Genomic DNA, 55,119 nt, shown 5'->3' on the forward strand with positions numbered 1-55,119 from the left:
GCATCGAGCCGTCCGGGCTGCTGCGGCACCCCTCGCTGACGGCGACGATCGCCGAGCCCGACCTGGTCGCCGACGTCCTCAACCAGGCGATCGGCGCCTGACTCAGCGCCGGCCCAGTCGCTCCAGCAGGTGCCGGACCGGGAGCGTCATCGCGCCCAGGCCCAGCGCCGGCGTCACGCCGTCCTCCGGGGCCGCCAGCCGCCGCTCGAGCTGGGCCAGCAGCTCGCGGCCGCGGTCCAGGTCCACCGGGTGCCCGGTGGTGCCGACGGCGCGGACGACGTCGGCGACGCTTTCGATGAGCTCGGCCAGCGCATCGCGGGCGTCGGGCCACGGGAGGACGAACGTCTCCTCGTGCTCCGAAGCCGTCCGGACCGCGCCGATCAGCTGCTCCACCGGGGGCCAGAGCGCGATCAGCGTCTCGGTCCGGCGGTCGTGGTCGTGGCCGGAGCGGGGGTGCCGCCGCCGCAGGTTGAGGACGCGCTCCTCGCGGGTCTGCCGGACGGCGTCGGTGGCCGCGGTGACCAGGCTGCGCAGCTCGCGGGCCTCGCCGAGCCAGTCCTCGACGTCGTCGGGCGGCTCTTCGGCGCGGATCAGCGCGGCCGTGCTGTCGAGGAACGCCGCCATCGCCGTGGCCAGCCGGCCGGCGGCCGCCGCGATGCGCTGGCCGAACAGCGGCGGGTACACCAGCGCGTTGACCGCGGCGCCGATCGCCGCGCCCAGCGCCGTCTCGATCAGCCGGTCGCCGAGCAGGACCGTCGGCGTCCCGTAGGCGATCAGCAGCATGCCCGTGACGCCGACCCAGACGCCGGAGTCGCCGAAGCGGCGCCACGACCCGGCCAGCAGCCCCAGGAACACCACCAGCCCCAGCGCCACCGCGGGCCAGGGGATCAGCTGCCCGGCGATCCCGGCCAGGACGACGCCGGCGGCGACCGCGCCGACCTGCTGCGCCCAGCCGCGCACCGACCGGTAGACCGTCGTCTCCACGAGGAACACCGCGGCGTAGGGCGCCAGGAAGGGCTGCGGCAGGTGCAGCACCGCCGTCGCCAGCAGCCACGCCCCGGTGGCCGCGAGGGTCGCCTTCGCCGCCTGCACGAGGACGTGGCGTTCCCGGCCCGGGACGCGGAAAGCGCGCGTCAGCCAGCCCAGCGGCGTCCGGACGCCCTGGCCGAGGACGTCGTCGCCGGCCGCCGATGTCATCTGGTCCACCCGCCGCGACTACCCGGCCCGGCGCCGGTCCACGCATGATCGCCCGGAATCCGGGTACTCGTGCCGCATGATCACGTGGGAGGCCAGACCGGCGCACGGTCTGCTGGAAAACGCTCCGCCGAAACCGCTGCCGCTGCCCCGTTCCACCGCTTCGATCGGGTCCGACCTCCGCACGCTGTACGCGGCGGGCGCGCTCGACCTGCCGCAGCCCGGCACCGGCGGGCTCGTCGGCCGCTGGGCCGCGCTGGCCGCGCTCGGCCGGATCGACCTGACCCTCGCGCGGCTGGCCGAGGGGCACACCGACGCCGTCGCGATCCTCGGCGAAGCCGGCCTGATCCCGGTGCCCGGCGCGCTCTACGGCGTCTGGGCGGCGAAGTCCGGCGGCACCGGCGCGACCCTCGAAGACGGCAGGCTCGGCGGCACCGTGCGGTTCTGCTCCGGACTGTCCCTCCTGGACCGGGCGCTCGTCGCGGCGGGCGACCGGCTGGTCGACGTCGACCTCACCGACCCCGGCGTGCAGCGGCACCCGGACACCTGGCAGGCGGTCGGGATGGACGCCTCCGACAGCGGCGACGTCGTCTTCGACGGCATCCTGGTGTCCGCCGACGCGCACATCGGCCCGCCGGACTGGTACATCGGGCGGCCCGGCTTCGCGCTGGGCGGCGGCGGGGTCGCCGCCGTCTGGCTCGGCGGTGCGGCCGGCGTCTTCGACGGCGTCGTGGCGTACCTGCGCGAGTCCGGCCGCGCCGACGACCACCAGCTGGCCCACCTCGGCGCGATGCACGCGGCGCTGCGCTCGGCCGAGACGCTGCTGCTGCAGGCGGCCGGCACGATCGAGCAGGCCGCCGACCCGTGGCACGTCGCCAGCACGTGCCGCGCCGGCGTCGAGCACGCCGTCCGCGAGATCCTCGACCACGCGCCCCGGCTGACCGGCGCGACCCCGCTGGGCCGCGACCGCCGGTTCGCGCAGCGGCTGGCCGACCTGAGCGTCTACGTCCGCCAGCACCACGCCGAGCGCGATCTCGCCGCGCTGGGCCGGCAGGTGCTGGACGCCGTGGAGGACGTGTGACACCCGAGACCGCCTGGACCCGGGAGTTCCCCGAGTGGACGGACGACGCGTTCACCCGCGCGCTGGTCGTCGCCGCCCACCCGGACGACGAGACGCTCGGCGCGAGCGGCCTGCTGCAGCACCTGCACCACGCGGGCACCGCCGTGACGCTCGTCGTCGCCACCGACGGCGAGGCCGCGTTCCCCGACGCCGGGCCCGAGGAGCGCCGGGAGCTGGGCCGCACCCGGCGCCGGGAACTGCGGGACTCCCTGCGGGAGCAAGGACTTTCCGACGTCGAACCGGTCTGGCTCGGCCTGCCCGACTCCGGGCTCGCCGAGCACCAGGGCGAGCTGACCGACGCGCTGCGCGAGCACGCCGAGGGCCGCGACCTCGTGCTGCTGCCGTGGCCGGAAGACCCGCACCCGGACCACCGCGCGGCCGGCCGGGCCGCGCTCGCCGCCGCGCCGGTGACCGCCCACCGCTGGTCCTACCCGATCTGGCTGTGGCACTGGCACTCCCCCGCGGACACCGGGATCCCCTGGCCGCGGGCCCGGTCCTACCGGCTGACCGGCGCCGAGCGCGCCGCCAAGACGGCCGCCGTCGCGGCGTTCACCTCCCAGCTCAAGCCCGGGCCGCGGGGTGAGGACCCGATCCTGCCGCCGGAGGTCCTCGCGCACTTCGACCGGCCGGCCGAGACGTTCTTCCGCGAGCCGCCCGCGCGGTCGGCGCCGGTGAGCCGGTTCGCCGAGCTGTACGCCGCGGACGACGACCCGTGGCACGTCGCCGACGGCTGGTACGAGCGGCGCAAACGCGCGGTGCTGCTCGCTTCCCTGTCACAGGAGCACTACGGCACGATCGTCGAGCCCGCGTGCGGACTCGGGCTGCTGACCCGCGATCTGGCGGCGCGTTGTGACCGGCTGATCGCCTTCGATCCGGTTCCCGAAGCCGTAGCGCGGGCCACGTCTTCGGTGGCCGGCTTGTCGCATGTGGACGTCCACAGTGGATCTGTCCCTTCCGGACTCCCGAATGGACCGGTGGATCTGCTGGTGTACAGCGAACTCCTGTACTACCTGGACGACGCCGACCTCACCGCGACCATCGAGGCGTCGGCGGCGGCGCTGCGGCCGGGCGGGGAGCTGGTCGCCGTCCACTGGCGGCCGTGGGCCCCGGAGGCGCCCCGCGACGCCGCCGAAGCGCACGGACGGCTGCTCGCGCACCCGGCGTTCGACCAGGTGGTGGCCCACACGGACGAGGCGTTCCTGCTGCACGTGCTGAGGCGCCGGTGATCACGGCCGTCGGCGTCGTCGTCCCGGCGCGGGACGAGCGGGACCTGATCGAGCCGTGCCTGCGCGCGCTCCGGCAGGCGTTGTGGCGGCTGCCCGCGCGGGTCGAACGCGCGGTGTGCGTGGTCGCCGACCGGTGCGCGGACGACACCGCCGCCCGCGCCCGCGCCGTGTTCGGCGGCTGGGCGACGGGCCGGGTCGTGGTCACCGGCCGGGAGCGCACCATCGGCGAGGTCCGCGACCTCGGCGCCCACGCGGTGCGGACCGACCTGGCCGGGCACGTGGCGTCGCAGGTGCTGCTGCTCAACACGGACGCCGACACGCGGGTCGGCGTCGGCTGGGCGCGCGAGCACCTGCGCCGCGTCGAGCGGGGCGCGCACGCGGTCACCGGCCCGGCCGAGCTGGCGGCGCCGTTCCCGGGGTCACCGGACGCGGCCCGCCGCTACCACGGGGTGGTCGCGGGCGGGGTGAACGTCTACGGCGCCAACCTCGGAGTCCGCGCGGACGCGTTCGACACGGTCGGCGGCTTCGGCGTCTGCCGCACGGGCGAGGACCACGACCTGTGGCGCCGCCTCGGCGAAGCCGGGTTCCACTGCCGGGTCGAGCCCGCGGCGGTGGTCCGCACGAGCGCCCGCCTCGACGGCCGCGCTCCGGACGGGCTGGCGGCGCTCCTTCGTACGTTGCGGGAGGAACCGGTCGCCTGAGCTGCGGCCGGCTCGACGGGCCCGCCACGCTGCTTCGTACGTTGCGGGCGGAACCCGTCGCCGGACGATTACCCCGGCTCGCGATGGGTACGCCGAAGGATGACCTCCGAAAGCCTGGTAGTGATCGGCAGTGGCGCGGCCGGGGTGTCGGCCGCCCGGGCGTATCGCGAAGCCGGTGGGCGCGGCGATGTCCGCCTGCTCACCGCCGACACCGATCCGCCCTACGAGCGGCCGCCGTTGTCCAAGGACTTCCTGCGTGGCGAGACCGACGACATCGGCATGGAGAGCGAAGAGTTCTTCACCTCGCAGGACATTTCGGTCTCGCTGGGCGATCCGGTCGTCGAGCTCGGTGATCACCGCGTGCGCACCGCCGCCGGTCTGGAGCACGCCTTCACCCGCTGTGTGCTCGCGACCGGCGCCGAACCCTTGCGGCCGGACATTCCCGGCGCGGAGCACGTCGACGTGCTGGTGCTGCGCTCGGCGAAGTCGGCGCGCGAGCTGCAGAAGGTCGCGTCCGACGCGCGCAGTGCGATCGTCGTCGGCGCCGGGTTCATCGGCTGCGAGGCCGCGGTTTCGCTCGTGCGCCTCGGGGTGCAGGTGACCGTCGTCTGCCAGGAGGACGTCCCGCAGGAAGCCCGCCTCGGCCGCGACGCCGGGATCCGGATCCTGCGGTGGCTCAAGGCGGAAGGCGTCAGCGTGCTGCGCGGCACGACGCTGGAGTCGATCGAGGCCGGCCACCGGATCCGCTCGGACCTGGTGCCGGTGCTCGACGCCGGGCTCGTCCTGCTCGCCACCGGCATCCGCCCCCGGAGCACGCTCGCCGAGAAGGCCGGGCTGACGATCGAGCAGGGCCGCGTCCGCACCGACGCCCGGCTGCGCACCAGCGCGCCCGACGTCTTCGCGGCCGGCGACGTCGCCTTCGCGGACAACACCGCCGCGGGCCGCGCCCTGGCCGTCGAGCACTGGGGCGAGGGCCTGGCCATGGGCGCGATCGCCGGCCGCAACGCCGCCGGCGAGTCCGAGACCTGGGACGACGTCCCGGGCTTCTGGTCCGAGATCGGCGACCGGGTGCTGAAGTACGCCGCCTGGGGCGACGGCTTCGACCACGCCCACCTGGTCGAGCGCGACGGCGGCGGCTTCACGGTCTGGTACGAACGCGACGGCGCGGCGGTCGGCGTCCTCACCCACGAAGCCGACGACGACTACGAGCGCGGCGAGGAGCTGATCCGCAAGCACGAGCCGGTGCCCGCGAAGGGTTAAGCGCGAAGCTCCCCGGACAGCCGCCGGTGCATGGTCGCGCTGCGCTCGTCGAGCCCGGCGATCTCCACACTCTTCCCGCGGCTTTCGTACTTCGCGGTGACGGCGTCGAGCGCGGCGACGGTCGAGGCGTCCCAGATCCGGGCCCCGGTGAGGTCGACGACCACGCTGTCCGGATCGCCGGCGTAGTCGAACCGCGAGACGAGGTCGTTGCTGGAGGCGAAGAACAGCTCCCCCGCGACCGCGTAGACGATCTGGGTGCCGTCCGGGTCGGTGACGGCGGTGACCTCGACGACGCGCGCGACCCGGCGGGCGAAGATGACCATCGCGAGGACGCTGCCGACGACCACGCCGATGGCGAGGTTGCCGGTGGCCACGACGACGGCGACCGTGATGACCATGACGCCGATCTCGCCGGCGGGCAGGCGCTTGAGCGTGGCCGGGGCGACGCTGTGCCAGTCGAAGGTGCCGAACGCGACCAGCACCATCACCGCGATCAGCGCCGCCATCGGGATGTCGGACACGACCGGGCCGAACACGATGCACAGGATCATCAGGAACGTCCCGGCCAGGAACGTCGAGAGCCGGGTGCGCGCGCCGGCCGTCTTGACGTTGATCATGGTCTGGCCGATCATCGCGCAGCCGCCCATGCCGCCGAAGATCCCGGTGACGACGTTGGCGACGCCCTGCCCGATCGCCTCGCGGGTCTTGCTGGAGCGGGTGTCGGTGAGGTCGTCGACGAGCTTCGCGGTCATCAGCGACTCCATCAGCCCGACCAGCGCGAACGCCAGCGCGTAGGGCGCCAGCAGGGTGAGGGTGGCCCAGGTGAACGGCACGTCCGGCACGCCGGGGACCGGCAGCGACGACGGCAGCGCGCCCTTGTCCCCCACCGTCGGGACGGTGATCCCGGCGGCGATCGTCAACGCCGTGAGCGCGACGATGGCCACCAGCGGCGCCGGGACGGCCCGGGTCAGCTTCGGGAGCAGCACCATGATCAGCAGCCCGGCGGCGAACAGCGGGTAGACCGGCCACGGGACGTCGATCAGCTCCGGCACCTGCGCCAGGAAGATCAGGATGGCCAGGGCGTTGACGAAGCCGACCATCACGCTGCGCGGCACGAACCGCATCAGCTTCGCGACGCCGAGGGAGCCGAGCACGATCTGGAACAGGCCGCCGAGGATGACCGTGGCGACGAGGTAGCCCAGGCCGTGCTCCCGGGCGAGCGGCGCGACGACGAGGGCGATCGCGCCGGTGGCCGCGGAGATCATCGCCGCGCGCCCGCCGGCGACCGAGATCACCACGGCCATCGTGAACGACGCGCACAGCCCGATCCGCGGGTCGACCCCGGCGATGATCGAGAACGAGATCGCTTCGGGGATCAGCGCGAGCGCGACGACCAGCCCGGCGAGGACCTCGGTGCGGGCGACCTTCGGCGAGAGCCACGCCGGGCGCGCACGCGGGAACAGCGGAACTGAAGGCACGGGGAACGACCAGACATGCTCGGACGCGACGATCACCGCGTCGGCGTAGACAACGTGATCTTCACGGTAGAGGAGCGCCGCCGGTGGCGAGGAAGCCCGGTGAAGGAAGTGAGGGCGGGGTCACGCCCGGGGCAGTGGCCGGGCCCGCTCCCGGATCTCTTCGAACAGCTCGTCGACGCGCTCGTGGACGCGGGGACCGCCGTCGGAGCCCGTCCAGTAGCGGCGGACCGTGCCGACCAGGCGGTAGCAGACGTCGACGGGGACCAGGTAGCAGTCCGTGCCGCACCCGGCGTCGTGGAACAGGATCGCCTCGACCTCGGGCTCGGCCGCCGCGAGCAGCGGGTGGCCGGCGGACAGTTCGGTCCAGAGGTCGAGGGTCACCAGGCTTTCGGCGGCCCCCGCCGGGCCCGGGTGGAACGCCGCGACGCCCGCCCCGCGGCGCAGGAAGAACGCGAAGCCCGCCGGGATGCCGAGGCCGGCCCAGTCGATGGCGGCCACCGGGCGCTCCGGGTCCCACAGGTACCGGTCGGGCACCGCGCGGTAGCGGGGGTCGCCGCGGTGGCTTTCGATGAAGAGCAGGAAGCAAGCCCGGCACGCGCACAGCAGGCCGCGGCGGCCGGTGTCGACCAGGTGGCCGTGGCGCGAGGCGACCGGCGTCCCACACAGCTCGCACTTCTCCAGCCACGCCGAACGCTGCTCCGGCACCGGGCCCGGCTGGTCCGCGCGGTGCGGGAAACCGGTGCGGGAGCTCATGAAGCCCGCCCTTCCGCGGCCGGCCCCCAGCCGGGCGGCGGGCCCATGCCGATCTGGAAGAGCGCGGCGGGCTCGGTCAGCTCGACGCCGGTGAGCTCCGGGGCGGCGTCGAGGACCGCCGTTTCGAGCAGCGCGTCGGCCGCCGCGGCACCACAACCGCGGCCGCGGGCCACCCGCACCCGCGCGACGCCGTCGTCGACGCCCAGGAATTCGGCGTCGGTGCCGAGCCGGTCCAGGGCCCGGCGGACCCGGGTGCCCGCGTCGTGCGGGTGCAGGTCGTGCAGCACCAGGAGCCCGGCCAGCAGGCCGTCGCCGGCGAGCTCGTCGAGCAGGGCCGGGTCGCGCACGCGCAGGAGACCGGCGATCCGGGCGAGGCCTTCGCCGTAGAGGTCCATCAGCTCCCGCACGATCTGCTCGGCGGGCTCCCGGGCGGGGCCGCCGAGCAGGACACCCAGCAGTTCTTCGACGCGGTCGCCGACGGCGCGGACGGAAGGCATCGGCGTCACCAGCTGGTGGCCCGCGACGGCGTGCTCTGCGGCTCGTCGGCGCCCGGCTTGGTCCGGATCTCCCGCAGGATGCGGATCGCCGAGCCCGACACGGTGCTCGCCGCGGCCGGGGTGCCGGCGCCCGCCGGATCCTCCATGAAGGGCATGAACTTGTCGGGGAAGCCCGGCATGGTGCAGCCGATGCAGATGCCGCCGACGTTCGGGCAGCCGCCGACGCCGTTGATCCAGCCGCGCTTGGGCACGTTGCACTTGACGACCTGGCCCCAGCAGCCGAGTTTGACCAGGCACTTCGGCGAACCGTGCTGCTCGGCGAACTCGTCCTGCTCGTAGTACCCGGCCCGGTCGCAGCCTTCGTGGACGGTGTTCTGGAACAGCCACTTCGGGCGCAGCGCCTCGTCGACGGCGATCACCGGCGCCCGGCCGGACGCCTGGAAGAGCAGGTGCAGGATGGTCTCCGAGAGGTTGTCGGGCTGGGCGGGGCAGCCGGGGACGCACACGATCGGCAGGCCGGCCTTGGAGCGCCAGTCCCAGCCGAGGTAGTCGGGCACGCCCATCGCGCCGGTCGGGTTGCCCGCCATCGCGTGGATGCCGCCGTACGCCGCGCAGGTGCCGACGGCCATGACCGCCATCGCCTTGGGGGCCAGCCGGTCGAGCCATTCGCTGGCCGTCACGGGCTGGCCGGTGAGCGGGTCGTTGCCGAACCCGGACCAGAAACCCTCGGTCTTGTTCGTCTCGTCGGCGATCGAGCCTTCGATCACCAGGATGAACGGGTCGAGTTCGCCGCGATCGGCTTTGTGCCACCACTCGATGAAACTGTCCCGGGTCCGTTCGGGACCGCACTGGAAATCGAGGAACGGCCAGTGCATTTCGATCTTCGGCAAGCCGGGAAGACCGCCGAGAACGATCTCTTCGATACTGGGCTGGCTCGCCGCGGTCAACGCCACCGATTCGCCGTCGCAGCTCAGCCCGCCATTCATCCAGAGAATGTGGACGATGGGTGGGTCATTCGTGGAGTCGGCCGGCGGGCCGTTGCCGTGCTGCGGGGCCCTGTCCATCGATGCGCACCTCTGAAGGCTCGGGAAGTTCAGGAAATCCCGCCTCGGGACGGCCCGACGGACGCTCACCGTAGACCTGTCCGGCAGTGGCGGCAAGAGTGTCCGGTCCGGTCGCGACAGAACCGGGGCGACGCGCTACTCCGTTCCGGGGTCGGGGAAATTCCCCCGCACGGCTACACTCGGAGGCCACCGGAAGGGGCACTTCGAGTGGTTGAGTCGGCTGGTCTGTCGCGCGGCGAGGCGATCGAGGTGGTATCGGTCGAGGTCAGCACGAAGGTTTTCCCGGCGAGGCCGTCAGCGGTTCCGGAAATCCGGGAATTCCTCCGCGGTTGCCTCGCGGACTCACCACTGGCCGAAGCGGAAGATCGCGAAGTCGGAAACACGATCCTCCGCACGTTGCTGGCCGCCGCCGGCCCGGCGGGAATGATCGAAATCTCGTGCCGGAAATACCCCGGCCGGGTCGAGTTCGACGTCTTGCCCTCGGCGACGGCGCACCTGGATCCCGCCGCGCCGGAAACGCCGGTTCCGGAAGAACCCGGCGAGGCGGCGGAGAGCTTCGCCGAGTGGATGACGGAGGCGCTGCGCCGCACGGGCACCACCCGGGAGGCCGCCGCGCGGCGGCTCGGGGTGTCGGTGAAGACGGTGAACCGCTGGATCGGCGGGCAGACCGAGCCGCGGCTGCGTGAGCTGCGCCGGATCCAGGAGCAGTTCGGCGACGTGCCGCTGCGCTGAGCCCGCCGCGGACACAAGTGTCCGGACGTCAGTTCTCGCTCGCCCACGATCCCGGCGTCGCCAGCTCGATGGTGCACCCCGACGCGTCGGAGCTGATGTCGAGCCACTCGCAGATCTGGTCGGTCAGCCACAGCCCGGTGTCGGAGCAACGCAGGTCCGGCGGCCGCGACCCGAAGAACGGCGGCAGGTCGAGCGGCTCGTCGCTGTGCAGCGTGCAGACCACGCGCCCGGCGGCCGGGCGGACCCACACGGCCGCGCGGCCGATGCCGTGCTCGGTCAGGTAGGTGATGGCCTCGCCGACGGCGATGCCGAACATGGCCACGGCGTTCTCGGGCCGCAGCAGCGGGCCGGCCTTCTCGAGCACGTAGCGCCGCACGGCGACGAGGTCGCCCTCGAAGCGGAAGATGTCGGCGGCTTCGCCGAGCGGCGGCGGGGACGCGGGAAGGCCCTCGACCCGCTCGGGCGCGGCGAACTGCGCGGACGGCTCGGCCCTGCCGCCGACGAGCAGCTCCGGGTGCGCGCGCCGGGCGTCCTCGATCGCGCCGGCCTCGAAGATCCTGGTGTCGTACGGGCAGAGCATCCAGATCCCGGTGTCGGCGAGGGCCACGTTGAACCCGGCCTCGGTGTGCGGCCACCCGGCCGCGCCGACGCGGGCCGGTTCGGCGAGCACGCGCACGGTGCTGCCCGGCGCCGTCGACCGGTAGCGCGTCCAGTACCGGTGCAACGCGGCCGCGAGCTGCGGCGGACGGCGTTCGAAGCAGGCCGGCTCGACCAGGACGATCCTGCCCGCGTCGGCGCCCAGCACGTCGTCGAGCAGCTCCTGGTTGGCCTCCGTCGTGCCGACGAGCACCGGCTCGCCCCGGCAGAGCCCGTCCCGCGCGAAGGGGACCGCCATCGCGAGGAACTCCGCGTCGCTGCCGTAGACGCAGCTCTGGTGCCGAAAGTCTGTCTCGGCGGGGACGGACGTCGGGGTCGCCATACGCGCTTAACCTCCGGGGACCGGTCTTCGAACTCGACCGCAAGATGGTGTCGTTCCGCAGAACGTTCTGTGGGAACGAGGGGAGAGTACCCGCGGCGGAGCCTTTTCGGTATCGCCGCAGGAATCCATTCCACCTTTCGGAGCATTCACCCCTGGTCGTTTTGGAACGTCCCGGTACCGCGCCATTTATGTCCCGGGCGTCGATCACCATCGACACAGGTCAGAGGCGTGCCGACCACCGGCGTACCGGCGTCGCGACCATTTATGTCCGAGCGCCCGCGAGCCTCGACCACAACTGTCCCGGCGACGGCCGGAAAATACCTCGCGGCAATGCCACCAAGTGTGCGCGTTGTTCGCAAAACACGAATACCCGGAGTCCGGTGGCAATGCCCGGCGAGCCGAGCGGGCCGGCCCCCTGGTCCCACCTCCTAGCGCTGGGTACTGCCGACCATCTCGGCGAGGTAGCCCGCGACCGCCGAGGCGTCGCCCGCGTCGGAGATCAGGGCGATGTAACCGTCGGGGCGGATCAGCACGAGGGTGCGGGCACCCGCGCCGTACGCGTCGGCGAGGCGGCCTTCGGTGTCGGCCACCTCGCCGGGGGCGGCCGGGGCTTCGACGACGCGGAAGGTCGTGACGTCGATCACCGGCGGGGCGCCGAAACTCAGCAGTGTGAAGCGGCCGCCGCGGGTCAGGTCGAACAGCCGGCGTTCGCCTTCCGGCGTCGTCAACCCGGTCGCGTCGGGGGCGCGGTCGCCGGCGCGCAGCCGCGCGGTCTCGTCGCGGTCGTCGCGGGCCAAGGCGGAGTCGCGGTAGCCGACGCCGAGCTGCTTCGTGCTCGCGTCGCTGCGGACGACGAGGCCCTTCTGCTCGATCGCGTCCTTGAGACGCGCGTCCGACAGCGCGAGCACACCCGCCGCGACCGGGCGGCGTTCGGCCTCGTAGGTGTCGAGCAACGCCGGCGACGCGCCGTGCGCGACCGCCGCGAGCTTCCAGCCGAGGTTGTACGAGTCCTGGATGCCGGTGTTCATCCCCTGGCCGCCGGCGGGCGAGTGGATGTGCGCCGCGTCGCCGGCGAGGAACACGCGCCCCGCGCGGTAGCGGTCGACGAGGCGGATGTTGGCGCGCCACAACGACGTCCACCCCGGCTCGCGGAGCCGGATGTCCGCGCGGCCGCTGCGCCGGTCGAGGATCGCCTGCATGTTCGCGAGGCCCGGCTCGGGATCCTGCCCCGGCGCGATGCTGGCCTGGTACTGGAAGACGCCGGTCGAGGGCAGCGGGCAGAGGTTGACCATGCCGTCCTCGTGGCGCCACATGTGCCAGGCGTCGCGATCGAGGCCGTCGACCTCGACGTCGGCGACGATCATCCGCACCGCGTCCCGGGTCTCACCCTCGAACGCGATACCGGCCTGCTTGCGGACGACGCTGTGGCCGCCGTCGCAGCCGACCAGCCAGCGCGCGGTGAGCGTCTCGGCCACGCCGTCCCGGACGACGACCGCCGACACGCCGTCGTCCGACTGCTCGAAGCTCTCGAGCGCGGTGCCGAACTCGACCGCGCCGCCGAGTTCCGCGAGCCGGAGCCGCAGCGTTTCCTCGATCCGCCACTCGGGCGTGATCAGGCTCGCGGGGTACGGGATGTCGGGCCGCGCCGCGACCGGCTCGGTGCCGCTCAGCGTCACCTGGCCGTCGGCGGCGGTCGTCCGGATCGGCATCGCCATCCGGCCGTGCGCGAGCACCCGCTCGACGACGCCGAGATCGTCGAACACCTCCAGGCTGCGCGGCTGGACGCCCTTGCCGCGCGAGCCGGGCTGCGGACCGGGAGCGGCGTCGACCAGGCGGAAGGGGACGCCGCCGCGGGCGAGCACGCAGGCCAGCGTCAACCCGGTCGGGCCCGCGCCGGCGATCAGCACCGTGGTCATCTCGTCCTCCGTCTCAAGAAAGGAATCTCTTTCTAACGCCAGAGTAGAGCGACTTGCCAAGAAAGGAAAGGCTTTCTATCGTGGCCGGGTGGTCACCGAGTCAGCCGAACCCGCACGCCGTCGCCGTCACGGCAAGCAGCTCGAGGCCGCGCTGCTCACCGCCGGGTGGGACGAGCTGGTCGAGGTCGGTTACGGCCGCCTGACCATGGAGTCGATCGCGGTCCGCGCCCGCACCAGCGAGGCCGTGCTCTACCGCCGCTGGGCCAACAAGGACCGGCTGGTGCTCGCCGCGATCGAGCACCACCGGGGCGCCCACCCGGTCGCGCAACCCGACACCGGCACCCTGCGCGGCGACCTGATCGCCCAGCTGACGGCCGCGAGCGAAGCACTGGCCGCGTTCTTCGCCATCGCCGTGGCCACCGCCTTCTCGGGGCTGCTCGCCGACACCGGCCTGACCCCGGCGCAGGTCCGCGACCAGGTCATGGGCGACCAGCCACTCCCCCACGGCCGGGCCCTCTACCAGCGCGCCCACCACCGCGGCGAGATCGACCTGGCGCGCATCCCCACAGCGGTGCTCGACATGCCGTTCGACCTGGTCCGCCACGACCTGGTGATGGGCCTCGAACCTCCGAAGCCCGAACGCATCGAGGCGATCGTCGACGAGCTGTTCCTGCCGCTGGTGCGGGCGACCGCCTAGGGCGCCCCGCGGCCAGCCACACCCGGTCCCGGGAGTTTCGTGAACCGGAGCTGTCCGGCTTTGCGGCGCTGGTCGCGGCCTGGTCGGGACGGCGCGAGCGAGCGCTCAGACCGGGGCCGGAGGCGGGCGGGGCTCGGGGCTCGGGGCTCGAGGCTCGAGGCTCGGGGCTCGGGGCTCGGGGCTCGGACCAGCTGAAACCCCGCTGAGACGTGCGCGCCGCGTTGTTGTGCGGGTGAACGCAAAAGGCTCCGCGACGCATACCTGGTGCGTCGCGGAGCCTTTCGTGCGTACTGCTTACTTCTTCGGGCTGTTCTCCGGGCTCGGCGCGGGCTTCGGCGGGGTCACCGCCGGCTTCGGCGGGACGGCCGCGGGCTTCACACCGCTCGTCGGCGCCGCCGGGGGCTTGGCCACCGGGGTCTTCGCGCCGTTCTGCGGGGCCGGCGGCGGTGTCGCCGGGGTCACCGGCGGCTTCGGCGCGCTGCCGTTGGCCCGCGCGGCCGCCTTCTCCGCGGCCGCGTCGGCCTCGTGGAGCTGCGGTTCCGCCAGCGGGTTGCCCCGCTTGGCGCGCAGCACCGCCGCCGCACCCGCGGCGAGGACCGCGATGCCCAGCAGCCACGGCCAGCGGGCCTTCTTCGACCGCTCGCCCTTGGCCGCGCTCTTGGCCTCGGCCAGCGCCGCCGTCAGGTCCCTCTTCGCCGTCGCCACCGTCTTGCGGCGCTTGCGGCTGGAATCGCCCCGCGAGCCCACGACGGCCGCGACCGCCTCGGCGGCCTTGCGGCCCGGGTCGCGCATCTTCACCGCGCGGGCCAGCACCTCGTCGCGCGCCGCGACGGAGTTCACCCGCAGCTCACGGCGGGACGCCTTCGTGCCCTTGTCGAAGTCCTTCGTCGCCTTGCGGCCGACCTGGGCCAGCTCGTCGGCCCCCTCGGTCAGCTTCCGGTCGGTGATCTCCACCGCCCGCGCGGCCGCGTCCGCGCCCACTCGCGCGGCCTCGACGGCGAGCTCTCGCACGCCGGCCGCCGCCGTCTTCACTCGTTGCCCGACCGCAGCGTCGCCCATGGCTTCACCTCTCCACTCGTTTCGGCGGACGTCGCCCACCACACCCCCTGGCTACCCACCCGAGGGCCGTCTCGAACATGCCGCCGGAGACACGAATGTGAAGAATGAAATACATGTGTGTAAATCCATTCCGTAGCATCGAAGGCGAATTCGATCAATACCGACGTTCGTAGGGCATTCCCGCTCACCGGTGACCGGACAGGGAATGGACAACCGCAAGTTCGTTCTTGACCAACCGGCACACCGTCCCCGTAATGTGGTCCCCGGATGATCGCGGACGCGGGATCTCTTTCACACGAACGAAGGAGGACGTCGGTGAAGCTGGTTCGGCTCGTCAAGAAAGCGCTCCCCGCAAAGAGCCTGAAGGCCTACGCCTGGTACGGCTGGATCTGATCTTCAGCACCGGATCGGGCCGGTTCCGGGCATCCCGGAACCGGCCCTCCGATTCTCTCGAAGGAGCACGGAAGAGTGGTCATCGCCGCCGGTAACCGGACAAAACGCACCGTCTTCGCGCCCCGGATCGACCGGCTGCTGCGGGAGCACCGGGGCGGCGAGCTCTTCCGGCTCGAACCGGACACCATCGGCGTCGCGGACCCCGACCTGATGAACGCCCTGCTCCTGGCCCGCCCGGCGAACGCCGAGGAGCGGCCCACGTTCAAGCCCGTCCTCGGCCGGCGCGTCACCCGGACGGAGTCCGCGAGCCTGATGCAGGCCGTCGGCGCGGACGTCCGGGCCGCCCTGAAGAAGCCCGCCGGCCGGCCCGACCTCACCGGGAAGTGGCCGGCCGTGCCGCACGCCCACCTGCGTGACCTGGTCTTCGGCCGCGAAACCCGCCGGTTCCGGACGCTCGTCGACCGGCGGCTGGAGCTCACCCCGAAACTGACCTGGTCGGCCGTCACCACCGGGTCCGCGGTGCTCCCGCCGTCCCCCGAGGGCCGGGAGCTGTCCACCCTCGCGCGCCAGGTCCTCGCCGCGGACGACTTCGCCGAGCGGCGCTTCCGGATGTACCTCTACCGGCGCGTCGCCGCGCCGATCTGCTTCACCGTCGCCGCCCTGGTCACCAACGCGGTCTGGCTCGGCGCGCCGTTCGCCGACGACGTCCCGAACGAGCACGTGCTCGACGAAGCCCTCCGACTGCTGCCGCCGTCGTGGAACATCCTGCGCGTCCGCTCGCCCGAGTACACCGAGGTCGACGCGCGCATCACCCCTGGTGACGACGTCCTGCTGCTGCCGATCGTCAGCCACCGCTCCCCCGCGCTCTGGGACGACCCGGACGAGTTCCGCCCGGAGCGCTGGGCGGACCTGGACGCCGACACCCAGCCGGGTTACCTGCCGTTCGGCCACGTGAGTGAACGCTGCTGGGGCCGTCACATGGTGCTGCCGCTGGCCAGCCGCCTGCTGGACGTCGTGCGCGCGGAAGGGCTGGTGCCGGACCCGCGGCAGCTCAAGGGGCACGTCGACCTCGACGGCCTGCTGGAGGTGGCCGACCTGCGCGTCGTGCGCCGCTGACCCCTTGACACCCGCCGCGGTCCGCGCGCATCCTGAGTCTTATCAGGTTCCCTGATATCAGGAGGCGTGGCGATGAGCGCGGACTTCGGCCTGGGCAGCTGGCCCGCGCGGCGTGCCCGGATCGACCCGGGCCGCGTCGCGCTGACGCAGGCCGGGCGCACCCTCACCTACGCGCAGCTCGCCGGCCGCGTCGACCGGCTGGCCGGCGACCTGACCCGGCGCGGCGTGCGACCCGGCGATCGCGTCGCCTACCTCGGCGTCAACGACATCGCCGTGTTCGAGACGCTCTTCGCCACCGCCCGCTGCGGCGCGATCTTCGTGCCGCTCAACTACCGGCTCGCCCCCGCCGAGATCCGCTACATGCTCGGCGACAGCGGCGCGTCGGTCCTCGTGCACAGCCCGGACGCCGACGCCCTCGTCGCGGCGGCCGGACCCCACGACCTGCGCGTGATACCGGCCGGCGGCGACGGGGACGGACCGCCGCCGGACCCGGACGTCGGCCTCGACGATCCGTGCCTGCTGCTCTACACCTCCGGCACCACCGGCCGCCCGAAGGCGGCGGTCCTCACCCACGGCAACCTGACCTGGAACACCGTCAACCAGCTCGCCCACCTGGACGTCCTCGGCACCGACAAGGCCCTCTGCATCGCGCCGCTGTTCCACTGCGTGGGCCTGGGCCAGATCACGCTGCCGACGCTGTTCAAGGGCGGCAGCGTCGAGCCGGTCGCCAGGTTCGACGCCGGGACGATCCTCGCGCGCATCGCCGAAGCCGGGATCACGAGCTTCTCCGCCGTCCCCACGATGCTGGAGATGATGTGCCGCCACGAAACGTGGGCGGCCACCGACCTCAGCTCGCTGACCTGCGTCCTCTACGGCGGCTCGCCGGTGGCCGAACGCGTCGCGCGGGCGTGGCTCGACCGCGGCGTCCGGCTGCTGCAGGGCTACGGCATGACCGAGGCCTCCCCCGGCGTCTTCATGGCCACCCACGACGGCACGCTCGACCACCCCGTCGCCGCGGGCGTGCCGCACTTCTTCACCGACGTGGCCGCCGACGGCGGCAAGCCGCTGAGCGCCGAGCCCGCCGAACTGCTCGTGCGCGGCCCGCACGTCTTCGACGGCTACTGGAACCGGCCCGAGGAGACGGCCGCGAGCTTCGCCGGCGAGCACTGGTTCCGCACCGGCGACGTCGTCCGCGTCGAGGACGACGGCTGGGCCCACATCGTCGACCGGGTCAAGGACCTGATCATCTCCGGCGGCGAGAACGTCTACCCCGCCGAGATCGAGGCGATCGCCGTCCAGCTCGACGCCGTCGACGCCTGTGCCGTGGTCGGCGTGCCGGACGAGCGCTGGGGCGAGGTCGGCGCCGCGTACGTCGTCGCCCGCGACGGCGCGGAACCGGACGAAGCCGCGTTCCGCGCCCACCTCGAAGCGCACCTGGCCCGGTACAAGGTGCCGAAGTACGTCCGGTTCGTCGAAGCGTTGCCGCGCAACGCCACCGGCAAGATCCGCCGCGTCGAGCTGCGCCAGCAAGCCGCCCAAACCTACGGAGCCGCATGACCAGCACGCTGCACCTCGAACTGCACGACGACGTCGCGGTGCTGCGGCTGTCGCGGCCGAAGAAGCGCAACGCGCTCGACGACGCCACCGTCCTGGCCCTCGAAACCTTCTTCGGCAACCCGCCGGCCGAGGTGAAAGCCGTCGTGCTCGACGCCGAAGGCGACCACTTCTCCGCCGGGCTCGACCTGTCGGAGCTGACCGAGCGGGACGCGTTCGAGGGCCTGCAGCACTCGATGATGTGGCACCGCGCCTTCGAGCGGATCGAGCGCGGCCGCGTCCCGGTCGTCGCGGTGCTCAAGGGCGCGGTCATCGGCGGCGGTCTCGAACTCGCGTCGGCCACGCACATCCGCGTCGCCGAGTCGACGGCGTTCTACGCGCTGCCGGAGGGCCAGCGCGGCCTGTTCGTCGGCGGCGGCGGCTCGGTGCGGGTGCCGCGGCTGATCGGCGCCCACCGGATGACCGACCTGATGCTCACCGGCCGCGTCCTCGACGCCGACGAGGGCCACGCGGCCGGCCTGTCGCACTACCGCGTCGAGCCGGGCGAAGGCCTGGAGCACGCGCTCGGGCTGGCCCGCAAGATCGCCACGACGTCGCCGATCACGACGTTCGCGGTGCTGCAGGCGCTGCCGCGCATCGCCGAGGCCAACCCGGCCGAGGGGTACCTGCTGGAGGCGCTGATGGCGGCGGTCGCCACCGGCAGCACCGACGCCCAGGACCGGATGCGGGCGTTCCTGGACAAGCGCGCGGCGAAGGTCGCCCGGTGACGCCGCTGCGCCCGGTCGCCGCCGATGTCCGTGACACCACGGAGATCGGCCGCTACCTCGGCTGGCTGACCACCCACCGCGGCCTCGGCTTCGAGGACTACCCGAGCCTGCACCGCTGGTCGGTGACCGATCTCGACGGCTTCTGGTCGTCGATCCGCGACTACTTCGGCGTCCGTTTCCACACGCCCGAGACGGCGGTCGTCCCCGATCCGCGCATGCCGGGCACCGAGTGGTTCCCGGGCGCGACGCTCAACTACGCCGAGCACGCCCTGAGCGACCGGCCGGACGACGAGGTCGCGGTGATCGCGTATTCGCAGACGCGTCCGCGAGAAGAGCTGACCTGGGCGCAGCTGCGTGACCAGGTGGCCCGGGCCCGCGCCGGCCTCAAACGGCTGGGCGTCGGACGCGGCGACCGTGTCGTGGCCTACCTGCCGAACATCCCCGAGACGGTCGTCGCGTACCTGGCCACGGCGAGCCTCGGCGCGGTGTGGGCGTCCTGCGCGCCGGAGTTCGGGGCCCGCGCGGTGCTCGACCGGTTCGGGCAGGTCGAGCCGAAGGTGCTGCTGACCGTTTCGGGGTATCGGTACGGCACCAAGGACGTCGACCGCCGCGGCGAGGTCGCCGACATCATGGCCGGACTGCCGACCCTCGAGCACGTCGTCCGGGTCGGGTACGGCGACGACGCCACCGGCTGGGCGGAGATGCTCGACCACCCGGGCGAGCCGGGCTTCGAGCCGGTCGGGTTCGCGCACCCGCTGTGCGTGCTGTTCTCCTCCGGCACCACCGGCAAACCGAAGCCGATCGTGCACGGCCACGGCGGGCTGCTGCTGGAACACCTCAAGAACCACGGCCTCAGCTGGGACCTGCGCCCCGGCGACCGGCTGCTGTGGTTCTCCACCACCGCCTGGATGATGTGGAACGCGCTCGTGTCCGGGCTGCTGACCGGCGCGTCGATCGTGCTGGTCGACGGCAACCCGCTGCACCCGGACCTGGCCTGGCAGTGGCACCTCGCCGCCGAAACCCGCGCGACGCTGTTGGGCGCGAGCCCGGGTTTCCTGATGGCGTGCCGGAAAGCGGACCTCGACCCGGCGGCGGACCTCGATCTGTCGGCGTTGCGCCAGATCGGCGCGGCGGGCAGCCCGCTGCCCGCCGAGGGCTACCGGTGGGTCGCCGACCGGTTCCCCGACGTCCTGCTCAACGTCGGCAGCGGCGGCACCGACGTCTGCAGCGGGATCGTCCAGGGCAGCCCGCTGCAACCGGTGTGGGCCGGCGAGATCTCCGGTCCCTGTCTGGGAGTCGACGCGCGGGCGTTCGACGAGCGCGGCGAGCCGGTGGTCGGTGAGCTGGGCGAACTGGTGATCACCGCGCCGATGCCGTCGATGCCGGTCGGGTTCTGGGGTGATCTCCCGGTCACCGACCCGGATTCCCGGTACCGCGCAACGTACTTCGCCGACTACCCCGGCGTCTGGCGGCACGGCGATTGGGTGCGGTTCTCGCCCGACGGCGGCTGCGTCATCGCCGGCCGCTCCGACGCCACGCTCAACCGCGGCGGCGTCCGGCTCGGCACCGCCGAGTTCTACACGGTCGTCGAGGAGCTGCCGGAGATCGACGACTCACTCGTCGTGCACCTCGAAGACCCGGCGGGCGGCAACGGCGACCTCCGCCTCTACGTCGTCCTGCACGGCGGCGCACTGGACGACGACCTGCGCCGCCGCATCAAGAACGCGTTGAAGAGCGCGCTGTCGCCGCGGCACGTGCCCGACGAGATCACCGCCGTCCCGGTGATCCCGCGCAACCGCACCGGGAAGAAACTGGAGCTGCCCGTGAAGAAACTCCTGCTCGGCGCCCGCCCCGAAGACGTCGTCGGCCGGGACGTCCTGGCCGATCCCACCGCTCTCGACCACTTCCGGGCGCGCGCATGAGCACCATCGCGGTGATCGGCACCGGCGTGATCGGCGCGAGCTGGGCGGGCCTCTTCCTGGCCCACGGCCACGACGTCGTCGCCACCGATCCGGCGCCGGGCGCCGAAGAGCGGTTGCGCAGTGCGCTCGAAGGCGTGTCGACGGATCGGCTGCGGTTCGTCGCCGACGCCGGTGAAGCGGCCGCCGCCGCGGACTTCGTGCAGGAGAACGGTCCGGAGCGCGAAGACGTCAAGCACGCGTTGTTCGGCATCCTCGACGAGGCCGCGCGGCCGGACGTGATCCTGGCGAGCAGCTCGTCCGGGCTGCTGCCCAGCGTCATCGCCCGCGGCTGCCCGCGTCACCCCGAGCGGGTCGTCATCGGGCACCCGTTCAACCCGCCGCACCTGATCCCGCTCGTCGAGGTCGTGCCCGGCCGCGACACCGCGCCCGAGGTCGTCGACCGGGCGGTGGAGTTCTACGCCTCGGTGGGCAAACGCCCGATCCGGCTGACGCGCGAGCTGCCCGGGCACGTCGCGAACCGGCTGCAGGCCGCGCTGTGGCAGGAGGCGTATTCGCTGGTCGAACGCGGGGTCGCGACGGTCGCCGACATCGACACGGCGATCGCGTACGGGCCCGGGCTGCGCTGGGCGGTGCTCGGCCCGTTCGTCAACCAGCACCTGTCCGGTGGCGCCGGCGGCCTGGCGCACGTCCTGCGGCACCTCGGCCCGCCCACCGAAGAGTGGTGGCGTGACCTGGGCCAGGTCCACCTGACGCCGGAACTCGCCGAGACGCTCATCTCCGGCGTCGACGCCGAACTGGCCGACACCGACCAAGCCCGGCTCGTCGCCGCCCGCGACGCCGTCCTCGACCAGCTGCTGGCCGCCAAGGCCGCGCAGCCCGACCTGCCCTGACCTGGAGACACCAGTGGATCTTTCCGCACTGACCGCCCTCGACGTCCACACCCACGTCGAGCAGGACGGCCACGGCTGCTTCGCGCTGGACCAGGAGCTGCTCGACGCGTCCGCGAAGTACTTCCGCGCCGACCAGGACCGGACGCCGACCGTGACGGCGATCGCCGAGCACTACCGCGCCCGCAAGATGGCCGCGGTCGTGTTCACCGTCGAAGCGCCCGCCGCCACCGGGCACCCCGCGCTGTCCAGCGAGGAGATCGCCGACGCGGCCGCCGCGCACCCGGACGTGCTCATCCCGTTCGGCTCGGTCGACCCGCACTCCGGCAAGGCCGCCGTGCACCGCGCGCGCCGGCTCGTCACCGAGCACGGCGTCCGCGGCTTCAAGTTCCACCCCAGCCTGCAGGGCTTCGAGCCGAACGACCCGCGGTTCTACCCGCTCTACGAGGCGATCGGCGAGCTCGGCGTCCCGGCGCTGTTCCACACCGGCCAGACCGGGATCGGCGCGGGCCTGCCGGGCGGGCGCGGCATCAAGCTGCGCTACTCGAACCCGATGCTGCTCGACGACGTCGCCGCCGACTTCCCGCACCTGACGATCATCCTGGCGCACCCGTCGGTGCCGTGGCAGGACGAGGCGATCTCGGTGGCGACGCACAAGGCCAACGTGTACATCGACCTGTCCGGCTGGTCGCCGAAGTACTTCCCGCCGCAACTGGTCCGCGCGGCCAACACGCTGCTGAAGCGCAAGGTCCTGTTCGGCTCGGACTTCCCGGTCATCACGCCGGACCGCTGGCTGGCGGACTTCGCCGAACTGGACATCAAGGACGAGGTCCGGCCGATGATCCTGAAGGACAACGCGATCCGGCTGCTCGGCCTATCCTGAGCCGGTGGCAGCGATAGCACTCCGGCCGGTCGAAGACGCCGATCTCGACGCGTTGTTCGAGCAGCAGCGGGACCCCGAGGCGGTCCGGATGGCCGCGTTCACCCACAAGGACCCCGACGACCGCGAAGCGTTCGACGCCCACATGGCGAAGGTGCGGTTCTCCGCCGGGATCACCCACCGCGCGGTGACCCGCGACGGCGTCCTCGTCGGCAGCATCGCCGCGTTCGTCATGGAGGGCGACACGGAGATCACGTACTGGATCGACCGGTCGGTGTGGGGGCAGGGCATCGCCGGGCAAGCGCTCGCCCTGCTGCTCGACGCGGTCGAGGTCCGGCCGCTGCACGCGCGGGCGGCCAGCGACAACGCCGGATCGTTGCGGGTCCTGCAGCGGGCGGGCTTCACCGTCGTCGGCACCGACACCGGGTACGCGAACGCCCGGGGCGCGGAGATCGAGGAAACGATCCTGCGGCTCGACTAACGCCGCGGATCGACGTGGACCTTCGGTCCGGGACCGGCGTGGTGCTCCCCCGCGAGGACAGCGCCGACGTCGTCGAGCCCGACGGTCGCCGCGACCAGCGGCCGCGGGTCGACGGCGCCGCTCGCGTACGCGGCGATCGTGTCGGCCAGGCCCGGTGACGCGGACAGGATGCCGACGGCCGTGACGTCCTTCAGGACCAGCTCGCGGGTGTCGATCAGGCTGGGCTGCCCGGCCAGTCCGATGTAGACGGCCCGGCCGGCCGGTTCGACCAGGTCGAGGGCCAGCGCGGGCAGCTCGACGGCGTTGGACGCGTCGACGACCGCGTCGAAGGACAAGTCCGGGAGCGTGCCGCGGGTCCAGGCGTGCGCGAAGCCGAGGGTGCGGGCGAAGGCGAGGGTGGGCTCGTCGCGCCCGAGCAGGTGCACCTCGGCGCCGGCCGCGCGCAGGAACAGGGCCACGAGCAGCCCGATCGTCCCGGGCCCCAGCACCAGCGCGCGATCGCCGGGCCCGACGGCGGCGGCCTGCGCCGCGCGCAGAGCGTTGCCACCCGGCTCGACCAGGGCGCCGAGGACGGCGTCGACGGAATCGGGCAGCGCGTGCAGCGACCACGCGGGCACGGCGATCCGTTCGGCCAGCGCGCCGGGCCGCCCGCCGCGGATGCCGACTTCCTCGCGGCGCGCGCAGGTGTGCTGGTGGCCTTTGCGGCAGCGGCGGCACGTCTGATCGCCGAGCATGGTGTCGCCCATGACGCGGCGCCCGAGCCACGCCGGGTCGACGCCGGCGCCGACGGCCGAGACGGTGCCGGCCCACTCGTGCCCCAGCCGCATCGGGTACGCCGAGTGGCCCTGGTGCAGGTAGGCCATCTCGCCGGTGAAGAACTCGACGTCGGTGCCGCAGACGCCGGCGCGTTCGACGTCGACGACCACCTCGCCGGGGACGGCTTCGGGCACCGGGACGTCCTGCACCGAAAATGCCCGCGGGCCGGTGAGCACGAAGGCCCGCATGGTGGTGATCACCCCGGAAGTCTCACCCGGGAGCCGGGGCGCACGCCACCTGGGTCAGACGGGGATCTCCGTCGCGCGCTCCCAGCCGGCGGGCAGCGGGCTGACGTTGAGCTCGTGGTCGAGCCCGGTGTCGGAGAGGGCCCGGCGCACGACGCGGTTGTCGCCCGTGACGACGCGCAGGGTGGTGCTCTCGCGCTGCGTCCGGGCCTGGATGTCGACCAGCGCGTCGAGGCCGGCCGCGTCCAGGAGGTCGACCGCCGAGAGGTCGAGCACCAGGACCGGGAACTTGCGGTGGGCCCAGGTGGCCAGGACGGCCTCGAGCTGGGCGGCGCTCTCTTCGGCGAGGGCGCCCCGGATCCGGACCATCACGGCACCGAAGTAGGGGCGGATCACCTTGATATCGAACGCACCGGCGCCCGCGCGGGTCACGGGGATCGCCGTCGCGGGGTGCTGCACAACCAACATCGGCAGACGCCTTCGTTCACAGATTGAAGTGCCGGGCGGGAGTCCCGCTCGGACGCAGACCGGAATGGGGGTAACGGCTGTTGCCTGAACCGTACCCTCGCAGCGTAGCCTCCCGTCCTCCCGGCGCAACCCCGCCCAACGGGCGAGCCGCGCTCCACCGCCTGCCCCATGGCGGAGGGGTACCCACGCCGATCGCCACGGCTGGGTGAAGTACGGAGTGCTCGACAGCGCACGCTCGAAGAAACGGGTCCTCAGTGGACAAAAAGGACCCGCTCCCGCTCGGCGAAGGCTGGGGGTACCTGCGAGCAGAAGCGGGAGACGAAGCGTCGGTACGGGGGTCGCCTCGCGGCGAGTGGCGCTACACGGCTCCAGCCGGACTGGCATTCCGTGAAGGCATTGAGTGAGGCCCGGGGACACCACCGTACCGACAGTCTGTACAACGCACGGCCTGCGAAAATGTTCCCCGCGTGACGCACGTCGCCACAACGGCCGAAGCGACGTTTCGCGGTCGCCCCGCCGGGTACCACCAGAGCGTCCGAAGGAGGGATCGCCATCGCCACCGCCGTGCTCTTCGACCTCGACGGCACGCTCGTCGACTCCAACTACCTGCACGTCCACGCCTGGCAGCGCGCGTTCCGCGAGCTGGACCGCGACGTCGACTCCTGGCGCGTCCACCGCGCGATCGGGATGGGGTCCGGCAAGCTGCTCGCCGACCTGCTCGGGCAAGCCGACGCCGACGAGCTCGGCGACCGGCTCGAAGACCTCCACAGCCGCTTCTACCTAGAGACGGCCGGGATGCTCCGGCCCTTCGACCAGGCCGCCGAGCTGATCCGCGTCATCGCCGGGCACGGGGTGCGCGTGCTGCTGGCGACGTCGGCCGGGCCCGACGAGCTGGACGTCATGCGCAAGATCCTCGACGTCGACGACGTCGTCGCGGGCATCGTCGCGGGCGCGGACGTCGAGGCCACCAAGCCCGACCCGGAGCCGGTGTACGCCGCGCTGGAGCGCGCGGGCACCGAGCCGGGCGACACGATCTTCGTCGGCGACTCCGTCTGGGACGTCCACGCCGCCACCAAGGCGGGCGTGCGCACCGTCGCCGTGCTCTCGGGCGGCGTCAGCGCGGCGGAGCTGACCGAAGCGGGCGCGGTGGCGACCTACGACGACCCCGCGGCCCTGCTCGACGGCCTCGACCACAGTCCGTTGGCGGAGCTGTTCACCTAGCCGCGCGGGCGTGCGCCACCCACCGGCCGTTGAGCCGGTGGACCTCGACCTCTCGCTCGTAACACGCCGACAGGCCGTCGTTCGTCAGGACTTCGTCGATCGGGCCGGCGGCCGTGACCGCGCCGCGGCGCACCAGCAGGGCGTGCGTTGCCGTCGCCGGGATCTCCTCCAGGTGGTGCGTCACCGTCACCGTGGCCAGCTCCGGCTGGGCCCGGGTCAGGTTCTCCAGCGCCAGCAGCAGGTCCTCGCGGCCCGGCATGTCGAGGCCGGCGAACGGCTCGTCGAGCAAGAGCAGCAGCGGGTCGGCCATCAGCGCCCGGGCCAGCCGGACGCGCGCGCGTTCGCCCTGCGAACACACCCGCACCGGCCGGTCGCCGAGGCCGGCGCACCCGACCAGCTCCAGGAGCTTCGCCGCGCGGTCGCGGATCGTGTCGTCGTAGCGCTCCCACAGCGGCAGCACACTGCCGCTGTAGCCGGTCAGCACCACGGTGTGCGCGTTGTGGTTCTCGGCGTCGGGCAGCCGCTGGTTCGCGCCGACGAACCCGATGTGCGTCCGGACGTCCCGCAGGTCGACCGCGCCCATCCGGTGCCCCAGCACCACCGCGGTGCCCGCGCTGGGGAACCGCTGGGTCGAGGCCACGGACAGGATCGTCGACTTGCCGGCGCCGTTGCGGCCCAGCACCACCCAGCGCTGGCCGTAGTCCACCCGCCAGTCGACGCCCGACACCAGCGGCGTCCGGCCGACGTGCACCTCCACGCCGGCGAGCTCGATCGCCGGGCCGTCGAGGTTGGGCTGCACGAAGACGGGCTTGCTCATCCGTCCATGATCACACGCGTCAGGATCCCGGGTGGGCGTCGGTCATCAGGTCGGCCAGGTCCTCCGGGGCCAGGAACGACGGCGGGGGCGGCGGTCCCCACGCGTAGAGGCTCTTCTCCCCCGCCACCACCCGCGGCTCCCAGATCTGGTCCTCCAGGATGCAGTCGATGTCGGAGTAGTACTCGGAGAAGTTGCCCGCCGGGTCGCGCAGGTACCAGAAGAAGTTCGAGCCGATGTAGTGCCGGCCCAGGCCCCACGTGTGCCGCTCGGGGTGGCCCTGCAGCATCGCGGTGGCGCCGCGGCCGACCTCGTCGACGTCGTCGACCTCCCAGGACGTGTGGTGCAGGAAGCTCACCGGCGCCTGCTGGACGAGCACGTTGTGGTGATCGGTCGAGCAGCGCATGAAGGAGGCGAAGCCGGGGGCCTCGTCGCTGACCTTGAAGCCGAGCCCCTCGGTGAAGAACTTCTGGGTGGCGGCCTGGTCGGTCGAGCCGAACACGACGTGCCCGAGCTTGCGCGGGCGGACGGCCTGCTCCCGGTCGATGGCCGGCGCGCGGACGTTGGCCCGGCGCGCCGCACCGGGCTGGTTGTAGGCCACCGGTTCCGGCGGTTCCTGCTGAAGCCGCGGCGCGACCGAGACGACGACGTCGAGGCCGGTCACCGGGTCCTTCGTGTGCAGGGCGTCGCCGACACGCCGGCTGCCGAGGTCGAGGCGGGCAAGGGACGCGGCGACGCGGTCCAGGTCGTCCGGGTCGTCGGCGCCGACGCCGAGGGTGAGCAGCCGCCGCTGCGCGCTGGGGCGCAGTTCGAGCTGCTCGCCGCCGTCTGCGGTGGCGAACCCCGAGCCGGTCGGGGTCAGGCCGAACTCGGTGTAGTACTTCGCGGTCTCGTCGACGTTCGGCACGCCGACGGTGATCTTCGTGAGGCGGTGCAGGCTCATGCCGGTTCCTCCGGGTCAGACGAGCGGGGTGATCTGGTCGTCGCGGCCGAGCAGGGCCTTGCCGTAGACCTCGTAGCCGACGGCCGGCAGCACGATCGCGTGCCGCGCGGCGACGGCCGAGTCGCGCCACATCCGCTGCAGCGGGTTGGCCTCGGCGAAGCTGCCCGCGCCGTGGGCGGACAGCAGGACGTCGAACGCCTTGGTGACGTTCTCGACGGCCCAGCCGGTGTCCGCGCGCACGCGGGCCCGCAGCTCGGCGTCGGGGTAGGTGCGGTTCGCGGCGGCGGTGTCGATGTCGTCGGCCGCGCGGAAGACGTGCAGGTGCGCCGTGTCGATCCGCATCGCGGCCTCGGCGAGCTGCAGCTGGAAGGCGGCCGACTCGGCCTGGGTGGTGTAGGCGGTGTAGGAGATCGCCTTGCGGGGGGCCTTCTCCCGCACCATCCGCAGCGCCGCGCGGCCGAGGCCGAGCTGCGGGCCGGCGAGCACGAGCGCGAGGGTGGGCACGAACGCGGCCCGGTAGAGGTCTTCTTCGGGATCCTCCACGGCGTACCGCCCGGCGATCGCGGGCGGCACGGACATCACGCGGTGATCGGGTACGAAGACGTCCCGCGCGATCAGGCAGTTCGAGCCGGACGAACGCATCCCGGCGACGAACCACGTCTCCTCGAGCCCGAGATCGGTGCGCGGGATCAGCGCCATCCCCTGGTCGACGACCTCGCCGCGCTCGTCGGTCAGCGGGATGCCGACGCCGGCCCAGTCGGCGTGCCAGGAGCCGGAGTTGTAGTACCAGCGCCCGGTGACGCGGTAGCCACCGTCCACTTTGGTCGTCTCGGCGGTCGGCGCGAGGACGCCGGAGACCTTCGCGTCCGGGTTCGCGCCCCAGACGTCGTCCTGCGCCTGCCGGCTGAAGAGCCCGGCCAGCCACGCGCAGACGTTGCTCAGCGCGACGACCCAGGCGGTGCCGCCGTCGGCCTCGCCGACCGCCGCGGACACTTCGAGCATCGACCGCACGGGCAGGCCGTAGCCACCGTAGCGGCGTGGCTGGGCGATCTTGAACGCACCGGCGTCGGTCAGCGCGGCGATGCTCTCCTCGGTGACCCGCCGGTCGGTCTCACCCTGCGCGGCGTTCTTCGCGAGCAACGGCAGGATGTCCCGGATCCGGGCCAGGACGGTTTCGGCGGTGGGCGCGGGCTGTTCGGTCGCGATCGTCATGACGTCGTTGTCCTTTCGCAGACTGGTCCTTCTGCCGCGGCTGGTCGTGAGTGGTAATGCGGGTTCTAACCCGCATTACCACTCACGAGCAGGTAAGCCGGGTGCAGGCGGCGAGCGGGCCGCTAGCGGGCGCAGGCGGCGATCAGGTCCGTGATGGGCGGCCGGGGCCGTTCGGCGAACTTCGAGTGGGTGCCGAACGTGCGGTGCGCGTAGACCAGCGGCGGGTGCTCGGCTCGGCCCAGCGCCGTGACCTTGCCGAACAGCAGCAGGTGGTCGCCCGCCTCGACGGTGCGGTCCAGGTCGCAGCCGACCCAGCCGGCGGCGTCGCGCAGTCTCGGCAGGCCGTCGTCGGCGAACCACGCCGTTTCCGCGCCGAAGCGGTCGGCGCCGCGGGTGGCGAACAGCACCGCCAAGTCGTCCTGGCCGTGGCCGAGCAGGTTGACGCCGAAGCGACCACGGTCCCGGATCGCGGCCAGCAACGCCGATCGCCGGTCGAAGGCGACGCCGACCAGTGGCGGGTCGAGCGACAGGGACGTGAACGAGCTGACCGTCGCGCCGCACGGGCGGCCGTCTTCGGAGAACGTCGTCACGATCGTCACCGGCGCGCACACCGCCGCCATCACCGCGCGGAAGCGGTCCGGGTCGAGGGCCGTCACGGCGCGGTGAACCGGTGGTGCATCCGGCCGATGCCCTCGATGGTGCTGACCAGCTCGTCGCCCGGGCCGAGGAACCGCTGGGGGCTGCGCGCCATGCCGACCCCGGCCGGCGTCCCGGTGAAGATCAGGTCGCCCGGCCACAGCGGCAGCACGGCGGAGAGGCGGGCCACCAGCTCCGGCACCGAGAAGATCAGCTCGCTGGTCCGGCTCTTCTGCACGGACTCGCCGTTGACCGCGCAGTCGAGCGCGAGGTCGTCCGGGTCGGCGAACTCGTCGGGCGTCACCACCCACGGCCCGATCGGCCCGAAGCCGGGGCGCGACTTGCCGAGGCTGAACTGCGGCGCGGGCCCGGCCAGCTGCAACGTCCGGTCGGAGAGGTCCTGCCCGACCGTCAGCCCGGCGACGTGCTCCCAGCCGCGCTCGGCCGGGACGTCGCGGGCGAGCACCCCGATGACGGCGACCAGCTCGACCTCCCAGTCCGTCGGGCCGGGGAGCGCGATCGCCCCGGACGGGCCGGTCAGGCTGCTCGCGAACTTCGTGAAGACGGTCGGCGAGTCCGGCAGGCCGAGGCCGGATTCGGCGGCGTGGTCGCGGTAGTTGAGGCCGACGCCGAAGATCTGGCGCGGCGCCGGGACCGGCGCTCCGAGGTCGCTTTCCGCGAATGGCGCCGCGGTGTCGTGCGAGGCCGCCGCGGCCCAGTCCCGGAACTCGGCCCAGCGGTCGTAGATCGCCTGCGGGTCGGCGGAAAACCGCCGCTCGCTGGCTTGTTCGACGTCGACGGCGCCGGCCTCGGTCACGAGGACGAGCCGTCCGGAGAGAGTCGCGATCCGCATGAGCTGCCTTTCGATCGGTCGATGCGACTCATACTCTGCCCGCAATAGACGACTGTCAAGCACAGAATCGATTATCAGTCGCAGAGTGTGTTACGCTGTGATCATGGCGAAGAGAGCGGGCGGCGAGAGCCTGGCCGTGATGGTCTACGAGCAGCTGCGGTCGGCGATCCTCAACGGCGACCGGCCGCCCGGCGAGCGGCTCAAGCCCGGTGAGCTGGGCGAACAGTACGGCGTGAGCCTCAGCGTCGTGCGGGAGGCGCTCGGCCTGCTCGGCGCGAAGGACCTCGTGCAGGTCGACCGCAACCGCGGCTTCCACGTCACGCCGTTGTCCCTGCGCGCGCTCAACGACCTCACCGAAGCCCGCGTGGTCAACGAAGGCGCGGCGCTACGGCTGTCCGTCGAACGCGGCGGCGTCACCTGGGAGTCCGAGGTGCTCGCCGCCCACCACCGGCTGTCGGTGCAGCCGATGCTGCTGCCCGGCGACCAGCCGCGGCGCAACGAGGAGTGGGCGCTGGCGCACCTGGCGTTCCACCGCACGCTGATCGAGGCGTGCGGCAACGCCGTGCTGCTGGACATCTGCGCCCGGCTCTCGGACGCCGCCGAGGTCTACCGCGCCTGGTCGGCCACCGGCACGAGGGAGCTGCACCGCGACGTCGCCGGCGAGCACAAAGGACTCCTGGACGCCGCTCTGGCCCACGACACCGAAGCCGCGGAGACCCTCTTCGCCGCGCATGTCCGCCGCACGCAACAGATCCTCGTCGACGGCGGCCTCACACCGGCCGCCGACCGCCCCGCGACGGAAACCGCGTGACCACGCGTCTGCTGCTCACCGCCGCCACCGTCGTCGACCCGCGGGACGGCGGCCTGACCGAAAGCACCGACGTCCTGATCGAGGACGGCCGGATCCTCGACGTCCGGCCCGGTATCGAGGCGGCCGCGCAGCGCGTCGACGCGGCCGGGACCTACGTCGTCCCCGGGTACAACGACATGCACGCCCATCCCCTCGGCAAGGCCGATCCGGCGGCGACCCTCGAGCTGATGCTCGTCCACGGCATCACCGGCTTCCGGCAGATGGGCGGCAGCATCGATCTCCTGCGCCGTCGCGCCGCCGGGAAGCTCGGCTTCCCCGAAGCCGCCCCCGCGCTGCTCGCCACTCCGGGGCCGCTGCTGACGCCGGCGAACGCGTCCACAGTGGACCAGGTCGTCGCGGCCATCCGGGAGCAGCACGCGGAAGGCGCCGACTTCATCAAGGCCGGTCTCGTCACCCGCGACGTCTTCTTCGACGCCCAAGCCGAAGCCCGCCGCCTCGGCCTGCCCATCGTCGGGCACCTGCCGGCCGGCATCGACGTCGAAAAGGCGTCCCGGCTCGGGATGAAGTCCATCGAGCACCTCGGACCCGGCGTCGCGCTGTTCGCCTGCTGCTCCGGCGACCACGACCACATCCGCGAGACCGCCGCGGCGGGCGGGCCCCAGCTGAAGCTGCCGCCGTTCAAGATCCCGTTCCTGGGCAAGATCATGGACCGCGTGCTGCGCAAGCTGGTGATCAACCCGCTCAACCTCAGCAAGCCGGCCGACATCGCGAACCTCTCGCACGCCGTCGGCACGTTCGACCGCGACCGGGCGCACGTCCTCGCCGAGCGGTTCGCCGCCGACGGCACCTGGCAGGTCCCGACGCTGATCCGGATCAAGACCCAGGAATTGTGTGACTCCCCCGAGTTCGCCGAAGACCCGGACTTGACGTACATCACGCCGTCGACGCGGAAGGCCTGGCGGGCGGCGGCCGCCAGGTTCGCCGGGTTCCCCGCCGACGCACGCGCGACGTTCACCGAGGCCTACGAACGGCAGCTCGACCTCACGAAGCTGTTCGACGACGCCGGGGTCAAGATGCTCGCCGGCACCGATTCTTCCGGCGCCGCCTGGGTTGTCCCCGGCGCGGCGCTGCACCGCGAGTTCGCGGAGTTCGCCCGCGCCGGCCTCACGCCGTTGCGGATCCTGCAGCTGACGACGACACTCCCGGCCGAGTTCCTCGGCACGACCGACACCATGGGCACCGTCGAACCCGGCAAGAACGCCGACCTGGTCCTGCTGGCCGACAACCCGCTGACCGACGTCAAGCACCTCGGGCACATCGCCGGTGTCGTCCGCGCCGGAAAGTACTACCCCGCCGCGGATCTGGCCGCCCGCAAGGAGAAGCTGGCCGGTTCAGTGCCCTGACCGGGCGAGCAGCTTGAGCGTGTTCTCCGAGGCGGAGCCCTCCGCCGTCGTCACGACGACGACGGTCTGCTCCGGCGACCGCGCCGGCGTCAGGATCTGCTGGGCCACCGTCAGCGCGCCCACCAGCGGGTGGCGCAGGACGTAGGAGTCGGCTTCGCACGGCTTGACCCGGTGATCGCCCCACAGCGCGACGAACTCGGGGCTCTTCATGGTCAGCTCCCCCACCAGCGACGCCAGCAGCGCGTCTTCGGGGTGCCGCCCGGCGACGGCCCGCAGGTTGCCGACGACGGCGCGCGCCTTGCGCGGCCAGTCCGCGTACAGCTCGCGGGTGTGCGGGTCGAGGAACAGCATCCGGGCCGTGTTGGGCCGGTCCGCCGGGCGCTCGGGCGCGGTGGGGTCGACGTGGCTTGCCATCAGCTCGTGGCCCAGCGGGTTCCACGCCAGGACGTCGCTGCGCCGCCCGAGGACCAGCGCGGGCACGTCCCCCAGCGAGCGCAGCAGGTCGCGCGCCAGCGGGTCGAGCCGTTCCGGCGGCGGCCGCCGTTGCGCGCGGGGTCGGCGCGCGGCCAGCTCACGCAGGTGTTCACGCTCGTGCTCGTCGAGCCGCAACGCCCCGGCCAGCGCGTCGAGGATCGCGTCGGACGCGTTGACGGACTGGCCCTGCTCCAGGCGTGTGTAGTACGAGACGCTGACGCCGGCCAGCTGCGCCAGCTCCTCCCGCCGCAGCCCGGCGACACGCCGTCGGTCGTGCAGCGCGGGCAGGCCGACGTCTTCGGGGCGCAGCAGTGACCGCCGGGCCCGCAGGAACTCGCCGAGAACAGCCATGTCCCCAGTAAACACGGGATCCGCGCGGCGAGCCTGGCCCTGCCGGGGGTACGCAACGGCGGGGCTGGTTGCCCGCGCGAACCCGCCGCAGGCTGGGGGAAACACCAGCGACCCCGGAGCGGACATGCAGGAGATTGTGCTGGGCGACGTCACGGTCGCCCGGATCACGGAGTACTACGGCTCGGTCGGGATGACACCCGAGACCTTCTTCCCCGAAAGCCCAGCAGGGGCCTGGGACGCGGACTGGCTCGCGCCCGACTTCCTCGACCGGGAGAACCACGTCTGCGTCTCGGCCATCCAGACCTGGCTGCTGCGCAGCGAAGGCAAGACCATCCTCATCGACACCGGCGTCGGCAACCACAAGGAACGGCCGTACACGCCGGTGTGGAGCCACCTGAACACCGGCTTCCTCGGCAATCTCGCGGCGGCCGGCGTCCGGCCGGAAGACGTCGACCTGGTCGTCAACACCCACCTGCACATCGACCACGTCGGCTGGAACACCTTCCTCGACGACCGCAGCTGGGTCCCGACGTTCCCCAACGCCACCTACCTGATGCCCAAGCCGGACTTCGAGTTCTGGAACCCGGCCAACGGTCACGAGCCGAACCTGGTGCGGGGCAACCAGAACGTCTTCGAGGACAGCGTCGCGCCGGTGCACGAGGCCGGGCAGACGCTGCTGTGGGAGGACAGCCACCGCATCGACGCGAACCTGACGCTCGACCTGGCGCCGGGGCACACGCCGGGGTCGTCGGTGCTCACGCTCGACTCGGGCGGCGACCGCGCGCTGTTCGTCGGCGACCTGCTGCACACGGCCCTGCAGCTGGTCGAGCCCGACACGAACAGCTGCTTCTGCGAGGACCCCGCGCAGGCCCGTGCCACCCGGCGGCGGCTGCTCGGCCAGGCCGCGGACACGAACGCGCTCGTCCTGCCCGCCCACCTCGGCGGCCACGGCGGCGCCGAGGTCGTCCGCGACGGCGACCGGTTCGCCATCAAGGACTGGGCCCCGTTCGCCAAGCTCTGAGGAGGTTTCCGTTGATCGTCACCACCACCACGGGCGCCGTCCGCGGCCACGCCGGGGTCTTCCTCGACGTCCCGTACGCCGCACCACCGATCGGCGCGGGCCGGTTCGCGCCACCCCGGCCCCACGAGCCGTGGCCGGGCGTGCGGGACGCGACGCGGCCCGGGCCGACCGCCCCGCAACCGCGCCGCGACGGCTTCGGGGCGCTGGACATGTCGCCGTACTTCGGGACCGGCTGGGTCCGCGGCGACGACTACCTCACGCTCAGCGTCTGGACGCCACCGTCGGCCCGGGACTGCCCGGTGCTCGTGTTCGTGCACGGCGGCGGGTTCGTCACCGGCTCGACGCGCTCGCCGCTCTACGACGGGACGGCGTTCGCGCGCGACGGCGTGGTGCTGGTGACGGTCAACTACCGCCTCGGCATTCCGGGGTTCCTCGACCTGCCCGGCGCGCCCCGCAACCGCGGGCTCCTGGACGTCGTCGCCGCGCTGCGGTGGGTGCGCGAGAACATCGCGGCGTTCGGCGGCGACCCCCGCAACGTCACCCTGGCCGGCCAGTCCGCCGGCGCCACCATCACGGCCGGTGTCCTGGCCACGCCCGAGGCTGACGGCCTGTTCCGGCGCGCCGTCGTGCAGAGCGGCAACGGCCTGGGCGCGTTCACCCCCGAGCAGGCGGCCCGGGTCACGCGGGCGGCGGCCGACGCGCTGGGCGTCTCGCCGACGGTGACGGCGTTCGGCGAAGTGCCGGACGAGCAGTTTGTCGCGGCGCAGCTGGGTGGCCTGGACCTGCGGACCGCGACGGACTTCGACCCGTTGCTCGGGCTGAGCGCGTTCAGCCTGGTGCTGGATCGCCAGCCCGCCGAGGCACTGGCGACCGACGTCGACCTGCTCATCGGCACGAACGCCGACGAAGGGGCACTCTACCTTGCCCCGCAAGGAAACCTGGTCACGTCTACCGAGCAGGATCTGTTCGAGACCGCGGCGCGGGTGTCGGCCGACCCCGCCGCGCTGGCGACGGCCTACCGCGCGAAACGTCCACATGCGACACCGGGCGAGCTGCGGTCGGCGATCATGGGGGACGCGTTGTTCGGCACCGGCAGCCGTCGCCTCGCCGAGGCCCACGGCGCCGCGTACACCTACGAGTTCGCGTGGCGATCGTCCGCTGTGGACGGTCAGCTCGGCGCGGCCCACACCATGGAGCTGCCGTTCGTCTTCGACAATCTGCGGCTCCCGGCCCTGCGCGGCCCGCGCGGCCTGCTGGGCACCGGGGAACCGCCCGCTGAACTGGCGACGCGGATGCACACGGCGTGGGTGGACTTCGCCCGCACCGGTGACCCCGGCTGGACGCGGTCGGAAACCTGCCGTTTCAGCGAGCGGGCCAGCTCCACCGCATCCCCAGGATCCCCGGCGCCACGCCGGTCCTGAAGACGTGCGCGGGCACCACCGGCGACACGACGACCTCGGCCGTCTCGCGCTCGGGGCCGTCCGGTGACTCCAGCCGATACGCGTGACAGGACAACGGCAGGGCCTTCGCGTCGAAGTGGACCTCCTGGAGGTGCTCGGCCACCGGGTGCCGGAAACGGCGGTCGTAGCTGGTGTCCGGGACGCCGTCGGTGTACTCGAACTCGTACTCCAGGATCGCCGTCTCACCCTCGGCCAGCGAGCGGCTCAGCACCAGTTCGCTGACGAGAAAACCGTGCTCCGGCAGCACTTCCGTTCGGCCGGGCCCGCAGTACCGGGTGGCGACCAGCCGCGGCGGCGTCCCCGCGACGCACCCGCGCAGCGTCACCACCCGGGCCTGCACGGGTTCCGCCACCGCCCGCACGACCTCGCGCACCCGCAGCCGGGACAGCGAGCGGTCGGCGCGGACGTGCAGGGACTCGTGCAGGCTCAGCACCACCAGCGCCGGGTCGTCGGCGGCTTCGAACGAGTTCAGCACCGGGACGACGCCGTTGCGCGGACCCCACAGCCGTTCCCACTGAACCAGGCCGACCGGCGACCGGCCGCCGTCCGGGCGGGCGAGCAGGCCGGTCAGCGCGCCGGCGGGCAGGCCGAGGACGTCTTCCAGCACCGTGACCGCGCGCAGGGATTCGGGGCGCTCGGGCCGGGTGCGGCCGGTGCGCCAGTAGCTGAGCGTCGTGGTGCTGACCGGCGCGCCCGCCGCGGCCAGCCGGTCCTTGAGGCGAGCGAGGCCCAGCCCGCTCAGGTCGACGGCCAGCGACAACGCCCGGCAGAACGGGCCGTCGGCGAGCGCGCGGGCCAGCTGCTCCCGGCGTCCCGGCGAGTGCACCGCGAACAACGTCATGCGGGTCCTTCTCGGGGTAGGTCCGTTCGGTCTAACACCCCGAGTGGCCCGTGTCACCCGACGAACGATCCGTCCTGTTCCGTTGATCGGCCCGGATCTTCGGACGGTTACCCGAACCACCTCGGCCGCTTACTTTCGGTGAGTCCCCACCGCAAGCCCCGAGGAGTCCCCCGATGCGTGAATCCCACGGCCGGTTCGTCCGCGCCGCCGCCCTGCTCGCCGGTTCCTGCGCCGCCCTCGCCACGCTCGCCGCCGCCCCCGCGTCGGCGAGCACCGCACCGCTCTCCCCCGACGCGGCGCCGTCGATCATCGGCGGCAGCACGGCGCAGAACCCCGGCTACATCACCCGCTTCAACGGCCACGCCAACGGTTACACGTTCTTCTGCACCAGCACGCTGATCGGCGCGCGCTGGGTGCTGACGGCCAAGCACTGCATGTACGACAACAACGGCCAGCGGCTGTCCGACATCGACCTGTACGTCGGCTCGAACAGCGCGTCCGGCGGCGTGCACGCCAAGGCGTCGTCGACCTACGTCTGGTCCGGCGGCGACCTCGCGCTGATCAGGCTGAACACCAACGGCGGCAGCACGTTCGCTCCGCTGGCCAGCAGCTCCTCGGATGCCGAAGAAGGCGACACCGCGCGCGTCTACGGCTGGGGCTCGACCCAGGCGACCGACGAGGGCAGCCACCAGTCGAGCGTCCTGAAGCGCGCCGACGTCCGGATCTCCGACACCTCGGCATCCGACAACTACGGCGGCCCGGCGATCTCGGCGTCCACCCCGAACGGCGCGGTCGCGGGCGGCGACTCGGGCGGCCCGATGATCGACGGCGGCGTCCAGGTGGGCGTCTGCTCGACCAGCGACCGCTCCAGCATCACGACGTACGGCAGCGTCGCGGCGGGCCGCAGCTGGATCCGCCAGACCACCGGCGTCTGACCGGCCGGTCAGTGAATATCCCCCAAGGCGTTTGGGCGATCAGGGTACGTTTTCCGCCTTGATGTAACACCTTTCGGACTTCTCGCGGCATACGGGACAGCGATCACGCTCGGTACGGTCCCCGGCGCAAGGAGTTCGTGTGATGGGTTTTCGACGCCCACTGTTCCCGCGTAGAGCCAGACGAGCGGTGGCGGCGGGGGTGATCGTGCCCCTCACCGTCGCCCTCGCCGCCGCTGTGCCCGCCGCGGCGGCGGTCCCCACCGGGTTCACCGACACCGTGGCGATCGGCGGGCTCAGCTCGCCGACCGCCGCGGCGTTCGCCCCCGACGGCCGGGTGTTCGTCGCCGAGAAGAGCGGCCTGGTCAAGGTCTTCGACTCCCTGGCCGACACGACGCCGACGGTGTTCGCGGACCTGCGGACGCAGACCCAGGACTTCTGGGACCGCGGCCTGCTCGGGCTCGCCGTCGACCCGGCGTTCCCCGCGCGGCCGTACGTCTACGTCTCCTACACGCTCGACGCCGTCCCCGGCGGCACGGCGCCGCGCTGGGGTGACACGTGTCCGACGCCGCCGGGCGCGACCGACCAGGGCTGCGTCGTCACCGGCCGCGTCTCACAGCTGACGATGGGCCCGGCGGGCACCGCCGTCAGCGAGAAACCGCTGGTCACCGGCTGGTGCCAGCAGTTCCCCAGCCACTCGATCGGTTCGCTGGCCTTCGGCCCGGACGGCGCCCTGTACGCGGGCGGCGGGGACGGCGCGAGCTTCAACTTCGCCGACTACGGCCAGGTCGGCAACCCGTGCGTCGATCCGCCCTCGCCCGCCGGGACGAACCTCGCGCCGCCGTCGGCCGAGGGCGGCGCGCTGCGGTCGCAGTCACCCCGCCGCGCCGCCGGGCAACCGGTGCTGCTCAACGGAACCCTGCTGCGCCTCGACCCCGACACCGGCGAGGGCGCGCCCGGCAACCCGTTCGCGAGCAGCAGTGACGCCAACGCCCGCCGCGTGATCGCCTACGGCGCGCGCAACCAGTTCCGCTTCGGGTTCCGCCCGGGCACCGGTGAGCTGTGGGCCGGCGACGTCGGCTGGAACACCTGGGAGGAGATCAACCGCGTCCCGAACGCCGGGGACGCCGTCGCGGAGAACTTCGGCTGGCCCTGCTTCGAAGGCACGGCAAGGCAGGCCGGGTACGACGGCGCGAACCTCGACCGGTGCGAGTCGCTGTACTCCGCCGGCGGGCAGACCGCGCCGTACTACGCCTACAACCACAACGCGAAGGTCGTCGCGAGCGATCCGTGCCCGACCGGCGGCTCGTCGATCAGCGGGATCGCGTTCGAGTCCGGCAGCAACTACCCGGCCGAGTACGCGGGCGCGCTGTTCTTCGCGGATTCGTCGCGGGGCTGCATCTGGGCGATGCAAACGGTTGCGGGCCAGCCGAGCCCGACCAAGCTGGTGCCGTTCGTGACCGGCGTCAACGCGCCGGTCCAGGTCCTGAGCGGGCCGGGCGGCGACATCTTCTACGTCGCGCTCGGGAGCGGTGAACTCCACCGCGTCAGCCACCCGGCCGGCACCAACCGCCCGCCGGTCGCGGTCGCCACGGCCACGCCGGCCACCGGCCCGGCCCCCCTCGCGGTGCAGTTCGACGGCACGGGCTCCGGTGACCCCGACGCCGGTGACGCTCTCACCTACGCCTGGGACCTCGACGCGGACGGCGCGTACGACGACTCGACGGGCCCCCGCCCGACGTGGACGTACACGACCGCGGCGGTGGTGGACGCGGGCTTGCGGGTGACGGATTCGCACGGCGCGTCGGCGACGACGACGGTCCGGGTGACGGTCGGTAATCCCGCGGGCCTCGACCCGGTCCCGGTGATCGACACGCCGGTTTCGTCGCTGACCTGGTCGGCGGGTCAGTCGATCCCGTTCTCCGGCCGGGCGGTGGACGCCCAGGACGGCACGCTCCCGGCGTCGGCGCTGTCGTGGCGGCTGGCGGTCCGCCACTGCGCGGCCAACGGCACGTGCCACACGCACAACGTCCAGGACTTCACGGGTGTCGCGTCGGGTTCGTTCGTGGCGCCGGACCACGAGTACCCGTCGTACCTGCAGCTGACGTTGACGGCGACGGACTCGACGGGCCGCACGGGGACGCAGACGGTCGAGCTGCAGCCGAAGACGGTGACGCTGAACTTCACGTCGAGCCCGAACCAGGTGCTGCTCACGGTGGGCGGCACCCAGCAGCGGACGCCGTTCTCCCGCACGGTGATCGCGGGGTCGACGAACTCGATCAGCGCGGACAGCCCGCAGAACGTCCCGCCGCTGAACCTGAAGTACGCGTTCACAAGCTGGGCCCACGGCGGACCTCGTGCCCAAAACGTAGTAGCCCCGGCGACGGCCACGACGTACAAGGCGAACTACCGGCTCTGCTGGCTGCTCCAACCCTGCTGACCAAGACCGGTCGTGAGTGCGTAACAGTGTTCTAACACTGTTACGCACTCACGACCACCCCGGCACCCCCGCGGGTCAGGTGATGGGGAACGTGGTGCCGATGCCCATGCCCGTGATCCACTCCGGGACCGGCTCGTAGCTCGTCCACACCAGCGGTAGTCCCGCCGCCACCTGGCCGATCAGCCAGCAGCGGACCTCGTGGCTGCCCGTGCCCGCGGTGTCCTCCAGTGCCTCGTGGCCCAGTGCCGCCACCGCGTCCGCGTCGCCCGAGGACAGCTGCGACAGGAACCACCGGTCCCACTCCGCGTTCACCCGCGCCCCGGGATCCCCGCCCATTGCGCGGACCCGTGGTTCGCGGGCTGCCGCGAAGGCGTGGACGTCTGCTCGGCCGTGGATCAGTGACTCACGACGCTCTCCCGCCACCGCCGGGTCGCGCGGGTCGTTCGACGGCAGCCAGTGCGACAGGCCGCCGCTCGCCGCGATCAGGACGCGGCCTGGGAAGTCCGCCGAACGCAAGGCTGCTCCCAGCGCGTGGCCCAGGGAAACGCAGCGGCGCAAGGAAGGCAGCGGCGGTGCGGCCGTGTTGACCACCAAGGGCACCATCGGCAGCGACGTCCCGCCGGTGATCATCTCGTAGCTCTGCACGATGCCGTGGTCGACCGTCAGCGAGTACGACAGCGAGATGTCGAAACCCGAAGAGGTCAGGCCCGCGTGCAGTGGCCAGGCCAGCGACGACGCCACCGGCAGCGGGCCCTCCGTGCTGCCGTAGTCCCCGAAACCCGCCGCCTGTTCGACGCCCAGGACGAACGGTGGCATCACGTCGTAGAAGTTGCCGTGGAAGTGGTCCGGGCCGATCACCACGATCGCGTCCGGGGCGAGGTCCTCGACCGCGCGGCGGACGCGCTCGGCGTCGCCGAGGAAGCGGCCGCCCGGACCGTCCACCCGGGACGGTGGCAGCAGTGTCGCGAAAGGACTGTGGGACATCCCGACGAAGCCCGCGATCTCGGCCATCAGGACGGCTCCTTCCCGGTCAGCAGCCAGGTGCGGTGGACGTCGAGGAACTCGCCGACCTTCTCCCACTGCGGCCAGTGGCCGGCGTCGTCGATGACGTGCAGCAGCGCGTCCGGCAGCCAGCCGAGCAGCAGGTCGGCCTCGTCGAGCCCGCCCGTCGGGTCGTGGCTCGTCCACAGCAGCAACGTCGGCGCGGTCACCTTCGACACCCACGCCGGGTCCCACGCGAAGTCCTTGCGCACCTCCGGGTCCTGCAGCACCAGCGTGTTGGTGATCGCCTGGACGAACCCGGGCCGGGAGTAGATCCGGCGGCGCAGGTTCACCAGCTCGTCGGTGACCATCTCCTTGTGGTGGAACAGGAACTCGACGCGACGGCGGACGGTGGCGTCGCTCGGGTCGCGCACCGCCGCCATCGTGCTGTCGCGCATCCGCGCCATCACCTCGGGCTTGTTGGCGATGTTGCCCGGGGTGTTCAGGACGAGCCGGTTCACCCGGTCCGGGTGGTGCGCCGCGACCCAGGCGACGACCCAGCCGCCGAGCGACTCGCCGGACAGGTGCGTCCGGTCGATACCGAGGGTGTCCAAAAGGGACACGAGGTGCGCGGCGAGGACGTCGATCGTGTACGGCCGGTCCGGTAGGTCCGACCAGCCGTGGCCGACCATGTCGTAGACCGTGACGTGGAAGTCGCGGGCCAGCCCGGCCAGGTCCCGCGCGTACGCCTCCAGGTGCCCGCCGGTCCCGTGCAGCAGCACGAGTTCCGGCCCGGTCCCCGCCTGCAGCACCCGCGTCCGCACGACCCCGCCTTCGAGGGGGACGTCGACGTAGCGCAGCGTGTGTTCGAGTTCGCCCAGCTCGCCCCAGATCCCGGCGTGCTCGGGGATCGGCGGCCCCGACGGTTCGACGCGGGTTTCGTCCACTGTGGTCACTGTTCCTCCGCCTTCCGGGCTTCTTCCATGGTGGCCAGGCCCGCGCTTTCCCGGCGGCCCAGGCCGAACAGGCCGAGCAGCCTCGAGTTCTCGATGGTCAGGAACTCGACCGGGTGCTCGGCCGAGTCGTTGTGGTGCCGGTGCCAGGTCCACGGCGGGGTGTAGACGAACGAGCCCGTCGTCCAGCTGACGACCTCGTCCTCGATCTCGCTGTGGCCGTCGCCGGCGATCACGAAGTGCACGGTCTCGTGGTGGTGGCGCTGCATGTCCGAGCTCTCGCCGGCCGGGATGACCTGCCGGAACAGCTCGAACGTCGTGGTCGGCAGGGTGCCGGCGACGCGCAGCGACGTCGGGTTCGGCACCGAACCGGCCGGGATCTCGACGAGGTCCTCGTCGTGCACGACCAGCGGGCGCTGCTCGCCGGGGCGCACGACGTGGGCGATGCTCGTGAGGAAGTCGCTCATCGCGAACTCGGGTCCGGACGTGGACATGGGTTTCCTTCCCTTGCCGTGACCACTCAGGCCGGGCATTCCGTGCGGCCGCCGTCGACCGTCAGGACCGTGCCGTTGACGTACCCCGCTTCGGCCGACGCCAGGAACGCCACCGCGGCCGCGACCTCGCCCGGGGCGGCGGCCCGCCCGGCCGGGATGTCGGCGAGGTCCTGGGCCATCGCGGTGGCGACGTCGATGCCCGCGGCGTCGGCCCGGCCGCGCACCACCGCCAGGCGGCGCGGCGTGAGGGTCGCGCCGACGGCGACGCAGTTGACCGTGACCCCACGGTCGGCGAACTCGCGGGCCGCGAGCTTGACCGCGGACGTCGTCGCCGACCGCAGGACCGTCGACGCGGCGAGCGCGGGCTGCGGCTGCCGGACCGCCGTCGACGTCGTGACGACGACGCGGCCGAACCCGCGTTCGGCCATCGCGGGCAGCGCGGCCCGCATCAGCGCGAGCGGGCCGAGGAGCAGCAGGTCGAGGTCGTGGTGCCACTGCTCGGCGGGGACGTCGAAGACGCCGCCGGGCGCCGGGCCGCCGGTGTTGGCCACGACGACGTCGAGCGAGCCGTACTGCTCGCGCACGCGCGTCACGGCGTCGGCCGCCGCGGCGGGCACGGCCAGGTCGCAGACGCGGTAGCCGACGCCGTCGCCGAGCGCCGACGCCGTCTCGGCCAGGGTCTTCTCGGTCCGCCCGGCGAGCACGACCCGGTGCCCGGTGGCGAGCAACGCGGCCGCGGCGGCGGCGCCGATCCCGCCGGCGCCGCCGCCGACGAACGCGACCCGGGGACTGGGGTGCTGGTTGGTCTCCATGATGTGTCCTACATTCGGTCCATGAGCGAGAGCAGCCAAGAGTGAGTCCCACTGCCCGGGACTCCCGATCGGCTGACGACGGGTCGGCGGCGGGCGCGCTCGAACGCGCGGCCGCCATCCTGGACGCCTTCGACGCGACCCACCGCGAGCTGCCGCTGGCCCGGCTGGTCGAGCGCTCGGGGCTGCCGCGCTCGACCGTGCACCGCACGGCGGCCCGGATGATCGAGCTGGGCTGGCTCGACAAGCCCGGGGACAAGTACCGGATCGGCACCCGGCCGTTCGAGCTGGCCGGCCTGGTCCCGGTGCGCCACGAGCTGCGCGAGGCCGTGCTGCCGTACCTGCAGGACCTGTACGCGGCGGCGCGGACCACGGTGCAGCTCGGCGTGCTCGACGGCGTCGACGTGCTGGTCGTCGAGAAGATCACCGGGCACCGGCCGCTGCCGATGCTCTCCCTGGTGGGTGGCCTGATCCCGGCGCACTGCTCCGGCCTGGGCCGGGCGATCCTGGCCTGGTCGGACGCGGCGACCGTCGACGCGGTCGTGACGGCCGGGCTCACCCGGCGCACGCCCCGCACGATCACCAGCCCCGAGGCGCTCGCCCGGGAGCTGGCCACTGTGCACGAGCAGGGCTGGGCCTACGACCGGGAGGAGGGCAACGCCGGGATCAGCTGCGTGGCGGCGCCGATCTTCGACTTCACCGGCAACGTCACCGCCGCGCTGTCGGTCACCGGGCCCAGCGCCGCCGTGCAACCGGACCGGATCGGGCCCGCCGTCCGGATGGCGGCCGCCGCGGCCAGCCGGGCGTACGCCGCCCGCCGGTGGGCGGTGCCGCGGCCCGCACCCGAGCTGCCGTCCCAGTGACCAGGACTCCCGGTTGGCTCTCCGCGGCCGGTTGTTCCACGCTGTGGCCCACGCCGCGCCGGAGCTGCCCGGCACCGGCGCCGGATCAGGAGGACCAGGCATGCACGTCGCGATCATCGGGGCCGGGCTCGCCGGGCTCACCACGGCCAAGGTGCTGCTGCAAGCGGGCCACGACGTCGTGGTCTTCGACAAGACCCCCGACGTCGGCGGCGTGTGGAGCCGGACCCGCCGCTACCCCGGCCTCACCACGCAGAGCCCCAAGGCCCAGTACTCGTTCTCGGACTTCCCGATGCCGAAGGACTTCCCGGAGTGGCCCGGCGGGGCCCAGATCCAGCAGTACCTCGCGGCCTACGCCGACGTCTACGACGTCACGCCGCACCTGCGGCTGGAGACCACCGTGGAGTCCGTCGTCCCCGACGGCGCCCGCTGGGTGGTGACCACGGACTCCGGCGTCCCGGAGACGTTCGACCGGGTCGTCGTGGCCAACGGCGTGTTCTGCGAACCGGCGGTCCCGGACTACCCCGGACGCGCGGAGTTCGAGGCCGCCGGCGGCCGCGTGCTGGCCGGCAGCGAGTTCACCGACGTCGAAGAGGCACGCGGGAAGCACGCGCTGGTCGTCGGCTACGGGAAGTCGGCCTGCGACGTGACCGTGGCGATCAGCGAGGTCGCCGGGACCACCGACGTCATCGCCCGGCAGCTGCTGTGGAAGGTGCCGCGCAAGATCGCCGGGTTCCTCAACTTCAAGATGCTGCTGCTGACCCGGATGGGCGAGGCGCTGTTCCGCTACCGGTGGCTGCGCGGGTTCGAGAAGTTCCTGCACGGCCCGGGAAACCGGCTGCGCGCGTCGATGCTGAACTCCGTCGGCTCGGTGTCGGTGCGGCAGTTCCGGTTGCGGCAGCACGATCTCCTGCCGTCCGGGCGGATGGAGGACATCGTCAAGGGCGCGATCGGCCTGGCGACCGAAGGGTTCTTCGAGGGCGTGGCCGACGGCGCCATCCGCGTCCGCCGCGACCAGGTGATCACCCGGCTCTACGGCGGCGACCGGCCGGGCGCCGAACTGGCCGACGGCACGGTGCTGCCCGCCGACCTGGTCGTCTGCGCGACCGGGTTCACCCAGGGCGTGCCGTTCCTGGACGAGACCGTGCAGAAGCAGCTGTTCGACGAACGCGGGAACTTCCTGCTGTACCGGCAGATCCAGCCACTGCGGGCGCCGGGGCTGTACTTCAACGGGTACAACTCGTCGTTCTTCAGCCCGCTCAACGCCGAGATGGCGGCGCTGTGGATCGCGGCCGACCTCGCCGGCGCGCTCGCGCTGCCGGACGTCGAGGCGCGGCACGCGGACGTCGTCGGGCAGCTCGCGTTCCTGGACGTCGCGACCGGGGCGCACCACTGCCGCGGCACGAAGATCATCCCGTTCTCCATCCACAACGTCGACGAGGTGCTCGGCGACCTCGGCCTGCAGATCCCCCGGTTCACCCGGGCGACGCACTGGCTGAACCCGGTTTCCCCGGCGGCGTACCGGAAACTGACGCCCGAGCTGCTGGCGCGGCTCGCGAAGCACACCCCCGAACCTGCCGCACTCTAGGAGGATTCCCGATGGACACCGCACCGAAGACCGGCCACCACGTCATCCACCCGGGTGACGGCACGAACCTCGGCGCGATCGGGCTGGGCATCCACGCCCGGCTCACCGGCGCCGACACGAACGGCGCGTACTCGCTGTTCGAGTACGTCGTGCCGCCGGGCCTCGGCGGGCCGCCGACCCACATCCACAGCCGGGAAGACGAGCTGTTCACTTGCGTCCAGGGGCAGGTCGAGGTCGAGCTGGACGGCGAACGGCACGTCCTCGGCCAGGGCGACTCGCTGCTGATGCCGCGCGGGGTGCCGCACGTGTTCCGCAACCCGTTCGACGAGGAGACCCGCGTCGTCGCCGTCGTTTCCCCGCCCGGGCTGGAGAACTACTACAAGGAACTGAGCGAGCTGCCGCCCGGGCGTGACATGAAGCTGGTCGCGCAGGTGATGACCCGCTACGGCCTTTCGCTGCAGAAGTGACCGGCCACGAAGAGATGGTGCGCGCGATGTGCGCGGCCGTCGACGCGGGCGACGCCGAGGCGTTCGGCTCCTGGTTCGCCGAAGACGCGACGTACACCTTCGGCAACGGCGAAACCCTGTCGGGCCGCGACGCGATCGTCGCGGCCACGGCGGGGGCCGCCGGCGCGTTGCCGTGGGTCCGGCACACCGTGGACCAGGTGGCTTTCGCCGGAGACGACCAGCTGTTCTGCCGCTTCACGATCGAAACGGAGTCCCCGGAAGGCAAGCCGCTCGCCCTGCCGTGCGTCACGGTCATCTGGCTGGACGGGCCGCGGATCGTCGACTACCGCGTCCACATGGACATCTCCCCGGCGCTCGCCTGAGCCCAGCCCACTGTGACCTGAGTCACTTCTGCCTCGATTCCCGGAACCCGTTCTCGGGTTCGGAGAACAGCAGATGACACTGGCCGGAGCGAGAGGCGGGCGATGACCCCGGAGAACCCCGAAGACGACGACGCGAGCGTGATGGCGCGCTCCCGGGACGAGCCGAGCCTGTTCGCGGTCATCTTCGACCGCCACGCCCGGCACATCCACCGCTACCTGGCCCGGCGCCTGGGCCCGACGGCCGCGGACGACGTGCTCGCGGACACGTTCCTCATCGCGTTCGGCAAGCGCGCGAAGTTCGACCTGTCCCGGCCGGACGCGCGGCCGTGGCTCTACGGCATCGCCACGAACCTCGTCTCACGGCACCGGCGGACGGAAGTGCGCGCGCTGAAACTCCGGCTGGCGCTCGGGCCGCCCGCCGCGGAAGACGGTCACGCCCAACGGGTCGCCGATCGGGTGACCGCGCAGGCCCTCGGCGCGAAGCTCGACCGGGCGCTGGCTGTGCTGCGCCCCCGCGAGCGCGACGTCCTGCTGCTCGTCGCCGCCGAAGGGCTGGGCTACCAGGAGGTCGCCGACGCCCTCGCCATCCCCGTCGGCACCGTGAAGTCGCGGCTCAACCGCGCCCGGGCCCGCGTCCGCGCCGAACTCGGCGCCGTCGACCTCGTGAAGGAGACCTCGCACCATGGATGAGCTGGACCTGATCCGCGAACGCGCGGAGGCCGTCGGCTTCGCGACGGCGGAGGACCTCGCGCCGGCCCGGGCGCGGCTCGTGGCCGCGACGCGGACCGGACGGCCCCGCCGGTGGTTCTGGGCCGCCGGCGCCACGACGATCGGGCTGGCCGCGGCGATCACCGCCGTCGTCACCCTGACCCCGGCCGACCGGATCGGGGTGGGGGCCGGCATCGCGAACGCCGATCCGGTGAAGGTGCTGACCGAGGCGGCCGGCGCGGCGCTCGCGGAACCGGCCACCGCGCCGCGCCCCGACCAGTTCCTCTACGTGAAGACGGCGCTTCCGGAGCACCGGACACGCGAGGTCTGGCTCTCGGTGGACGGCACCCGCGACGGCTTGATCGACGGCACGAAGTCCGCCGGCTGCCGAGACGGGAAGGCGCCCGTCTACGGCGCCAACGACCCGAAGCTCGAAGGCACTCCGGAGGACTGCCAGCCCTACCCCGCCTACCGGGCGGACCTGCCGACCACGGCCGACGCCATGTTCGCCTACCTCGAAGCCCACCACAGCGGCGAGAAGGGCGACACGAACGCGCTCGGCAAGGACGTGGTCGCCCTCGCCTACGAGCAGGCCCTCACCCCCGCGTCGTACGCGGCACTGTTCGCGGCGGCGGCGAAGGTGCCGGGCCTGACGGCCCTCGACCACGTCACCGACGGCGCCGGGCGTCCCGGAGTGGGCATCACCTGGCCGGTTCCGCCCGGCTCGTCGCCGGAAGCGAAGCCGGAGGTGCTCGTCTTCGACCCGGCCACGCACCGGTTCCTGGGCACGGACAGCAGCGCGGTGGTGGTGAAGACCTTCGTCGACCAGGCCGGACAGCGCCCCTGACCGCTCGGCTGTGGCGGGCTACCGGACCGCTCAGTCGAGCCCCGCGCGGCCCTCGGCCCAGTAGGCCTTGCCGGTGACCGCGCGGGGTGGGTGCGGCCACGTCCGGCTGTCGCGGCGGACCGCGTGGACCGTCGCCGCGTCGCCGGTGACGACGAGGCCGCCGGGGCCGGCCGCGCGGGCCCGGCTCAGCAGCTCGGCGCGGTCGGCCGTCTTCCCGACCACCTGCGCGTCGAGGTCCAAGCCGGCCAGGACCTCGGTCAGCCCAGCGGGATCGCGCGCTTCGAAGACGTGTGACACCTCGGCGGTGACGGTCCGCAGCGCGCAGGCGAGCGCCACGCTGGACTCGTCCCCGACGAAGACCACCGGGCCGGCGGTGGCACGCAGGTCGATCGAGCGGCGCGGGCCGAACACCTCGCACGCTTCGCCGACCGCCACCTGCCGCAGCCACCGCGCCGCCGGGCCGTCGCCGTGGGTGAAGCCGAGCAGCTCCGTCACGCCGCGCTCGACGTCCCAGCCGATCGGCGTGTAGGTGCGCAGGCTCAACGTGCCCCGCCGCGGCCGGAACTGCAGCTTCGCGCCCGGTACCCAGGTGGCCTTGCGGAAGGCGTCGGCCGCCAGTTCCACGCGCACGAAGTCGGACGGCAGCCGGGTCACCGCGGTGACCCGGGCGGTGTCCAGCACCATGCCGCCGGCGAGGTCGGCGAGACGTTCGAGTGCGGTCATCGTGCTCCTTTTCGACGTCCCCATGGACATCTCACGAACTCTGGACGGGCTCGGGTACCGCTTAACGAACGGGTATTGCGGCGCTTCGGCGACAGTCCTAGCGTGTGCCCCGACCGTTGATCGGACTGGGGGTCCCATGCCACGTAGTCGTCGATTCATCATGCCCATCGGAGCGGTGCTCGCCGCCGGAATGCTCCTCGCACCACCCGCGAACGCCGCGGCGGGGCCCACCACCCTGCCCGCGAGCCAGTACACGCTCAGCGCGAACTACCACCAGTTCGACGCCGTCGACACGGCGCTCGTCTCGACGCTGGGGACCGCCGCCGTGCACACGGTGATGGACAACGCGAACCACGACCGGACCGGGCTCCCGTCGTCGTTCGCCCCGGCCGGCCTGTCGACCGGGTTCCAGTTCGACAGCGCGGACAACTCCGACTGCGCGAACTACCCGCAGGGCATCACGACCAGCCGGGACGCGGTCGGCACGGCCGACAGCGGCAACTACGACGGCCACCAGCTCGTGGCCGTCAGCTGGTACACCAAGGCCTCCTGCACGGGCGCGCAGGAACGCAGCCGGATCACGCTGGTCGACTGGGATGCCACCTACCCCAACAAGTACCGCAAGATCCTGCTGGTGCAGCCCACCGGAACCGCGGCGGCGCCGGACTTCCAGGACATCCCGATCCACGCCGGCGGCGTTTCCTGGTACGGCGACTACCTGTACGTCGCCGACACCGGGCACGGCATGCGCGTGTTCGACATGCGCAAGATCCTCAAGACGAACACGGGTGGCACCGCCGACCAGATCGGCCACCAGAGCGGCAGTACCTATTACGCGCACAACTACGCCTACGTCCTGCCGCAGGTCGGCACCATCACGGCGAGCACGACGTCCGGCACCAACCTCGCCTGGTCGTCGATCTCGCTGGACCGGGTCAGCAAGTCGATCGTGATGGCGGAGTACACCTGCGCGTCGGGCTGCACGGACTACCCGAACCGCGCCCCGCGCGCGGTCCGCTTCCCATTCGCCGCGGGCGCGACGACGTTCGCCGCGACGACGACCGCGAGCCAGGCGCTGCAGCTGCCCTGGTACAAGCTCAACGGCGTCGCCTCGCACAACGGGCGCTGGTGGTTCAACTCCTCCGGGGACAAGAAGCTGTACTACTGGACCTCGGCGACCGGATCGGCCACGCACACCTGGGTGGGCAGCGGCGAAAGCCTGTCGTACTGGGAAGACTCGGCCAACGCCGACCTGCTGTGGAGCCTGCAGGAGGGCGCGGGCAGCCGGAACGTCTTCGCCGTCACGCAGGCCACCTACGGGGCCTGACGTAAGCTGGGCGAAACGGACACGCCCCAGCGGAGGTGCAGGTGACGAGGCTCAAGCAGCTGCTCGTCGTCCTGCTGATCCTCCTCGGCACGGCGACCGGCGCGACCTCCTGGGACGCGCCGGTCGTCACCGCCGGGCCGTCGGCGTCCACTCAGGACACACTGACCGAGCGGCCCGCCGTCCTGCGGGTCACGGCGACCGCGCCACACCTGACCGCGCCGGCGCCGCACACCTGGTGGGCGGTCCACCCGCCCGCTCTCGAAGCGTCCTCGCCGGACCGGACCGGCCGCGTCCTGGACGCGCCCGGCACCCGATCGGCCGTCTCCCTCCCCACCGCGCAGTCCCCTCGGGCCCCGCCCGCCTGGTGAACCGGATTTCCCTGTTCACCACGCCTTCAGTGAGGACTGCGTTGTGCCCTTTGTCGTGCTCGTTCTGCTGATCGCCACAGTCGTGGCCGCGGTCGGCCTGCTCGTGAAGATGTTCCGGAACGACGAACCGCTCATGGGTGGGTTCGCCCTCTGCCTGCTGGTCGGCCCGGGAGCGGTGCTGGCGTTCCTGCACCTGGCCCTGGACGGCTGACGTCCGGCCCGGCCGGCGCCACCCCGGCGCCGGCCGGGCTCGCTTATGCTCATGAGGTGGAGACGGCACTGATCCTCGGCGGCTCGGGTGTGGGCCTGCTGATCTTGCTCCTGATCACCACGTTCGTGCTGCTCGGCCGCCGCGCGCGCCGCGGCCGCAAGTCCGGGAAGTACACCTACCGCGCCAAGCCGAACGGCACGTACGACAACTCGTCGAGCACCCCGCACTGACCGGGAGCTCAGCCGTCGTGGACGGTCAGCTCCACGCCTTCGGCCAGCCGGTACGGGCGAGTGTCCACAATGGCCCCCAGCCAGCGTCGCAGCCGTGATACCTCCGCGCGGACCGTCACCAGGTGCTCGGCGTCTCCGTACAAGGCCCGGCTCAACGCTTCCGCCGACAGGCCCGCCGGGCCGGCCGTGCGCAGGCAGCCCAGGATCTCCGCGTGCCGCGGGGTCACCGGGCGGCACCAGCTCGTGTCGCCCGAGCGCATCCGCAGCATCGGCGCCCCGGCGACGTCGAGGTCCAGCCACACCCGGCGCTCGGTGTCGGCCGGGCGCACGAGCCAGCCGGCCGCCAGCCGCTCCGGCAGGCACGCGCCCAGGCCCGGCACCGCCAGCACCTGGCCCTCCGACGGCGCGGCGATCCGTTCCCCCGCCGCGATGCCGACGGCGTGGGCGACCCAGCCGTCGTCGTCGACCAGCAGGGCGGGGCCGGCCAGCACCGGTTCCGCCGTGCGCCGCAGCCGGTCGAGGCGTTCCTGGTGGTGGCGCCACAGCTGCGACTCGGCCAAGCGGCGGCCGGTCTCGACCAGTGCGCCGATCGCCGGGTGCAGGGTCAGGGCCGGGCCGCTGACGTCGATCACCCCGAGCAGCTCGCCCGTGCGCGGGTCGTGCACCGGCGACGCCGTGCAGTACCAGGGGTGCTGGTTCTGCTCGAAGTGCTCGCCCGCCAGCAGCTCGACCGGCGCGGCTTCGGTCAGCGCGGTGCCGATCGCGTTCGTGCCGACCCGGGCCTCCCGCCAGTCCGCACCCTCGGCGAACCCCAGCGTGTCGGCCTGGCGCCGGATGCGGGGCGAGCCCTCGCGCCACAGGATGACGCCCTCGGCGTCGGTCACCACCAGCAGCACGTTCGCCGTGTCGAGCACCTGGCCGAGGTCGCCGACGACGTGGCGCAACGGCGAGGCGTGCCGGCGTCGCGCGACCTCGTCGAGCGGGACCGAGTCGCGGGTGTTGATGCCGTCGGCGGCGAGGCCCAGGCTCAGCGCGCGGGACCACGACCGCGACACCAGCGGCCGCGGCCGGACGCGCGGGCGGCCGCCGCCGATCACGGCTTCGTGCATCCGGACGAGGTCACGCGCGTGCGCCGGCAGGCTGGCACCGGGCGGTAGGGAGCTGTGCACGCCCATGGGCCACCTCCGCACCGTCGCGTCGGCCCACCAGCCTAGATCCGCCGGCCCGGTCCGCCAAGGGCGTGCAACACGGTGCAACCCTTGCCGCCGCGGTTCACCCAGGAGTGTGATCGGGGGCACAGCCGACGCTTGGGAGTGCTCATGACACAGACGGTGGATCGGACGGCCGCGACGGACACGCCGCAGGCCCGGGTGGACGCCTGGCTGAACCGGTTCGAGACGGCCCTCGCGGCCCGCGACGCCGAAGCCGCCGCCGCGCTCTTCGCCGTCGACAGCTACTGGCGCGACCTGGTCTCCTTCACCTGGACGATCAAGACGGTCGAAGGCCGCGACGGCGTGACGGGGCTGCTGGAAGCCACCCTCGACCGGATCGACCCGTCCGGCTTCCGCACCACCGAGCCGCCGACCGAGGCCGGCGGCGTCACCGAGGCGTGGCTCGAGTTCGAGACCGCGAGCGGCCGCGCGAAGGGCCACCTGCGGCTGAAGGACGAAGGCGCGTGGACGCTGCTGACCAGCCTGCGCGAGCTCAAGGGCTTCGAGGAACGGCAGCGCGACCGGCGCGCGAAGGGCGTCGAGCACGGCGTCGTCCGCGGCCGGACGTCCTGGGCGGAGAAGCGGGCCGAGGAGGACGCGCGTCTCGGCTACGAGCAGCAGCCGTACGTCGTGGTCATCGGCGGTGGCCAGGGCGGCATCGCGCTCGGCGCGCGGCTGCGCCAGCTCGACGTGCCGGCCCTGGTCCTGGAGCGCAACGCGCGGGCCGGCGACTCGTGGCGCAAGCGCTACAAGAACCTCTGCCTGCACGACCCCGTCTGGTACGACCACCTCCCCTACCTGCCGTTCCCGGAGAACTGGCCGGTGTTCGCGCCGAAGGACAAGATCGCCGACTGGCTGGAGATGTACACGCAGCTGATGGAGGTGCCGTACTGGACGAGCACCGAGGTGACGTCGGCGAAGTGGGACAACGACGCGGAGCAGTGGCTGGTGACCGTCGTCCGCGACGGCGAGGAGCTGGTGCTGACGCCGCGGCACGTCGTGTTCGCGACCGGGATGTCCGGCAAGCCGAACGTCCCGGCGTTCCCCGGGATGGACGACTTCGCCGGCGAGCAGCACCACTCGTCGCGGCACCCCGGCCCGGACGCCTACGCGGGCAAGAAGGCGGTCGTCGTCGGGTCCAACAACTCCGCGCACGACATCTGCGCGGCGCTGTGGGAGCACGGCGCCGACGTCACCATGATTCAGCGCTCCTCGACGCACATCGTGAAGTCGGATTCGCTGATGGACCTGGGCCTGGGCGACCTGTACTCCGAGCGCGCGGTGGCCGCGGGCGTCACCACCGACAAGGCGGACATGATCTTCGCGTCGATCCCCTACCGGATCATGGCGGGGTTCCAGACGCCGGTGTACGACGCGATCCGCGAGCGCGACCAGGACTTCTACAAGCGCCTCGAAAAGGCCGGTTTCCGGCACGACTGGGGTGACGACGGGTCCGGCCTGTTCATGAAGTACCTGCGCCGGGGCTCGGGCTACTACATCGACGTCGGCGCGGCCGAGCTGGTCGCCGACGGGAAGATCAAGCTGGCCCACGGCCAGGTCGATCACCTGACGCGCGACGCGGTGGTGCTGGAGGACGGCACCGAACTGGCGGCCGACCTCGTCGTCTACGCCACCGGCTACGGCTCGATGAACGGGTGGGTCGCCGACCTCGTCGGCCAGGAGACCGCGGACCGCGTCGGCAAGTGCTGGGGCCTCGGGTCGGAGACGACCAAGGACCCCGGGCCGTGGGAGGGCGAGCAGCGCAACATGTGGAAGCCCACCCAGCAGGAGGGCCTGTGGTTCCACGGCGGGAACCTGCACCAGTCGCGGCACTACTCCCTCTACCTCGCGCTGCAGCTCAAGGCGCGCTTCGAGGGGATCCCGACGCCGGTCTACGGCCTGCAGGAGGTGCACCACAAGGCGTGAACCGTCCGGGCGCGCCCGACGTGTTCGCGGTGTGAGGTCACCTACCGCGGAAGACGCCGAGATCACGCAGTGGGCCCAGCTCGCCGGCCGCGGCGACCGGCAGGCCCTCGACGAGTTCCTGCGGGCGACCCAGCCGCACGTCCGGCGGTACATCGCGAGCCTGAGCGACACCCAGACCGCCGACGACCTGACGCAGGAGACGTACCTGCGCGCGCTGGGCGGCCTCGGCCGGTTCCGGGCCGATTCGTCGGCCCGGACCTGGCTGTTCACCATCGCCCGGCGGGTGGTGGCCGACCACATCCGCGGCCTGCGCGCCCGCCCGCGTCAGGCCGCGCTGGCCGACTGGCAGTCCGTGGCGGAGGGGATCGCCCCCGCGGTGTTCGAGGAGCGGGTCGTGCTCGGTCACCTCGTCGCGGACCTCGAGCCGGACCGGCGGGACGCCTTCGTGCTCACCCAGACGCTCGGACTGTCCTATGTGGACGCCGCCGCGGCGTGCGGCTGCCCGGTCGGCACGATCCGCTCCCGGGTGGCGCGCGCCCGCGACGACCTCACGGCGGCGATGCGGGAAACCCCCGCCCGGTGCGCCTAAGCTCGCCGGATGACCCCACCGGCGGGACGTCTCGTCACCGAGACACTCGACTACGACGGCGGCCGGCCGGTCACGGCGTACGTTCCGGCCGCGCCGCCCCGGTTCGTCGTGTTCGCCGGTGACGGCCCGTCGATCGCGTCGTGGGGCGGCGATCTCGAGGCGGCCGGTTCACCGCCCACGATGATCGTCGCCGCGCACCGCACCGACGACGAGACGCGGCGGATCCACGAGTACTCACCGGGCGAGAGCACGGCGGAGTTCAGTTTCGACCCCGAACGGTTCGCCGCCCACGAGACGTTCTTCGTCGAGGACGTCCGCCGCTGGGCGCGGACGCGGTTCGGCGTCGCACTCCCCGCCGAGCGGACCGCGGTGCTCGGCGTCTCGGCCGGTGGAGAGCTCGCGCTCGCCGTCGGGCTGCGTCACCCCGACGTCTACGGCGCGGTCTTCTGCGCGTCGCCGGGCGGCGGGTACCGGCCACCCGCGGTGCTGCCGGAGCCGCTCCCGCGCACGTACCTCGTCGGCGGCACGAGGGAGCCGTGGTTCCTCGCGAACGCGACCCGGTGGGCCGACGCCCTCCGCGCCGCCGGCGCGGACGTCGTCATGGAGGAACGGACCGGCTCGCACGGCGGCGCGTTCTGGCGGGCGGAGTTCCCGCTGATGGTGGCGTGGGCGTGCGCCGCTGGACTAGGCCATGGCGACGAGCAGGCAGCCCATCCCGACGCTGGTGAGGATCCGGCAGGCGCCCAGCAGCCGCGGTGACCGGTTCCGCTCGGCCGTCGCCCCGGTGCCGGGCGCGCCGACCAGGGTCGCGCCGAGCCGGACCGTGTGCGCCGCGAAGTACCCGGCCAGCACCCACGCGATGAGCGGCACCGCGAGGCCCGTGCCGACCCCCGCCACGGCGGTCATGC

At 72.7% G+C, this 55,119-nt stretch carries 59 protein-coding genes (2 of these 59 cut by a window edge); 35 read left to right on the forward strand and 24 right to left on the reverse strand.

Annotation, left to right across the window (positions count from 1 at the left end; translation table 11 throughout):
• Positions 1–101, forward strand: the 3' portion of a protein-coding gene (locus tag OG570_RS43080; protein ID WP_326954478.1) for a hypothetical protein. Its footprint begins 304 nt before the window's first position; 101 of the gene's 405 nt are visible here — the last part of the coding sequence; its start codon lies beyond the left edge, outside the window; the stop codon is at positions 99–101.
• Between the two features lies 1 nt (position 102).
• Here the strand turns inward: OG570_RS43080 and OG570_RS43085 are convergent, their stop codons facing one another.
• Positions 103–1,197 carry an FUSC family protein gene (locus tag OG570_RS43085; RefSeq protein WP_326954479.1) on the reverse strand — a complete coding sequence of 365 codons (1,095 nt, stop codon included), beginning with the start codon at positions 1,195–1,197 and terminating at the stop codon, positions 103–105.
• A 76-nt stretch (positions 1,198–1,273) separates the two neighbouring features.
• Here OG570_RS43085 and OG570_RS43090 point away from each other — a divergent pair, with 76 nt between their 5' ends.
• From OG570_RS43090 to OG570_RS43105, 4 genes are all read left to right on the forward strand, one after another.
• Positions 1,274–2,275, forward strand: a complete 1,002-nt coding sequence (locus tag OG570_RS43090) for an acyl-CoA dehydrogenase family protein (protein WP_247049672.1) — start codon at positions 1,274–1,276, stop codon at positions 2,273–2,275.
• On the forward strand, positions 2,272–3,540 hold the full coding sequence (locus OG570_RS43095) for a bifunctional PIG-L family deacetylase/class I SAM-dependent methyltransferase (protein ID WP_326954480.1): 1,269 nt from the start codon (positions 2,272–2,274) through the stop codon (positions 3,538–3,540). The genes OG570_RS43090 and OG570_RS43095 overlap by 4 nt, the downstream gene beginning before the upstream one ends.
• Entirely contained in the window at positions 3,537–4,241 is a 705-nt protein-coding gene (locus OG570_RS43100) for a glycosyltransferase (RefSeq protein WP_326954481.1), read from the forward strand. The genes OG570_RS43095 and OG570_RS43100 overlap by 4 nt, the downstream gene beginning before the upstream one ends.
• A 99-nt stretch (positions 4,242–4,340) precedes the next feature.
• Positions 4,341–5,501: an NAD(P)/FAD-dependent oxidoreductase gene (locus tag OG570_RS43105; protein WP_326954482.1), complete on the forward strand. Its 1,161-nt coding sequence runs from the start codon at positions 4,341–4,343 to the stop codon at positions 5,499–5,501.
• Here OG570_RS43105 and OG570_RS43110 read toward each other — a convergent pair.
• The 4 genes from OG570_RS43110 to OG570_RS43125 form a co-directional block, all read right to left on the reverse strand.
• Positions 5,498–6,979 carry a SulP family inorganic anion transporter gene (locus OG570_RS43110; RefSeq protein WP_326948138.1) on the reverse strand — a complete coding sequence of 494 codons (1,482 nt, stop codon included), beginning with the start codon at positions 6,977–6,979 and terminating at the stop codon, positions 5,498–5,500. The genes OG570_RS43105 and OG570_RS43110 overlap by 4 nt on opposite strands.
• A gap of 120 nt (positions 6,980–7,099) precedes the next feature.
• On the reverse strand, positions 7,100–7,732 hold the full coding sequence (locus tag OG570_RS43115; RefSeq protein ID WP_326954483.1) for a DUF5947 family protein: 633 nt from the start codon (positions 7,730–7,732) through the stop codon (positions 7,100–7,102).
• Positions 7,729–8,229, reverse strand: a complete 501-nt coding sequence (locus OG570_RS43120; RefSeq protein ID WP_326954484.1) for a NifU family protein — start codon at positions 8,227–8,229, stop codon at positions 7,729–7,731. The genes OG570_RS43115 and OG570_RS43120 overlap by 4 nt, the downstream gene beginning before the upstream one ends.
• Before the next feature lie 5 nt (positions 8,230–8,234).
• Entirely contained in the window at positions 8,235–9,293 is a 1,059-nt protein-coding gene (locus OG570_RS43125; protein ID WP_326954485.1) for a hydrogenase expression protein HypE, read from the reverse strand.
• Positions 9,294–9,689: 396 nt separating this feature from the next.
• Between OG570_RS43125 and OG570_RS43130 the strand changes: the two genes are divergently transcribed.
• A complete protein-coding gene (locus tag OG570_RS43130; protein ID WP_326948134.1) occupies positions 9,690–10,025 on the forward strand; it encodes a helix-turn-helix domain-containing protein in 336 nt (111 codons plus the stop codon).
• 28 nt (positions 10,026–10,053) lie between these two features.
• Here the strand turns inward: OG570_RS43130 and OG570_RS43135 are convergent, their stop codons facing one another.
• Together OG570_RS43135 and OG570_RS43140 are read right to left on the reverse strand one after the other, a co-directional pair.
• Positions 10,054–11,004 (reverse strand): MEDS domain-containing protein, encoded by a 951-nt coding sequence (locus tag OG570_RS43135; RefSeq protein WP_326954486.1) that lies wholly within the window; start codon positions 11,002–11,004, stop codon positions 10,054–10,056.
• 428 nt (positions 11,005–11,432) lie between these two features.
• The gene (locus OG570_RS43140; RefSeq protein WP_326954487.1) at positions 11,433–12,920 is read right to left on the reverse strand and encodes an FAD-dependent oxidoreductase; all 1,488 of its coding nucleotides are present in this window, start codon (positions 12,918–12,920) and stop codon (positions 11,433–11,435) included.
• An 88-nt stretch (positions 12,921–13,008) separates the two neighbouring features.
• Between OG570_RS43140 and OG570_RS43145 the strand changes: the two genes are divergently transcribed.
• On the forward strand, positions 13,009–13,617 hold the full coding sequence (locus OG570_RS43145; RefSeq protein WP_326954488.1) for a TetR/AcrR family transcriptional regulator: 609 nt from the start codon (positions 13,009–13,011) through the stop codon (positions 13,615–13,617).
• 294 nt (positions 13,618–13,911) lie between these two features.
• Here OG570_RS43145 and OG570_RS43150 read toward each other — a convergent pair whose 3' ends face one another.
• Positions 13,912–14,676 carry a hypothetical protein gene (locus OG570_RS43150; RefSeq protein ID WP_326954489.1) on the reverse strand — a complete coding sequence of 255 codons (765 nt, stop codon included), beginning with the start codon at positions 14,674–14,676 and terminating at the stop codon, positions 13,912–13,914.
• Between the two features lie 267 nt (positions 14,677–14,943).
• Here OG570_RS43150 and OG570_RS48515 point away from each other — a divergent pair, with 267 nt between their 5' ends.
• From OG570_RS48515 to OG570_RS43185, 8 genes are all read left to right on the forward strand, one after another.
• On the forward strand, positions 14,944–15,069 hold the full coding sequence (locus tag OG570_RS48515) for a tryptorubin family RiPP precursor (protein ID WP_371827495.1): 126 nt from the start codon (positions 14,944–14,946) through the stop codon (positions 15,067–15,069).
• Between the two features lie 75 nt (positions 15,070–15,144).
• The gene (locus OG570_RS43155; protein ID WP_326954490.1) at positions 15,145–16,185 is read left to right on the forward strand and encodes a cytochrome P450; all 1,041 of its coding nucleotides are present in this window, start codon (positions 15,145–15,147) and stop codon (positions 16,183–16,185) included.
• A gap of 72 nt (positions 16,186–16,257) precedes the next feature.
• The gene (locus OG570_RS43160; RefSeq protein ID WP_326954491.1) at positions 16,258–17,742 is read left to right on the forward strand and encodes an acyl-CoA synthetase; all 1,485 of its coding nucleotides are present in this window, start codon (positions 16,258–16,260) and stop codon (positions 17,740–17,742) included.
• On the forward strand, positions 17,739–18,506 hold the full coding sequence (locus OG570_RS43165; protein WP_326954492.1) for a crotonase/enoyl-CoA hydratase family protein: 768 nt from the start codon (positions 17,739–17,741) through the stop codon (positions 18,504–18,506). The genes OG570_RS43160 and OG570_RS43165 overlap by 4 nt, the downstream gene beginning before the upstream one ends.
• A complete protein-coding gene (locus OG570_RS43170; protein WP_326954493.1) occupies positions 18,503–20,428 on the forward strand; it encodes an acetoacetate--CoA ligase in 1,926 nt (641 codons plus the stop codon). Before OG570_RS43165 ends, OG570_RS43170 begins: the two co-directional genes overlap by 4 nt.
• Entirely contained in the window at positions 20,425–21,318 is an 894-nt protein-coding gene (locus OG570_RS43175) for a 3-hydroxyacyl-CoA dehydrogenase NAD-binding domain-containing protein (RefSeq protein ID WP_326954494.1), read from the forward strand. Before OG570_RS43170 ends, OG570_RS43175 begins: the two co-directional genes overlap by 4 nt.
• A gap of 13 nt (positions 21,319–21,331) precedes the next feature.
• Complete coding sequence (couO, locus tag OG570_RS43180; RefSeq protein WP_326948125.1) at positions 21,332–22,198, forward strand: 4-hydroxyphenyl-beta-ketoacyl-CoA hydrolase; 867 nt, start codon at positions 21,332–21,334, stop codon at positions 22,196–22,198.
• Between the two features lie 4 nt (positions 22,199–22,202).
• The gene (locus tag OG570_RS43185) at positions 22,203–22,676 is read left to right on the forward strand and encodes a GNAT family N-acetyltransferase (RefSeq protein WP_326948124.1); all 474 of its coding nucleotides are present in this window, start codon (positions 22,203–22,205) and stop codon (positions 22,674–22,676) included.
• Here OG570_RS43185 and OG570_RS43190 read toward each other — a convergent pair.
• Together OG570_RS43190 and OG570_RS43195 are read right to left on the reverse strand one after the other, a co-directional pair.
• A complete protein-coding gene (locus tag OG570_RS43190) occupies positions 22,673–23,680 on the reverse strand; it encodes a zinc-dependent alcohol dehydrogenase (protein WP_326960318.1) in 1,008 nt (335 codons plus the stop codon). The two genes, OG570_RS43185 and OG570_RS43190, sit on opposite strands and share 4 nt — an antisense overlap.
• A 54-nt stretch (positions 23,681–23,734) precedes the next feature.
• Positions 23,735–24,145 carry an STAS domain-containing protein gene (locus OG570_RS43195; RefSeq protein ID WP_326948122.1) on the reverse strand — a complete coding sequence of 137 codons (411 nt, stop codon included), beginning with the start codon at positions 24,143–24,145 and terminating at the stop codon, positions 23,735–23,737.
• Positions 24,146–24,709: 564 nt separating this feature from the next.
• Here OG570_RS43195 and OG570_RS43200 point away from each other — a divergent pair.
• Positions 24,710–25,366, forward strand: coding sequence for an HAD family hydrolase (locus OG570_RS43200; protein WP_326954495.1), 657 nt, complete (start codon positions 24,710–24,712; stop codon positions 25,364–25,366).
• Here OG570_RS43200 and OG570_RS43205 read toward each other — a convergent pair.
• From OG570_RS43205 to OG570_RS43225, 5 genes are all read right to left on the reverse strand, one after another.
• A complete protein-coding gene (locus OG570_RS43205) occupies positions 25,359–26,183 on the reverse strand; it encodes an ABC transporter ATP-binding protein (protein WP_326954496.1) in 825 nt (274 codons plus the stop codon). The genes OG570_RS43200 and OG570_RS43205 overlap by 8 nt on opposite strands.
• A gap of 19 nt (positions 26,184–26,202) precedes the next feature.
• Positions 26,203–27,123, reverse strand: coding sequence for a VOC family protein (locus tag OG570_RS43210; protein ID WP_326954497.1), 921 nt, complete (start codon positions 27,121–27,123; stop codon positions 26,203–26,205).
• A 15-nt stretch (positions 27,124–27,138) separates the two neighbouring features.
• Positions 27,139–28,335, reverse strand: a complete 1,197-nt coding sequence (locus OG570_RS43215; RefSeq protein WP_326954498.1) for an acyl-CoA dehydrogenase family protein — start codon at positions 28,333–28,335, stop codon at positions 27,139–27,141.
• Between the two features lie 122 nt (positions 28,336–28,457).
• Positions 28,458–28,991: a flavin reductase family protein gene (locus OG570_RS43220; RefSeq protein WP_326954499.1), complete on the reverse strand. Its 534-nt coding sequence runs from the start codon at positions 28,989–28,991 to the stop codon at positions 28,458–28,460.
• Positions 28,988–29,824: a fumarylacetoacetate hydrolase family protein gene (locus OG570_RS43225; RefSeq protein WP_326954500.1), complete on the reverse strand. Its 837-nt coding sequence runs from the start codon at positions 29,822–29,824 to the stop codon at positions 28,988–28,990. Before OG570_RS43225 ends, OG570_RS43220 begins: the two co-directional genes overlap by 4 nt.
• 103 nt (positions 29,825–29,927) lie before the next feature.
• Between OG570_RS43225 and OG570_RS43230 the strand changes: the two genes are divergently transcribed.
• Both OG570_RS43230 and OG570_RS43235 read left to right on the forward strand, forming a co-directional pair.
• The gene (locus OG570_RS43230) at positions 29,928–30,635 is read left to right on the forward strand and encodes a GntR family transcriptional regulator (protein WP_326954501.1); all 708 of its coding nucleotides are present in this window, start codon (positions 29,928–29,930) and stop codon (positions 30,633–30,635) included.
• A complete protein-coding gene (locus OG570_RS43235) occupies positions 30,632–32,038 on the forward strand; it encodes an amidohydrolase family protein (RefSeq protein ID WP_326954502.1) in 1,407 nt (468 codons plus the stop codon). Before OG570_RS43230 ends, OG570_RS43235 begins: the two co-directional genes overlap by 4 nt.
• On the opposite strand, the gene OG570_RS43240 is transcribed toward OG570_RS43235, so the two are convergent.
• Entirely contained in the window at positions 32,027–32,863 is an 837-nt protein-coding gene (locus OG570_RS43240) for a helix-turn-helix transcriptional regulator (protein ID WP_326954503.1), read from the reverse strand. The genes OG570_RS43235 and OG570_RS43240 overlap by 12 nt on opposite strands.
• Positions 32,864–32,987: 124 nt before the next feature.
• Here OG570_RS43240 and OG570_RS43245 point away from each other — a divergent pair, with 124 nt between their 5' ends.
• Together OG570_RS43245 and OG570_RS43250 are read left to right on the forward strand one after the other, a co-directional pair.
• The gene (locus OG570_RS43245; RefSeq protein WP_326954504.1) at positions 32,988–33,884 is read left to right on the forward strand and encodes an MBL fold metallo-hydrolase; all 897 of its coding nucleotides are present in this window, start codon (positions 32,988–32,990) and stop codon (positions 33,882–33,884) included.
• Positions 33,885–33,895: 11 nt separating this feature from the next.
• The gene (locus OG570_RS43250; RefSeq protein WP_326954505.1) at positions 33,896–35,305 is read left to right on the forward strand and encodes a carboxylesterase/lipase family protein; all 1,410 of its coding nucleotides are present in this window, start codon (positions 33,896–33,898) and stop codon (positions 35,303–35,305) included.
• Here OG570_RS43250 and OG570_RS43255 read toward each other — a convergent pair.
• Complete coding sequence (locus OG570_RS43255; protein ID WP_326954506.1) at positions 35,247–36,185, reverse strand: hypothetical protein; 939 nt, start codon at positions 36,183–36,185, stop codon at positions 35,247–35,249. The genes OG570_RS43250 and OG570_RS43255 overlap by 59 nt on opposite strands.
• 173 nt (positions 36,186–36,358) lie before the next feature.
• Between OG570_RS43255 and OG570_RS43260 the strand changes: the two genes are divergently transcribed.
• A complete protein-coding gene (locus OG570_RS43260) occupies positions 36,359–37,120 on the forward strand; it encodes a S1 family peptidase (protein WP_326954507.1) in 762 nt (253 codons plus the stop codon).
• Positions 37,121–37,319: 199 nt separating this feature from the next.
• Positions 37,320–39,557 carry a PQQ-dependent sugar dehydrogenase gene (locus OG570_RS43265; RefSeq protein WP_326954508.1) on the forward strand — a complete coding sequence of 746 codons (2,238 nt, stop codon included), beginning with the start codon at positions 37,320–37,322 and terminating at the stop codon, positions 39,555–39,557.
• 75 nt (positions 39,558–39,632) lie between these two features.
• On the opposite strand, the gene OG570_RS43270 is transcribed toward OG570_RS43265, so the two are convergent.
• The 4 genes from OG570_RS43270 to OG570_RS43285 are packed head-to-tail and all read right to left on the reverse strand — an operon-like array spanning position 39,633 to position 42,797.
• Positions 39,633–40,568, reverse strand: a complete 936-nt coding sequence (locus OG570_RS43270) for a 2,3-dihydroxyphenylpropionate 1,2-dioxygenase (RefSeq protein WP_326954509.1) — start codon at positions 40,566–40,568, stop codon at positions 39,633–39,635.
• Complete coding sequence (locus OG570_RS43275) at positions 40,568–41,494, reverse strand: alpha/beta fold hydrolase (protein WP_326954510.1); 927 nt, start codon at positions 41,492–41,494, stop codon at positions 40,568–40,570. Before OG570_RS43275 ends, OG570_RS43270 begins: the two co-directional genes overlap by 1 nt.
• The gene (locus OG570_RS43280) at positions 41,491–41,985 is read right to left on the reverse strand and encodes a cupin domain-containing protein (RefSeq protein ID WP_326948103.1); all 495 of its coding nucleotides are present in this window, start codon (positions 41,983–41,985) and stop codon (positions 41,491–41,493) included. Before OG570_RS43280 ends, OG570_RS43275 begins: the two co-directional genes overlap by 4 nt.
• 26 nt (positions 41,986–42,011) lie before the next feature.
• Entirely contained in the window at positions 42,012–42,797 is a 786-nt protein-coding gene (locus tag OG570_RS43285; protein ID WP_326954511.1) for an SDR family oxidoreductase, read from the reverse strand.
• Between the two features lie 41 nt (positions 42,798–42,838).
• Between OG570_RS43285 and OG570_RS43290 the strand changes: the two genes are divergently transcribed.
• The 6 genes from OG570_RS43290 (at position 42,839) to OG570_RS43315 (ending at position 47,626) form a co-directional block, all read left to right on the forward strand.
• Positions 42,839–43,657, forward strand: coding sequence for an IclR family transcriptional regulator (locus tag OG570_RS43290; protein ID WP_326954512.1), 819 nt, complete (start codon positions 42,839–42,841; stop codon positions 43,655–43,657).
• 100 nt (positions 43,658–43,757) lie between these two features.
• Positions 43,758–45,242, forward strand: coding sequence for a flavin-containing monooxygenase (locus OG570_RS43295; RefSeq protein ID WP_326954513.1), 1,485 nt, complete (start codon positions 43,758–43,760; stop codon positions 45,240–45,242).
• Positions 45,243–45,253: 11 nt separating this feature from the next.
• Complete coding sequence (locus OG570_RS43300; RefSeq protein WP_247049597.1) at positions 45,254–45,709, forward strand: cupin domain-containing protein; 456 nt, start codon at positions 45,254–45,256, stop codon at positions 45,707–45,709.
• Positions 45,706–46,071 (forward strand): nuclear transport factor 2 family protein, encoded by a 366-nt coding sequence (locus OG570_RS43305; RefSeq protein WP_326954514.1) that lies wholly within the window; start codon positions 45,706–45,708, stop codon positions 46,069–46,071. The genes OG570_RS43300 and OG570_RS43305 overlap by 4 nt, the downstream gene beginning before the upstream one ends.
• Before the next feature lie 102 nt (positions 46,072–46,173).
• A complete protein-coding gene (locus OG570_RS43310; protein WP_326954515.1) occupies positions 46,174–46,761 on the forward strand; it encodes an RNA polymerase sigma factor in 588 nt (195 codons plus the stop codon).
• Positions 46,754–47,626 (forward strand): CU044_5270 family protein, encoded by an 873-nt coding sequence (locus OG570_RS43315; RefSeq protein WP_326954516.1) that lies wholly within the window; start codon positions 46,754–46,756, stop codon positions 47,624–47,626. The genes OG570_RS43310 and OG570_RS43315 overlap by 8 nt, the downstream gene beginning before the upstream one ends.
• 30 nt (positions 47,627–47,656) lie before the next feature.
• On the opposite strand, the gene OG570_RS43320 is transcribed toward OG570_RS43315, so the two are convergent.
• The gene (locus tag OG570_RS43320) at positions 47,657–48,349 is read right to left on the reverse strand and encodes a siderophore-interacting protein (RefSeq protein ID WP_326954517.1); all 693 of its coding nucleotides are present in this window, start codon (positions 48,347–48,349) and stop codon (positions 47,657–47,659) included.
• Between the two features lie 160 nt (positions 48,350–48,509).
• Here OG570_RS43320 and OG570_RS43325 point away from each other — a divergent pair, with 160 nt between their 5' ends.
• Genes OG570_RS43325 through OG570_RS43340 form a run of 4 tightly spaced genes read left to right on the forward strand, consistent with a single transcriptional unit; the run spans position 48,510 to position 50,485 of the window.
• Positions 48,510–49,676: a hypothetical protein gene (locus OG570_RS43325; RefSeq protein ID WP_326954518.1), complete on the forward strand. Its 1,167-nt coding sequence runs from the start codon at positions 48,510–48,512 to the stop codon at positions 49,674–49,676.
• A gap of 41 nt (positions 49,677–49,717) precedes the next feature.
• On the forward strand, positions 49,718–50,044 hold the full coding sequence (locus OG570_RS43330; protein ID WP_326954519.1) for a hypothetical protein: 327 nt from the start codon (positions 49,718–49,720) through the stop codon (positions 50,042–50,044).
• Positions 50,045–50,087: 43 nt separating this feature from the next.
• Positions 50,088–50,255 (forward strand): hypothetical protein, encoded by a 168-nt coding sequence (locus OG570_RS43335; RefSeq protein ID WP_326948092.1) that lies wholly within the window; start codon positions 50,088–50,090, stop codon positions 50,253–50,255.
• 56 nt (positions 50,256–50,311) lie between these two features.
• On the forward strand, positions 50,312–50,485 hold the full coding sequence (locus OG570_RS43340) for a hypothetical protein (protein WP_326948091.1): 174 nt from the start codon (positions 50,312–50,314) through the stop codon (positions 50,483–50,485).
• Between the two features lie 8 nt (positions 50,486–50,493).
• On the opposite strand, the gene OG570_RS43345 is transcribed toward OG570_RS43340, so the two are convergent.
• A complete protein-coding gene (locus OG570_RS43345) occupies positions 50,494–51,660 on the reverse strand; it encodes a GAF domain-containing protein (protein WP_326954520.1) in 1,167 nt (388 codons plus the stop codon).
• A 144-nt stretch (positions 51,661–51,804) separates the two neighbouring features.
• On the opposite strand from OG570_RS43345, the gene OG570_RS43350 reads away from it, so the two are divergent.
• From OG570_RS43350 to OG570_RS43360, 3 genes are read left to right on the forward strand one after another with little or no spacing between them, the layout of a single operon-like run.
• Positions 51,805–53,622: a flavin-containing monooxygenase gene (locus OG570_RS43350; protein WP_326954521.1), complete on the forward strand. Its 1,818-nt coding sequence runs from the start codon at positions 51,805–51,807 to the stop codon at positions 53,620–53,622.
• A 31-nt stretch (positions 53,623–53,653) separates the two neighbouring features.
• On the forward strand, positions 53,654–54,211 hold the full coding sequence (locus OG570_RS43355) for a sigma-70 family RNA polymerase sigma factor (protein WP_326954522.1): 558 nt from the start codon (positions 53,654–53,656) through the stop codon (positions 54,209–54,211).
• Positions 54,212–54,220: 9 nt separating this feature from the next.
• A complete protein-coding gene (locus tag OG570_RS43360) occupies positions 54,221–54,970 on the forward strand; it encodes an alpha/beta hydrolase (RefSeq protein ID WP_326954523.1) in 750 nt (249 codons plus the stop codon).
• Here OG570_RS43360 and OG570_RS43365 read toward each other — a convergent pair.
• A protein-coding gene (locus OG570_RS43365) for a DUF5134 domain-containing protein (RefSeq protein ID WP_326954524.1) crosses the window boundary here: on the reverse strand, positions 54,896–55,119 show its end. Its footprint extends 433 nt past the window's final position; 224 of the gene's 657 nt are visible here — the last part of the coding sequence; its start codon lies off the right edge, out of view; its stop codon occupies positions 54,896–54,898. The two genes, OG570_RS43360 and OG570_RS43365, sit on opposite strands and share 75 nt — an antisense overlap.

Source organism: Amycolatopsis sp. NBC_01286 (assembly GCF_035982555.1).
In the GTDB taxonomy this organism is placed as follows: domain Bacteria; phylum Actinomycetota; class Actinomycetes; order Mycobacteriales; family Pseudonocardiaceae; genus Amycolatopsis.

Excerpts from the sequence above, each read along its gene's own strand:
- OG570_RS43350 (WP_326954521.1), top strand. The coding sequence starts at position 51,805 with ATGACACAGACGGTGGATCGGACGGCCGCGACGGACACGCCGCAGGCC.
- OG570_RS43125 (WP_326954485.1), bottom strand. The coding sequence starts at position 9,293 with ATGGACAGGGCCCCGCAGCACGGCAACGGCCCGCCGGCCGACTCCACG.
- OG570_RS43315 (WP_326954516.1), top strand. The coding sequence starts at position 46,754 with ATGGATGAGCTGGACCTGATCCGCGAACGCGCGGAGGCCGTCGGCTTC.
- OG570_RS43190 (WP_326960318.1), bottom strand. The coding sequence starts at position 23,680 with ATGCGGGCCTTCGTGCTCACCGGCCCGCGGGCATTTTCGGTGCAGGAC.
- OG570_RS43240 (WP_326954503.1), bottom strand. The coding sequence starts at position 32,863 with ATGGCTGTTCTCGGCGAGTTCCTGCGGGCCCGGCGGTCACTGCTGCGC.
- OG570_RS43115 (WP_326954483.1), bottom strand. The coding sequence starts at position 7,732 with ATGAGCTCCCGCACCGGTTTCCCGCACCGCGCGGACCAGCCGGGCCCG.
- OG570_RS43345 (WP_326954520.1), bottom strand. The coding sequence starts at position 51,660 with ATGGGCGTGCACAGCTCCCTACCGCCCGGTGCCAGCCTGCCGGCGCAC.
- OG570_RS43105 (WP_326954482.1), top strand. The coding sequence starts at position 4,341 with ATGACCTCCGAAAGCCTGGTAGTGATCGGCAGTGGCGCGGCCGGGGTG.
- OG570_RS43140 (WP_326954487.1), bottom strand. The coding sequence starts at position 12,920 with ATGACCACGGTGCTGATCGCCGGCGCGGGCCCGACCGGGTTGACGCTG.
- OG570_RS43280 (WP_326948103.1), bottom strand. The coding sequence starts at position 41,985 with ATGTCCACGTCCGGACCCGAGTTCGCGATGAGCGACTTCCTCACGAGC.
- OG570_RS43135 (WP_326954486.1), bottom strand. The coding sequence starts at position 11,004 with ATGGCGACCCCGACGTCCGTCCCCGCCGAGACAGACTTTCGGCACCAG.
- OG570_RS43300 (WP_247049597.1), top strand. The coding sequence starts at position 45,254 with ATGGACACCGCACCGAAGACCGGCCACCACGTCATCCACCCGGGTGAC.
- OG570_RS43325 (WP_326954518.1), top strand. The coding sequence starts at position 48,510 with ATGCCCATCGGAGCGGTGCTCGCCGCCGGAATGCTCCTCGCACCACCC.
- OG570_RS43260 (WP_326954507.1), top strand. The coding sequence starts at position 36,359 with ATGCGTGAATCCCACGGCCGGTTCGTCCGCGCCGCCGCCCTGCTCGCC.
- OG570_RS43285 (WP_326954511.1), bottom strand. The coding sequence starts at position 42,797 with ATGGAGACCAACCAGCACCCCAGTCCCCGGGTCGCGTTCGTCGGCGGC.
- OG570_RS48515 (WP_371827495.1), top strand. The coding sequence starts at position 14,944 with ATGATCGCGGACGCGGGATCTCTTTCACACGAACGAAGGAGGACGTCG.
- OG570_RS43245 (WP_326954504.1), top strand. The coding sequence starts at position 32,988 with ATGCAGGAGATTGTGCTGGGCGACGTCACGGTCGCCCGGATCACGGAG.
- OG570_RS43215 (WP_326954498.1), bottom strand. The coding sequence starts at position 28,335 with ATGACGATCGCGACCGAACAGCCCGCGCCCACCGCCGAAACCGTCCTG.
- OG570_RS43160 (WP_326954491.1), top strand. The coding sequence starts at position 16,258 with ATGAGCGCGGACTTCGGCCTGGGCAGCTGGCCCGCGCGGCGTGCCCGG.
- OG570_RS43310 (WP_326954515.1), top strand. The coding sequence starts at position 46,174 with ATGACCCCGGAGAACCCCGAAGACGACGACGCGAGCGTGATGGCGCGC.
- OG570_RS43120 (WP_326954484.1), bottom strand. The coding sequence starts at position 8,229 with ATGCCTTCCGTCCGCGCCGTCGGCGACCGCGTCGAAGAACTGCTGGGT.
- OG570_RS43255 (WP_326954506.1), bottom strand. The coding sequence starts at position 36,185 with ATGACGTTGTTCGCGGTGCACTCGCCGGGACGCCGGGAGCAGCTGGCC.
- OG570_RS43150 (WP_326954489.1), bottom strand. The coding sequence starts at position 14,676 with ATGGGCGACGCTGCGGTCGGGCAACGAGTGAAGACGGCGGCGGCCGGC.
- OG570_RS43295 (WP_326954513.1), top strand. The coding sequence starts at position 43,758 with ATGCACGTCGCGATCATCGGGGCCGGGCTCGCCGGGCTCACCACGGCC.
- OG570_RS43225 (WP_326954500.1), bottom strand. The coding sequence starts at position 29,824 with ATGCGGATCGCGACTCTCTCCGGACGGCTCGTCCTCGTGACCGAGGCC.
- OG570_RS43210 (WP_326954497.1), bottom strand. The coding sequence starts at position 27,123 with ATGAGCCTGCACCGCCTCACGAAGATCACCGTCGGCGTGCCGAACGTC.
- OG570_RS43230 (WP_326954501.1), top strand. The coding sequence starts at position 29,928 with ATGGCGAAGAGAGCGGGCGGCGAGAGCCTGGCCGTGATGGTCTACGAG.
- OG570_RS43195 (WP_326948122.1), bottom strand. The coding sequence starts at position 24,145 with ATGTTGGTTGTGCAGCACCCCGCGACGGCGATCCCCGTGACCCGCGCG.
- OG570_RS43320 (WP_326954517.1), bottom strand. The coding sequence starts at position 48,349 with ATGACCGCACTCGAACGTCTCGCCGACCTCGCCGGCGGCATGGTGCTG.
- OG570_RS43090 (WP_247049672.1), top strand. The coding sequence starts at position 1,274 with ATGATCACGTGGGAGGCCAGACCGGCGCACGGTCTGCTGGAAAACGCT.
- OG570_RS43205 (WP_326954496.1), bottom strand. The coding sequence starts at position 26,183 with ATGAGCAAGCCCGTCTTCGTGCAGCCCAACCTCGACGGCCCGGCGATC.
- OG570_RS43175 (WP_326954494.1), top strand. The coding sequence starts at position 20,425 with ATGAGCACCATCGCGGTGATCGGCACCGGCGTGATCGGCGCGAGCTGG.
- OG570_RS43270 (WP_326954509.1), bottom strand. The coding sequence starts at position 40,568 with ATGGCCGAGATCGCGGGCTTCGTCGGGATGTCCCACAGTCCTTTCGCG.
- OG570_RS43360 (WP_326954523.1), top strand. The coding sequence starts at position 54,221 with ATGACCCCACCGGCGGGACGTCTCGTCACCGAGACACTCGACTACGAC.
- OG570_RS43165 (WP_326954492.1), top strand. The coding sequence starts at position 17,739 with ATGACCAGCACGCTGCACCTCGAACTGCACGACGACGTCGCGGTGCTG.
- OG570_RS43085 (WP_326954479.1), bottom strand. The coding sequence starts at position 1,197 with ATGACATCGGCGGCCGGCGACGACGTCCTCGGCCAGGGCGTCCGGACG.